This window comes from Streptomyces sp. NPDC001750, from assembly GCF_042892615.1.
GTDB lineage: Bacteria > Actinomycetota > Actinomycetes > Streptomycetales > Streptomycetaceae > Streptomyces.
Genome location: NZ_JBIAUE010000001.1, coordinates 165021 through 222269, shown reverse-complemented (window position 1 = coordinate 222269; position 57249 = coordinate 165021). Strand labels below are relative to the sequence as shown.

Here is a 57249-nt window from a genome sequence, read left to right as displayed (position 1 = left end):
GCCGAGCGCGGCGGGCGGACTCTCGCGCAGCCGCCGCATGGCGTCGGCGATGACCGACAGGTCCTGCACCCGCACCGACAACTGGTCGGTCGCGTGCAGCCCGTGCTCGACCGCCAGGTCGTCGAGGAGATCGAGGAGCGTACGCCCGCGCTCCTTGAGCAAGGAGGCGAGTTCGGCGACGAGCAGCGCCGCTGTGATGCCGTCCTTGTCGCGTACGCCCTCCGGGTCGACGCAGTAGCCGAGTGCCTCCTCGTAGCCGTACCGCAGGCCGTCCACCCGGGCGATCCACTTGAAGCCGGTCAGCGTCTCCTCGTACCCGAGACCCGCCCGCTCGGCGATCCTCCCGAGCAGCGAGGAGGACACGATCGACTCGGCGAACACGCCCGCGGCGCCCCGGTCCACCAGATGGGCGGCGAGCAGCGCGCCGACCTCGTCGCCGCGCAGCATCCGCCAGCCGCCGTCGGCCGCCGGGTCCGGGACGGCGACGGCGCAGCGGTCGGCGTCCGGGTCGTTGGCGATGACGAGATCGGGCCCGGCCCGGCGCGCGGTCGCGAAGGCGAGATCCATCGCACCGGGCTCCTCCGGGTTGGGGAAGGCGACGGTGGGGAACGCCGGGTCGGGCTCGGCCTGTTCGGCGACGAGCACCGGCTCCGGGAACCCGGCGCGGGCGAAGGCGGCGGTCAGCACGGAGGTGCCGACGCCGTGCATCGCCGTGTACACGACCCGGGCGGTGCGCGGCGATCCGGCGGCGAGCACGGCGTCCGTACGGGCCAGGTACGCGTCCAGGACCTCGTCGCCGAGGATCTCCCAGCCGTCCTCGGGGCGGGGCACGGTGTCCAGCGGACCGACCGCGGCGATCTCGGCGGCGATCCGGGCGTCCGCCGGGGGGACGATCTGCGAGCCGTCGCCGAGGTAGACCTTGTAGCCGTTGTCGCGCGGCGGGTTGTGGCTGGCGGTCACCTCGACGCCCGCGACGGCCCCCAGATGCCGTATGGCGTACGCGAGCACGGGGGTGGGCAGCGGACGCGGGAGCACGGCCGCGCGCAGGCCCGCGCCGGTCATCACGGCGGCGGTGTCGCGCGCGAAGTCGGCCGACTTGTACCGGGCGTCGTACCCGATGACGACGAGCCCGTCGCCCTGCCCCTCGGCCTTGAGGTACGCGGCGAGCCCGGCCGCGGCCCGGATGACGACGGCGCGGTTCATCCGCATCGGCCCGGCCCCCAGCTCGCCGCGCAGCCCGGCCGTGCCGAACTGGAGCGTGCCGGCGAACCGCGCGGCGATCTCGGCGGCGCTCCCGGCGTCTTCGGCCTCGATGAGCGCGGCCAGCTCGTCACGGGTCTCGGGGTCGGGATCCTCGGCGAGCCACGTCCTGGCCCTGGCCATGAGGTCCTGCTGCATGGGTCCGCCTTTCTGCGGGGTGGGTTGGGGGAGCGGCGACGCGGGCGCGGAATCCGTTCCGGGTCCGTCGCGTCGGGTCCGTCACGCGCGCCGCGATCGGTGCCCGGCTCAGATGCGTTCGAGCACCCGGGCCAGCAGCGCGCCCATCCGCGTGGCGGAGTCCCGCCCCGCCTGGAGGACCTCCTCGTGGTTGAGCGGTTCGCCGCTCAGCCCGGCCGCCAGGTTGGTGACCAGCGAGATGCCCAGCACCTCGGCCCCCGCCTCGCGTGCGGCGATCGCCTCCAGCACGGTGGACATGCCGACCAGGTCGCCGCCCATGACCCGGACCATGTTGATCTCGGCGGGCGTCTCGTAGTGCGGGCCGGGGAACTGCACGTACACACCCTCTTCGAGGGTGTCGTCGATCTCCTTGCACAGCGTGCGCAGCCGCGGCGAGTAGAGGTCGGTCAGATCGACGAAGTTGGCGCCGACGATGGGCGACGCCGCGGTCAGATTGATGTGGTCGCTGATCAGGACCGGCTGGCCGGGACGCATGCCCTCGCGCAGCCCGCCGCATCCGTTGGTCAGGACGACTGTCTTGCAGCCCGCGGCGACAGCGGTGCGCACCCCGTGCGCGACGGCGGCGACGCCGCGGCCCTCGTAGAAGTGCGTACGGCCCAGGAAGACCAGGGCCCGCTTCTCGCCGATCCGGTACGAACGGATCGTGCCGCCGTGCCCCTGCACGGCGGGCGCCGGGAAACCGGGGAGTTCGGTCACCGGGAACTCGGCCTCCGGAATGCCGAGCGCGTCGCCCGCCGGAGCCCAGCCGGAACCCATCACGAGCGCGACGTCGTGGGTCTCGGTACCGGTCAGCTCGCGCAGGCGGGCGGCGGCGGCGTCGGCGGCGGCCCGGGGGTCGCCCTGGATGTGGTCCGGAATAACTGATGCGTTCACGCGGACGAGCGTAACCGCTGATTCCCTACGCGCGTAGATGCCCACGTGCAGAGACTGCGCAGGCTTTCTCGTGCAATCACACAAAATTGCCGGTGGCGAGGGGAATTTCGGGCGCGCGCGGGCCGGAAAGGCTCCCCGGCCCGCGGCCCGCGCGACCCGTGGCCCGTGGTCCGTGGCCGTACGGGATCGGTCACGGGGTGGGCGCGGCGCATCGCCGGGGTCAGCACCGGTGCCGGGCCCGGCGCGCGGCCGGGATCGGCGCGGGGTCGGGTCCGGCGCAGTAGCGGGTCGGGCGCGGCTCAGCAGATGTCCGGCACGGGCCGGCGGAGGGCCGGCACGGGTCAGCAGGGGCGCTTGCGCAGTTCCATCACGTAGTCGTGCGGTGCGCCCGCGGACTCCGCCGCGTCCGCGATCTCGCCGAGGTAGCGGGCGGAGGGCAGGCCGCCCTCGTATCCGTTCAGCACGTACATCCAGGCCGGTTCCTCACCGTCCAGGGTGTGCACGCGCACCCGCATCCGCCGGTAGATGTCGAGGCCGACACCCTCCCAGCGGTCCATGGAGTCCTCGTCCATCGGCGCGATGTCGTACAGCGCCACGAAGACCTGGGAGCGGGGGGCCTCCACCACCGTGGCGAGCGCGCCTTCCCAGCCCATCTGCTCGCCACCGAAGGTCAGCCGCCAGCCGTTGAGCCAGCCGGTGCCGCGCAGCGGGGAATGCGGTGCGCGGCGTGTCATCAGCCGCGCGTCGAGGTTGCCGGCGTACGCGGCGTAGAGCGACATGTGATCGAGGGTACGGGAGGTAGCGGCCGGATCGTCGATTCCGGGGCGCAAGACCCCTTACGGGGGTCGTCGGGGGCGCCGCGGGCCACCCGCTCGCGGCAGTCGGCGCGCGGGGTGACCGGGCCCCGCCCGCACGGATGGAGGGCCCCGGGGCGAAGCACCTTGGCGCGTGCGGGACAATGAAGTACGTACTGCATTCCCCCGGGGCGATCCCCCGGACCCCCGGCCGGGGTGGCGGACGGCCGCGGGATGACACATACGAGGCGGACTTTTCGTGACCCGGATCGTGATCATCGGCGGCGGACCCGGCGGCTACGAGGCGGCGCTGGTGGGCGCCCAGCTCGGTGCGGAGGTGACCGTCGTCGACTGCGACGGCCTCGGCGGAGCGTCCGTGCTCACCGACTGCGTGCCCTCGAAGACCCTGATCGCCACGGCGGAGGTGATGACCACCTTCGACTCCTCGTACGAGGAACTGGGCATCATCGTCGCCGACGACACCCCCCACATCGACCAGGCGGCCCGCGTGGTCGGCGTCGACCTCGGCAAGGTCAACCGGCGTGTGAAGCGCCTGGCGCTCGCCCAGTCCCACGACATCACGGCCTCCGTCACCCGCGCCGGGGCGCGCGTGCTGCGCGGCCGGGGCCGTCTGGAGGGCCTCCAGGCCGCAGACGGCTCCCGTACGGTCGTCGTGACCGCCGCCGACGGCACGGAGGAGCGGCTCACCGCCGACGCCGTGCTGATCGCGACCGGTGGCCACCCCCGGGAGATTCCGGACGCGCAGCCCGACGGCGAGCGCATCCTGAACTGGACCCAGGTCTACGACCTCGACGAACTCCCCGAGGAGCTCATCGTGGTCGGCTCCGGTGTGACGGGCGCCGAGTTCGCGGGCGCGTACCAGGCGCTCGGCTCGCGCGTCACCCTGGTCTCGTCCCGCGACCGGGTGCTGCCGGGCGAGGACCCGGACGCCGCCGCCGTGCTGGAGGACGTCTTCCGGCGCCGCGGCATGAACGTGATGGCCCGCTCCCGCGCCCAGGCCGCCAAGCGTGTCGGCGACCGCGTGGAGGTCACCCTGGCCGACGGACGGGTCATCTCCGGCACGCACTGCCTGATGGCCGTCGGAGCGATCCCGAACAGCGCGGGCATGGGCCTGGAGGAGGCCGGGGTCAGGCTCAAGGAGTCCGGCCACATCTGGACCGACAAGGTCTCCCGCACCACCGCCCCCGGTGTCTACGCGGCCGGTGACGTCACCGGGGTCTTCGCCCTCGCCTCGGTCGCCGCCATGCAGGGCCGGATCGCGATGTACCACTTCCTCGGCGACGCGGTGGCCCCGCTGGACCTGAAGACGGTGTCCTCCAACGTCTTCACCGACCCCGAGATCGCCACCGTCGGCTACACCCAGGCCGACGTCGACTCCGGCGCGATCGACGCCCGCGTGGTCAAGCTGCCGCTGCTGCGCAACCCGCGCGCCAAGATGCAGGGCATCCGCGACGGCTTCGTCAAGATCTTCTGCCGTCCCGGTACCGGCATCGTGGTCGGCGGCTGTGTCGTCGCGCCACGGGCGAGTGAACTGATCCACCCGATCTCGATCGCGGTCGACAACAATTTGACGGTGGAACAGATCGCAAACACGTTCACCGTGTACCCGTCCCTGTCGGGTTCGATCGCTGAGGTGGCACGGCAGTTGCACACCCGTAAGCGGGCGGGCGACGCGTAGGCCCCTCCGGACCTCGGGGAATCCGGCGGTCGCCGACGACACCCGGCAACTCGGGCGGTGGAACGACCGTCGGACGATCAGTACGGAACAACAACAGGGCCGCTTATACCACTTGGCGACCCCTTGTATGTGCAACTTCTGCTATTCGGTGCAAAGTGCTGAAAACGCTCGGGCGATCACGTTACTGTCAGTTTCGTGTTCGCTGCAGAACGTCGCCAATTGATCCTCGAAATGGTGCGCGCCAACGGGGCGGTATCGCTCCGTGAGCTCGCCCGTGTCGTCCAGACCTCCGAAGTGACCGTACGGCGGGACGTGCGGGCGTTGGAGGCGGAAGGACTCCTCGACCGCCGGCACGGTGGTGCGGTACTGCCGGGTGGGTTCACGCGGGAGTCCGGCTTCCCGCAGAAATCCCATCTCGCCACGGCGGAGAAGACCGCCATCGCCGATGTGGCCGCCGGACTCGTCGAAGAGGGCGAGGCCATCGTCGTGGGGGCCGGTACGACCACGCAGGAGCTGGCCCGCAGACTCGCGCGCGTGCCCGGCCTGACCGTCGTGACCAACTCCCTGCTGGTCGCCCAGGCGTTGGCCCATGCCAACCGGGTGGAGGTGGTGATGACCGGCGGCACGCTGCGCGGTTCGAACTACGCGCTGGTGGGCAGCGGGGCCGAGCAGTCCCTCCAGGGGCTGCGGGTCTCGCGGGCGTTCCTCTCGGGGAGCGGGCTCACCGCCGAGCGCGGCCTCTCCACGTCCAACATGCTCTCGGCGAGCGTGGACCGGGCCCTGGTGCAGGCCGCGGCGGAAGTGGTGGTCCTGGCGGACCACACCAAGCTCGGTTCCGACACCATGTTCCAGACGGTGCCGACGGATCTCATCACCCGTCTCGTGACGGACGAGCCGCCCGGCCACGACGACCGCGCCGCCACCGAACTCCAGGCCCTGGCGGACCAGGGCGTACAGATCGCGGTGGCCGGCGCGGGAAGCGGAAGCCCGGGGACGGCCGAGGCGCCGCCGTCGGGACGGCAGGTGCGCCGCGACATGCCGCTGCCCGGCCAGCGCCGTACCCGCGGTGGCCACGGGAAGCCGACAGCACCGCTGCGCGGCGCCGCGGCGCTGCCGGACCAGGGACAGGCGCAGGGGCAGGCGCAGCAGGACCGGGCGAGGGTGGCGGACCTGCGACGCCGATAGGCGCGCGCCCGAGAAGCCGCGCGTCCCATGGGTCCGGCAGCGGCCGGTACGGATTGGTGGGGCTGCTACGGGCCGCGGCATGGCCGGTACGGGACGGTCGCGCCCGATGCGGGCCGATGGGCATACGGGGCCGGGACCGGCCCCGTGCGGGGCCGCGGGGCGGTACCGATACGGCTCGATGGCGCCGACAGCGCCGACGAGGTCGTTACGGCGAGGTGTGCGCGGGTTCAACCGCCTTCCACGCCAGGCCCCTTCAGCCCACGCAGGGTCAACATCAGCAGTCGGTCCGCCAGTTCGGGGTCGTCCGGCGACTGCTCCGACGCCAGCGCGATCGCATTCGTCAGCTGCATCAGGTCGTCGATGGACACCTCGGTCCGTACGGCCCCGCACGCCTGAGCCCGCGCCAGCAGGGCCGCCCCCGCCTCGCGCAGCGGCACGTTGCACTGCGCGAGGGCCGAAGTCTCGTCCCGTGACGTCGACATGAGCGCCTGCGCCAGGCCCCGGTACGCGCCCGCGTGGGTGATGATCGCGCCCAGCCACTCCACCAGACCCCGGCACGGCTGCTCCGCCGCGGCGAGTTCGCGGGACCGGCCGATCAGCTCGGCCAGGGCCTCCTGGAAGACGGCGTTCATCAGCGCGTGCCGGTTCGGGAAGTGCCGGTACAACGTGCCGATCCCGACCCCCGCACGGCGTGCGATGTCCTCCAGGGCCGCGTCGGTGCCGTGCTCCGAGAAGGCGGTACGGGCCGCGCTCAGCAGCCGGTCGTAGTTGCGGCGAGCGTCCGCGCGCATGGGCCGGGACGGCGTCCGTGCCGTGCTCGTCACCATCAAGCCTCCCTCGTCATCCGCCCCGTGATCCAGGATGCCATCGCGGACGGGCGGCCCGGGGACTCCTCGCGCGAACGACCGGGCCCCCGCGGGTGCCTTTCGGCTTCGCGGGGGCCCGGTGCGCAACGTCCGACGGGAGACGTCCGGCGGGAGACGTCCGGCGGGAGACGTCCGGAAGGGAATGTCCGGAACGGAGCGTCCGACGTGGAACGTCCGGTGCGGGGCGGCCGGTGGCAGTCCGGCCGCCCGGACGGATGTCAGTCCTTGATCTCGCAGATCACGGCGCCGGAGGAGATGGAGCTGCCTACCTCGGTGGCGAGTCCCTTGATGGTGCCGGCACGGTGAGCGTTCAGCGGCTGCTCCATCTTCATGGCCTCCAGGACGACGACGAGGTCGCCCTCCTGCACCTGCTGGCCCTCCTCCACGGCGATCTTGACGATGGTGCCCTGCATCGGGGACGCCAGGGTGTCGCCGGAGACCGCGGAGCCGGACTTCTTCGCGGCGCGGCGCTTGGGCTTGGCGCCCGCCGCGAGACCGGTGCGGGCCAGGCTCATGCCCAGCGACGACGGCAGCGAGACCTCCAGGCGCTTGCCGCCGACCTCGACGACGACGGTCTCGCGACCCGCTTCCTCCTCGGCCTCCGCGTCGGCGGGGGCGGCGAAGGGCTTGATGTCGTTGACGAACTCGGTCTCGATCCAGCGGGTGTGGACCTTGAACGGGGTGCCGTCGGCCGGGGCGAACGCCGGGTCGGCGACGACCGCGCGGTGGAACGGGATGGCGGTGGCCATGCCCTCGACGTTGAACTCGGCCAGTGCGCGGGCCGCCCGCTGAAGGGCCTGCTCGCGGGTCGCGCCGGTCACGATCAGCTTCGCCAGCAGCGAGTCCCAGGCGGGGCCGATCACACTGCCGGACTCCACGCCCGCGTCCAGACGGACCCCGGGGCCGCTCGGCGGGGCGAAGACGGCCACCGTGCCCGGGGCGGGCAGGAAGTTCCGGCCCGGGTCCTCGCCGTTGATCCGGAACTCGAAGGAGTGACCCCTTATGACCGGGTCGCCGTAGCCGAGCTCCTCGCCGTCGGCGATGCGGAACATCTCGCGCACGAGGTCGAGACCGGTGACCTCCTCGGTGACCGGGTGCTCGACCTGGAGGCGGGTGTTGACCTCCAGGAAGGAGATGGTGCCGTCCGCGCCGACCAGGAACTCGACCGTGCCCGCGCCGACGTAACCGGCCTCCTTGAGGATGGCCTTCGACGCCGCGTACAGCTCGGCGTTCTGCTTCTCGGAGAGGAACGGCGCGGGGGCCTCCTCGACCAGCTTCTGGTGGCGGCGCTGGAGCGAGCAGTCACGGGTGGAGACCACGACCACATTGCCGTGCTTGTCGGCCAGGCACTGCGTCTCCACGTGGCGCGGCTTGTCCAGGTAGCGCTCCACGAAGCACTCGCCGCGGCCGAACGCGGCCACGGCCTCGCGGACGGCGGAGTCGTACAGCTCCGGGATCTCCTCCAGCGTGCGCGCCACCTTCAGACCGCGGCCGCCGCCACCGAACGCGGCCTTGATCGCGATCGGCAGTCCGTGCTGCTCGGCGAACGCCACGACCTCGGCGGAGCCCTCGACCGGGTCGGGCGTGCCGGCCACCAGCGGGGCACCGGCGCGCTGCGCGATGTGACGGGCGGCGACCTTGTCACCGAGGTCCCGGATCGCCTGCGGCGGCGGGCCGATCCACGTCAGGCCCGCGTCGATGACGGCCTGGGCGAACTCGGCGTTCTCCGACAGGAAGCCGTAGCCCGGGTGGATCGCGTCCGCCTCCGAGTCCTTGGCGGCCTGGAGCACCTTGGCCATGTCCAGGTAGCTGGTGGCGGGGGTGTCACCGCCCAGGGCGAACGCCTCGTCGGCCGCGCGGACGTGCAGAGCGTCACGGTCCGGGTCGGCGTAGACGGCTACGCTCCCGATCCCGGCATCCCGGCATGCCCGGGCTACGCGGACAGCGATTTCGCCACGGTTGGCGATGAGCACCTTGCGCACGATGGCTCCCTCCTTGAAACAAGCTGAGTTTAGGGACTACCGACACGGCGCTACGACCCGTCCCCAATGGTGAGCTTGCCCACACGGAGTGTGATTCGAGGCTTGCTCAAGTCGCGAAATCCCTTGTGGCACCACGGTACGCCGGGATTCATGACCGCACAGTAGCCACGAGGTGTGGTCCGGGTCTCTGTTCATGCGACCAGCCGCGTCCGGCTTTTCTTTGTGGAGTCCCCACTAATGGACGAACGATTCTTTGCCCGGCGCGCGAAAGGGTGCGAGCCGTGCGGGGCGCGCACGGGTGAGAGGCGGTGTGGCGCGGGTGCGGGAGAGGGTGTGGGCCGCACGAGGTCTTGTCCCAGGCGTTACCGGTTAGTAGGGTCCGCGCTGTCGGACGTACTGCAGGTAACACGTACTACGGGTGACAGGAGGTGTGCGCCGTGATGCGCAGACCGGTGGCGTTCGTGGCCGCGCTCGCGTTGTTCGCGGAGGCCGTGGGCGTCGTGCTCGTCAACGGCATCCTCGCGACGGTCGTCGAGAACCAGGACATGTCCCTGGCCGGTCTCGAACCCGGCGCCATGTCCGGCGGCACCTGGGCGATGGGCGGCGTGTCCGGGCTCTGCCTGCTGCTGTGCGGGATGGTCCTGCTGCTGACCGGCGTGCGCGACCGGGCCCCGGGCCGGCTCGGCCGCATCGCCCTCATCGTCTGCGCCGTGGCGCACGGGGTGCTGGGGGCGCTGGCGGTGGGGCTGCTCGGCTGGATCGCGTTCGCGTTCCTGATGACGGTGCTCGGGCTGATCGTGCTGACGCTGGTGGTGTACGGCCCCGAGGACGAGCGGCCCGCCGGCGTCGAACCGTCCGCCGTCCGGGGGCCCGCGGAGGACGGATCCGCGGACGGGACCGGGCCGGGTGCCCCGGCGGCGGTCTGACGGGCGGGTTCGACGGAAGGAGGCCGACCGGAGACGGTGCGGCCCGCGTGGGGCCGGACGAGCGGCGAGGACCGGCCCCGCCGCGATCGGCCGAAGGGGACGACGCCAGGGGCCTGCCGGGAGTGGCCCGATCGGGTGGCCCGCTGGAGGGGCCGACGGGGAGGGCTCAGGCCCAAAGGTCGGTGACGGAGATCCCCAGTTCGCCCAGGAGCCGGCGCAGCAGCGGCAGCGAGAGCCCGATGACGTTGCCGTGGTCGCCCTCGATCGAGTCGACGAACGGGGCCGAACGGCCGTCCAGGGTGAACGCACCCGCCACGTGGAGCGGCTCGCCGGAGGCCACGTAGGCGGCGATCTCGGCGTCCGTCGGTTCACCGAAACGCACGGTCGTGGACGCGGTCGCCGAGGCCGTGCGTCCGGTGGCGGTGTCGACCACGCTGTGGCCGGTGCGCAGCACCCCGGCGCGGCCGCGCATGGACTTCCAGCGGGCGGTTGCCTCCTCGGCGTCGGCGGGCTTGCCGAGTGCCTGACCGTCGAGTTCGAGTACCGAGTCGCACCCGACGACCAGGGCGCCGGCCGTCTCCGGCAGGCCGGCCACGGCCGCGGCCTTCGCCTCGGCGAGCACCAGCGCCAGTTCGGCCGGGGTCGGAGCGCTCAGCGCGTCCTCGTCCACGCCGCTGACGATCACCTCGGGCGCGAATCCGGCCTGTCGCAGCAGACCGAGACGGGCGGGGGAGGCGGAGGCGAGCACGAGACGGCGCTGATCTGTCATACGCGCCATCGTAGAAGGGGCAGAAGGTGGTCCGGCCCGCCGGTCGGCCCGCCCGGGCCGAAGTCCGCCGTGCCGGGGTCCGTCGGGCCGTTCCGCCGGTCGCGGATCCCGGCCGCTCCGGCTCTCAGCGGATTCCGAGCACCAGCATCCCGACGAGCATCGCGAGAGCGAGCACCAGGCCCGCGCGCCGGATCATGTCCTGGGCGTCGCGCAGTTCCTTCGGCGGCTTGTTCTCGGGATCGGACCACAGCATGATCCGATCCTGCTGCGACCGCGCATCACGGCGCCTGAGTACCCGTACTCAGGCGCCGTGATGCCTACGGGCCAGATCGTGCCCGGCGCGTCACCCGGGCCAGTACGTCCGTGCCCAGGCGCGCGGCCCCGGCACATGGCGCGCACGGCGGGCGATGCGCCCCGGGTCGGCCCACTGTCCGGGCAGCGCCGACCTGCCGGAGGACGCGTCGGACGCCGCTGCCGTCGTCGCTGCGGCGCGCGCCCGGACCACCGTGAGCGCGGCGGCCAGCTCCTCGGGGGTCGGGTTGCCCCGTACGACCTTGATCATGGCAATGACCCTTTCCGGAGGGGGAGTTGTGTGGAGCGGCACTAGAGAGGGATGTTGCCGTGCTTCTTCGGGGGCAGGGACTCGCGCTTCGTGCGCAGCTGGCGCAGCGCCTTCACGATGTGGGCGCGGGTGTCGGACGGCATGATCACCGCGTCGACGTAGCCGCGCTCGGCCGCCACGTACGGGTTGAGCAGCGTGTCCTCGTAGTCGGTGATGAGCTTGGCGCGGATCGCCTCCGCCTCCTGGGGATCCGTGGCCGCGGCGATCGTCCGGCGGTGCAGGATGTTCACCGCGCCCTGTGCGCCCATGACGGCGATCTGGGCGGTCGGCCAGGCCAGGTTGATGTCGGCGCCCAGGTGCTTGGAACCCATCACGTCGTACGCGCCGCCGAACGCCTTGCGGGTGATCACCGTGATCAGCGGGACGGTCGCCTCCGCGTAGGCGTAGATCAGCTTGGCGCCCCGGCGGATGATACCGCCGTACTCCTGGTCGACGCCGGGCAGGAAGCCGGGTACGTCGACGAAGGTCAGCACGGGCACGTTGAACGCGTCGCAGGTGCGGACGAACCGGGCCGCCTTCTCGCTCGCGTTGATGTCGAGGCAGCCCGCGAACTGCATCGGCTGGTTGGCGACGATGCCGACCGGAGCGCCCTCGACCCGTCCGAAGCCGGTAATGATGTTCGGCGCGAACAGAGCCTGGGTCTCCAGGAATTCGCCGTCGTCCAGCACGTGCTCGATGGCGGTGTGCATGTCGTACGGCTGGTTCGCGGAGTCCGGGATGAGCGTGTCGAGTTCGAGGTCCTCGCCACTGGTGGTGAGGTCCGCCTCCTCCGGGAAGACCGGCGGCTCGGAGAGGTTGTTCGAAGGGAGGTACGACAGCAGCGACTTGACGTACTCGATGGCGTCCTTCTCGTCGCCCGCCATGTGGTGCGCCACGCCGGAGACGGTGTTGTGCGTGCGGGCGCCGCCGAGCTGCTCGAAGCCGACGTCCTCGCCGGTGACGGTCTTGATGACGTCGGGGCCGGTGATGAACATGTGCGAGGTCTGGTCGACCATGACGGTGAAGTCGGTGATCGCGGGGGAGTAGACCGCCCCGCCCGCGCACGGTCCGACGATCAGCGAGATCTGCGGGACGACGCCCGAGGCGTGCACGTTGCGGCGGAAGATCTCCGCGAACAGACCGAGCGCGACGACCCCCTCCTGGATGCGCGCGCCGCCTCCGTCGTTGATGCCGATGACCGGGCAGCCGGTCTTCAGCGCGAGGTCCATCACCTTGACGATCTTCTCACCGTAGACCTCGCCGAGCGAGCCGCCGAAGATCGTGAAGTCCTGGGAGTACACGCACACGGGGCGGCCGTCGACCGTGCCGTAGCCGGTGACGACGCCGTCCCCGTACGGACGGTTCTTCTCGATGCCGAAGTTCGTCGACCGGTGCCGGGCGAACTCGTCGAGCTCCACGAAGGAACCCTCGTCGAGCAGCAGGCCGATCCGCTCCCGCGCGGTCAACTTGCCCTTCGCGTGCTGCTTCTCGACCGCCCGTGCGGAGCCCGCGTTCGTCGCCTCGTCGATGCGGCGCTGCAGATCCGCGATCTTGCCCGCGGTGGTGTGGATGTCGATCTCTTCCGGCTCGGACATCGGGTGGCGGCTCCCTGCCTGGTCACGGGGACGACTGTGGTGCTGATCATGATCAGGTGCTGGACACCGGCTGATCAGGTTCTGTCAGGTTCTCGAACACCTACTGATCCGTAGCGTATCGGCGCGGATACGGTTCAGCAGTGCGTCGTTTACCACACCTAGTCTGGCTTGCATGACACCTTCGGATGCGCCTCACAGCCGCTGGTCGGACCTGGAACGACCGCCCCTGAACGTCCCCGCGCTGCGGCGCGGGCTGCTGCGGCCGGGCGGCCTGTGGACCTCGCTCGACGTCGTGGAGACCACCGGGTCCACCAACTCCGATCTGGCCGCTCGGGCGGCGTCCGGGCTCGCCGAGGGCACGGTGCTGGTCGCCGAGGAGCAGACGGCGGGCCGCGGCCGGCTCGACCGCACCTGGACGGCCCCGGCCCGTTCGGGGCTGTTCTTCTCCGTCTTCCTCGAGCCCGGCGACATCCCGGTCGCGCGGTGGGGCTGGCTGCCGCTGCTCACCGGCGTCGCCGTGGCCACCGGGCTGGCCCGCGCGGCGGGCGTCGACACCGCCCTGAAGTGGCCCAACGACCTGCTCGTCACGGTGGCGGGCGAGGAACGCAAGGCGGGCGGCATCCTCGCCGAGCGGGCCGGGGACGGTGTCGTCGTCGGCACCGGCCTCAACGTCACCCTGCGCGCCGCCGAACTGCCCGCCCCCACCGCCGGATCCCTCGCCCTGGCCGGGGCCGTCTCCACCGACCGGGAGACCCTGCTGCGGGCCGTACTGCGCTCGCTGGAGCACTGGTACGGCCGCTGGCGGGAGGCCGACGGCGACGCGGCGGCCAGCGGGCTCCAGGAGGCGTACGCGGCGGGCTGCGCGACGCTCGGCCGGCCGGTACGCGCCGAGCTGCCCGGCGACCGCACGCTCACCGGCGAGGCCGTGGCGATCGACGGCGACGGCCGGCTGGTCCTGTCCACGGACGAGGGCCTGCGCGAACCCCTGTCCGCGGGCGACATCGTGCACCTGCGGGGAGCCGGGGGCGAGCTGACCTGACGCGCCCCGGGAGGTCCCACCGGGCCCACCCGCGCGCCGGGCCCCGGGACGTCCCGCTCGGCTGCCCTGGCATGTCCTGGACCGGTCCGCCCGGCGACCGGGACGTTCCGCCCGGCCGCCGCCCACTCGCGCGCGCCCCCAGGACGTCCCGTCCGGTCGTGGGGAGAGCTGCCGGCCGGTCGCCGCGGGGACGTCCCGCCTGGTCACCCCGCGACGTCGGAGTACGGCTCACGGACGTGAGCCACGGCACACCTGCCGTAAAGTTGAGGCGATCCACCGACAGATCGGCAGGGAAGTGCGCAGGGAACGGGCAGGAGGCGGCTGGTGACCGTCGACGACACGACCTCCGGCGCGGGCGAGGAGCCCCCGTCGGAACCCTCGGTCCACCCGACGCCGCATCACGAAGTCGACCATACGGCGGAACCGACCGACGACCCCCTCGCGATCCGGCTGGAACAGCTCATCCTGGGCGCCGACCGCCGTTATACGCCGTTCCAGGCGGCCCGGACCGCCGGTGTCTCGATGGACCTGGCCTCCCGGTTCTGGCGGGCCATGGGCTTCGCGGACATCGGTCAGGCCAGGGCGCTCACCGAGGCCGACGTGCTGGCGCTGCGCCGCCTCGCCGGTCTCGTCGAGGCCGGGCTGCTCAGCGAGCCGATGGCGATCCAGGTCGCCCGGTCCACCGGGCAGACCACCGCCCGGTTGGCGGAATGGCAGATCGATTCGTTCCTGGAAGGGCTGACCGAGCCGCCCGAGCCCGGTATGACCCGTACCGAGGTCACGTACCCGCTGGTCGAACTGCTCCTCCCGGAACTGCAGGAGTTCCTGGTGTACGTGTGGCGGCGCCAGCTCGCCGCCGCCACCGGCCGGGTCGTGCAGGCGGCCGACGACGAGGAGATGGTCGACCGGCGCCTGGCCGTGGGCTTCGCCGACCTGGTCGGCTTCACCCGGCTGACCAGGCGGCTGGAGGAGGAGGAACTCGGCGAACTGGTCGAGGCGTTCGAGACCACCGCCGCCGACCTGGTCGCCGCCCATGGCGGCCGGCTCATCAAGACCCTCGGCGACGAGGTCCTCTACTGCGCCGACGACGCCGGGACCGCCGCCGAGATCGCGCTGCGCCTGATCGAGGCGATGAACCAGGACGAGACGATGCCCGCGCTGCGCGTCGGCATCGCCTTCGGCACCGTCACCACCCGTATGGGCGATGTCTTCGGTACGACGGTGAACCTCGCCAGCCGGCTGACCTCCATAGCGCCGAAGGACGCCGTGCTGGTGGACGGCGCGTTCGCGGAGGAGCTGACCCGCACCGGCGACGCCCCGGCCTCCGAGGCGCAGGCCGCCGAACAGGCGGCGGCGGCCGAGAAGGAGCGCCAGGAGGGCCTGGAGCCGACGGCCCTGCCCACGTACCGCTACGGACTGCAGCCCATGTGGCAGCGGCCGGTGCGCGGCCTCGGAGTCGTCGAGCCCTGGTTGCTGGCCCGCCGCGGCAGGTCCTGACGCCGTCCGCAGCCCCTGCCGAACGTCCTGGAAGCCGGCCCCGCCGGCTGCGGCTGCTCGTGGCTCCTCGTGGTGGCAGGCCCGCGGCGCGTCCTGACACCGAGCGCACTCACTGCTCGCGGCACGGCCCCGCGGGGCCCTCGGGCGGGGGCCGGTGCCCCGGCGCCTCCGTGCGGCCTCGGCCGCCGCTGTCGGAGCCGCCCCATAGGATCCCTCCGGTAACGCTCGTTAACCGGAGGGGTGAAGTCATGACCGTCGCGTCCGTCACGTCCGAGCAACGGTTCGGGGAGTTCGTCGTCGTACGGGTCCACGAGGGGCAGGAGCACGTCGCCGAGCTGGTCCTCGACCGGCCCGGGGCCATGAACGCGGTGTCCACGGACATGGCCCGCTCGATCGCCGCCGCCTGCGCCGCGCTCGCCGCAGACCCCGCAGTCCGGGTCACCGTCCTCACCTCCAGCCACGAGCGGGCCTTCTGCGTGGGCGCCGACCTGAAGGAGCGGAACTCCTTCACCGACGCCGAACTGCTGCGCCAGCGCCCCGTCGCGCGCGCCGCCTACACCGGGGTGCTCGAACTGCCGATGCCGACGATCGCGGCGGTGCACGGCTTCGCGCTCGGCGGCGGGTTCGAGCTGGCCCTGTCCTGCGACCTGATCGTCGCCGACCGCACGGCCGTGGTCGGCCTGCCCGAGGTGTCGGTCGGCGTCATCCCGGGCGGTGGCGGCACGCAGCTGCTGCCGCGGCGGATCGGCGCGGCGCGTGCGGCCGAGCTGGTCTTCACGGCCCGGCGGGTGGAGGCGGCCGAGGCGCACGAGACCGGTCTGGTCGACGAACTGGTCGAGGCGGGCCGGGACCGCGAGGCGGCGCTCGCGCTCGCCGGGCGGATCGCCGCCAACTCCCCGGTGGGGCTGCGGGCCGCGAAGCGGGCGCTGCGGCTCGGGCACGGCCTCGATCTGCGGGCCGGCCTGGAGGTCGAGGACGCCGCGTGGCGGTCTGTGGCCTTCTCGGGCGACCGGGCCGAGGGCGTGGCCGCGTTCAACGAGAAGCGGAAGCCGAACTGGCCCGGCGAGTGATGCGCGCGCGGTGAGGCGGGCGATGCCGGGCGACGTGACGGGGGCGACGCCGACGGGACGCGAGCGACGGCGATGTTGACGCGAGTGGCGCCGGGCGACGCGGACCGGGCGGCGCTCCGAGCGGACCGGTCGAGCGGTGCCGCGCGGCGCCGAGCGAAGTTACGTTGAGTGTTCAAAGAGACACGCAGTGAATATTTTCCGCGCCTCAAGCAGATCAAATCACCACAAAACTACATAAGCTGTGGTGATGGGTGGTGAAGATGCACGGCTGCGGGCCGTGGTTGCGCTTGCGCAGGCGATGGCGGCGGCGCACACCCCTCGGGGGTCGTGGCGAGCGGCCGCGCTGGGGGCGTGCGAGGCGCTGGGCGGCACGTTCGCCGCGCTCTCCGTGTGGGAGCGCGGGGGCGGTCGGCTGCGTGTGCTGGTGAACGCGGGTGAACGGGGCGAGGGGGAGGAGGAGTTCCCCGAGGACGAGACCTATCCGGTGCACCGGTTCCCGGAGATCACCGAGTTCCTGCACGAGCGGTGGGCCGCCGGTGGCGAGCCCGACGCCTGGGTGGAGAGCGCCGACGGGCCGGTGGACGGTGCGTCGGGCGGGGGAGCGCCCGGGCGCGGGCGCGGCTACTGCCACCAGCGGGTGGTCGCCCTGCGCCGCCGCGGGCGCGGGTCCTGCGTGGTCGCGCCGATCGTCCTGCACGGGCGGGCCTGGGGCGAACTGTACGTGGCGCGCCCGGTGGGGGAGCCGGTGTTCGGGCGGGCGGACGCGGACTTCGCCACCGTGCTGGCCGCCGTCGTCGCCGCCGGGATCTCCCAGGCCGAACGGCTCGAAGAGGTCCGCAGGCTCGCGTTCACCGATCCGCTGACCGGGCTGGCCAACCGGCGCGCGGTCGACGTGCGGCTCGACGAGGCGGTGGAGCGGCATCGCGTGGACGGTGTGGTGGTCAGCCTGGTCGTCTGCGACGTCAACGGCCTGAAGCGGGTCAACGACACGCACGGCCATGCGGTCGGCGATCGCCTGCTGGAACGTTTCGGTTCGGTGCTGTCCCGTTGCGGTGCCATGCTTCCCGGCGCGCTCGCGGCACGGCTCGGCGGCGATGAGTTCTGCCTGCTCGCGGTGGGCCCCGAGACGGACGAGGTGGTCCGGGTGGCCGCCGAACTCTGCGAGCGCGCGGCCGGGTTGGAGCTGGGGGACGGGGTGGCGTGCGGGATCGCCTCGACCGGCGACCCGATCGGCCCGGTGATCTCGGCGCGGCGCCTCTTCCGGCTCGCGGACGCGGCGCAGTACCGGGCGAAGGCGGCCCGATCCACGGGGCCGGTGGTGGCGGGGCGCGACGGCGAGGTGCTGCGGCTGGCCGACGCACCGCCCCGGTCCCCGCACGAGCGACGCCATCTGCGCGGCAGCAACCGCTGAGCGGGCGTGCCCGCGGCCCGGCGGCGGACGTGCGACCGGCGGCGGACGTGCGACCGGCCCGGCGTCCGCACGGGCGGTGGTCCGTCGATCTGTCGGCGGGACGTCGGCCGCGCGCGCGGAGTGCGGGCCGCGCGAACAGGGCACGGGCGGTGCGAGCGGGGTGCGGGTGGAGTGGCGGGCCGGGTGACCTGATCGGTAAGGAGTCAACCGCACGACCACTGGTGACATGGCGGGATTCAGTCCGTACGCTGCTGAATATGGATATGCACACAGTCGTGGTGGGGACGTCCGGAACCACGGCCCAGGACGTCATCGCCGTGGCCCGCGACAACGCTCGCGTCGAGCTCTCCGAGGCCGCCGTGAAGGCGCTCGCCGCCGCTCGCGAGGTCGTGGACGCGCTCGCCGCCAAGCCCGAGCCGGTCTACGGCGTCTCCACCGGATTCGGGGCGCTCGCCACCCGGCACATCGGCCACGAACTCCGCACACAGCTCCAGCGCAACATCGTCCGTTCGCACGCCGCCGGCATGGGCCCGCGGGTCGAGCGCGAGGTGGTCCGCGCCCTGATGTTCCTGCGGCTCAAGACGGTCGCCTCGGGGCGCACCGGCGTACGCCCCGAGGTCGCGCAGACCATGGCCGACGTCCTCAACGCGGGCATCACTCCGGTCGTCCACGAGTACGGTTCGCTCGGCTGCTCCGGCGACCTGGCCCCGCTCTCCCACTGTGCCCTGACCCTCATGGGCGAGGGGGACGCGGAGGGCCCCGACGGCGTCGTGCGCCCCGCGGGCGAACTGCTCGCCGCCCACGGCATCACCCCGGTGGAGCTGCACGAGAAGGAGGGCCTCGCCCTTCTCAACGGCACCGACGGCATGCTCGGCATGCTCGTCATGGCCCTCGCCGACCTGCGCAATCTCTACACCTCCGCCGACATCACCGCCGCTCTCTCCCTGGAGGCGCTGCTCGGCACGGACAAGGTGCTCGCCCCCGAGCTGCACGCCATACGCCCCCACCCGGGCCAGGGCGCCAGCGCCGACAACATGCTGCGGGTCCTCGCCGGATCCGGCCTGACCGGCCATCACCAGGACGACGCCCCACGAGTGCAGGACGCCTACTCGGTGCGCTGCGCGCCCCAGGTCAATGGCGCCGGGCGCGACACCCTCGCCCACGCCGCGACGGTCGCGGACCGCGAACTGGCCGCCGCCGTCGACAACCCCGTCGTCCTGCCCGATGGACGGGTGGAGTCGAACGGGAACTTCCACGGCGCGCCCGTCGCGTACGTACTCGACTTCCTGGCGATCGTCGCCGCCGACCTCGGTTCGATCTCCGAGCGCCGTACCGACCGGCTGCTGGACAAGAACCGGTCGCACGGGCTGCCGCCGTTCCTCGCCGACGACGCGGGCGTGGACTCGGGCCTGATGATCGCCCAGTACACCCAGGCCGCCCTGGTCAGCGAGATGAAGCGGCTCGCCGTGCCCGCGTCGGCCGACTCGATCCCGTCCTCCGCGATGCAGGAGGACCACGTCTCCATGGGCTGGTCGGCGGCGCGCAAGCTCCGTACCGCCGTCGACAACCTCGCCCGGATCATCGCCGTCGAGCTGTATGCGGCGACGCGTGCCATCGAACTGCGGGCCGCCGAGGGGCTCACCCCCGCCCCCGCCTCACGGGCCGCCGTCGAGGCCCTGCGCGCGGCGGGCGTCGAGGGGCCAGGGCCGGACCGCTTCCTGTCGCCGGACCTGGCTGCGGCGGACGCGTTCGTCCGCAGGGGAGCGCTGGTCGCGGCGGTCGAGCCGGTCACCGGGCCGCTGGCCTGAGCGGACCTCGCGGGCGATCCCGGTCGGCGGCGCGGCCGTTCGGGGTCGGAGAGGGCTCTGCGCGACTTCGGGACGGGGCCGAGCGGGCCCGGTCGGCAACAGGGCGACTGTGTGTCGGCGCGGCGGATCGAGTAGGTGACGAAGGCCGCGCCGACACCCAGGAACGCGGCGCCGCCGAACAGGTACGGGGTGGTGTCGACCCCGCTCCCGGTGGCGGCGAGCTCCAGGCCGGACGACGACGCGCTCACGGCGGTGGCCGCCCCGTCGCCGTGGGCGTCCGGGGCGTCCGAGGTGCCCGGGGCGTCGGAGGTGCGGGGGGAGCCCGACGCACCAGGGGAGTTCGACGTCACCGGGGTGAGGGAAACGGCAGAGGCGTCGGACGCGGCCGAGACGACCGTCGGGTCCGTGCCCCGGCCCGTCGGATCCGTGCTCCGGTGCGCCGAGCCGGCGCTCCGGCCTGTCGGGCCCGTCACACTCGTCGTGGTTCCGCCCGTCCCGTCGGTCCGTTCGTCCGTCGCGTTGGCGGACGGGACGAACCACAGAGCGGCCAGCAACGTGCCCGCGGCAGTGGCGGTCAGAAGCGGGCGGCGAGCGACGGCCACGGATGAACCCCCTTGTCACAGCCGTGAGTCAGGCATGCGCACCGATGCTAGTGAAACCAGCGGGTCATGGGAAAGTCGCATGTTCGTGGACCCCGCGCCCCGCGCACGAGCCGTTCGCTCCGGAGGGATCACGGCGCATCGGGCTCCGGGCGGCATGGTGTCGGAAATCACGGCCCCCGCCGCCCTCGAAAGCCGCCGCGAAGGGGTTGTGGCGGGGGAGTTGTCGGCGGCGTCCCGCACAATGGGGGAAACCTCGACGGACACGACGACGCGAGCCGTGCCGCGGACCGGGGCCGACTCCCGGACGGCTCGGCTCCCGTGAACGGGACGCGGATCGGCATGGGACGGGGACACGGATCGGGACCGGGGCACAAGTCCGGGACCGGAACCGACCGGATCGGACCGTACCGGAGCGTGCTGTGTATCGGGCCCGCAACAATGGCAGGCGCCGGGGAACCGCCGCCGCCCGGGGCGCGTCGATCAGTGTTGTTCCCCACATCTTCAGGGGATGTGGAACGAAGGGCCCATTCCGTGGGTTCTAGGTGTGTTGACGGGTCTCGCCGGTCACCGGCGGCTCCGCTCGGGGTTTTTGGGGAATCGGCAACGATGGAGATGCGTGTGATGACGGACAGCAAGCGGCGCAGGGCCCTCTCGGTCGCGTCCGCACTGCTCGGTGGCGTACTGGCGCTCACGGCCTGCGACAGCGGCAACGCGGACGGTGGCGCCGAGGGCTCGAAGAAGTCGCAGGCGGCCGAGGTCGACAAGGCGGCCGCCAAGGACGCGTCGGAGGCGCAGATATCCATCGCGCCGAAGAACGGTGCGACCAACGCGAGCATCAACAACGCCGCCAGGGTCACCGTCGCCAAGGGCACGCTGACGCAGGTCGCCATGACCACGCAGGACGGTGCGGAGGTCAAGGGCACGCTCGCCGCCGACGGCAAGAGCTGGCAGCCGGACGCTCAGCTGGAGCGCTCGACCACGTACAAGATCAGCGCGACGGCCAAGGACTCCAAGGGCCGCGAGGCGCACGAGAACACCTCCTTCACCACCGTGTCGCCCGACAACAGCTTCATCGGCAACTTCACCCCCGAGGACGGCTCCACCGTCGGCGTCGGCATGCCGGTGTCGATCAACTTCAACAAGCCGATCACGGACCGGAAGGCCGTTCAGGCCGGTATCACCGTGACGTCCAGCAGCGGCCAGGAGGTCGCCGGCCACTGGTTCAACAACCAGCGCCTCGACCTGCGCCCCGAGAACTACTGGCAGGGCGGCTCCACCGTCACGCTGAAGCTGGACCTGGACGGTGTCGAGGGCGCGGACGGCGTCTACGGCGTGCAGCAGAAGACGGTCACCTTCAAGGTCGGCCGCAACCAGGTCTCGACGGTCGACGTCGCCGCGCGCACCATGACCGTCGCCCAGGACGGCAAGACGATCAAGACCATCCCGATATCCGCCGGTTCCTCCGCCAACCCCACGTACAACGGGCAGATGGTGATCTCCGAGAAGTACAAGGAGACCCGGATGAACGGTGACACCGTCGGCTTCGGTGGCGAGTACGACATCAAGGACGTCCCGCACGCCATGCGGCTGTCCACCTCCGGCACCTTCATCCACGGCAACTACTGGGGCGCGCGGTCGATCTTCGGCAGCGCCAACACCAGCCACGGCTGTGTCGGTCTCGCCGACGTGAAGGGCGCGGGCGACGCGAACCAGCCCGCTGCCTGGTTCTACAACAACTCGCTCATCGGCGACCTCGTCATCGTCAAGAACTCCCCGGACAAGACCATCACCCCCGACAACGGTCTCAACGGCTGGAACATGAACTGGGCGGAGTGGAAGGCGGGCTCCGCGGTCTGACGGCCACGCGGCTCCCTCCGCTCCTTTCCGCGGCGCCGGACGCGCCTCCGCAGCACCGGAGACGTTTCCGTCGCACCGGACGCAGCCGGACCCCGCGTCCGTACGGAACCCCTCTTCCGCACGCACGAAGGCGGCGGCACCCGGATCCTCCCGATCCGCGGTGCCGCCGCCTTCTGCGCGGCGCGGCGAACCGGCGCCGGCCTGAGCGCGCCGACGTGTGCCGGTCCGGCGGGGCCGGGACCGAAGTCGAACCGTCGACCGCGCAACGCGGTCCGTCGGCGCCAGGGCGTGTTTCGAAAATCCCGTCCGGCCCGCGGGCGAACGACGCTACTTTCGAAACACGCCCTACGCAGTGCTGCGACCGAAAGGTTCACCGGCTCGCGGCGTCCGGCACGGCACCTCGCCGCGTTGTCGCATCACCCGAGTACGTCCCGTGCGAGGGCGATCCTCCGGCTTGCGACGCACCGCACCGGACGCCGCGAGCTTCCCGGCAAACCTTTCCGGCCACAGCACCGGCGTGCTCATCGCCGCTCCTGCTCGACTACTGAACGGAACCATCCGTGCGACCCTCTGCGCAGCCCGTCGTCGAGACGGCCGGATCGTCCGCCCGGCGTGTGCGTCCAGGAGAGACCGAGCGGGGCCACTTCCTGCGGCGGTGCCGCGTGCCGCTCCTGGCCACCGCCCTGTCCGTGCCTCTGTACGCGTTCTGGGCGGCCTTCCTCGCCACCGGCGGCGGAGACCTCGCGGCCCAGGTGTTCTGGTCCGGTTTCGTGGCACGGCACCCGGGCGCTCCGTACAGCCTCTCCTGGTACGGCGGCATCCATGTCGGCAACTACAGCGTCATCGCACCGCAGTTGATGGCCCTGGTCGGGGTGCGGACCGTCACCGCGCTCTCGGGGGTGGCCGCCTCCTGGCTGGCGGCGGCCCTGTTCGTGCGCAGCGGGATGAGGAATCCCTTGTGGCCCGCCCTGGTGGCGACGCTGACGCTCTGGTGCAACGTGGCCTCCGGGCGGTCCACGTTCGCCCTGGGGGTGGCGCTCGCCCTGGTCTCGTGCCTGGTGCTGACGGGTGGTGCGTGCCGACCGGTCGTGGCCGCCGTCTTCAGCGCCCTGGCGACGATGGCGAGTCCGGTCGCCGGACTCTTCCTGCTGGTCGTGGGCGCGGGCCGGCTGCTGAACCGGGAGTGGCGGAAGGCGGCCGTGCTGTGTGCCCCGGCCGTGGCCGTGGTCGGACTGACCACGCTGCTGTTTCCCTTCAGCGGCGAGATGCCCATGGCCACCAGCGATGTCTGGAAGCCGGTCCTCTTCGGCGTCCTGCTCGTCGTGCTGGCGCCGCGGGAGTGGCGGGTGCTGCGGTTCGGCGCCGGGGTCTACGCGGTGGGGGTCGTGCTGACCGCTCTCGTTCCTTCGCCGGTGGGCTCGAACGTCATCCGGCTGGCCGAGCTGTTCGGGGCCCCGGTCCTGCTCGCCGCGCTCCTGGCCCACGGGGTGCGGCTCTGGCGGAAGGTCGCCCTCGGCGCCGCCCTGGCGCTGTCCCTGCAATGGGTCACCCAGCACGCCGTCCACGTACTGGAGATGTCGACGCCGGTCCCGGCGTGGGCCACCGGGACGAAGGGAGTGGTGGCCGCCCTCGATCGCCTCGGCGCCGACCGCACCCGCGTCGAGGCCGTACCGGCCATCGATCACCGGGAGACCACCGTCCTCGGCCCGCACGTCAACCTGGCCCGCGGCTGGAACCGTCAGCTCGACGTGGAGCGCGGAGCACTCTTCTACGACGGATCCTTCTCCGCCGGGAGCTATCGCTCCTGGCTCGACCACTGGGCGGTGGGGTACGTCGTCCTGCCGGAAGGCACCCCGGACTGGGCGGCGAAGGAGGAGGCCGCACTCGTGCGCGGCGAACCGGACTGGCTGCGGCTGGTCTGGCGCGACCCGCACTGGCGCGTCTACCGGGTCGAGCGGGCGACACCCATGGTCTCGGGCGTCGGCGCGTCCGTCGTCGGCGGCGACGGCGCCGGGCTCGTCGTACGGGCTCGCGAGCGCGGGTCGGTGACCGTCCGCGTCGCCTACTCGCCCTGGCTGCGGGCGGACGGCGGATGTCTGGAGCGCGCGGGTGAGTGGACCCGGCTGAGGGTGCCGGGGGCCGGCGACTACCGGATCGGTTCCTCGTACCTGCCCTCCCGGCAGGGGAAGTGCTGAACGCCACCCCGCCCTGCTGAGCGCCGCCGCACCATCCCGAATGGGTGCCGCCGCACCGTCCTGATGGGTGTCGCGGCCCCGATGGCTCATGCGCGACGCCGACCCGGTTCGTACCGGACGTCGTCGTGCGCGCGTCGGACATCGCGCGCGGACGGCCCGTACGGCCACGTCATGGTGTAGCCGGCTGCACCATGACTCCGGGTGGGCGGTCCCTCGTGGCGGAGCGTCCCGGCCGGTGATGATGAAGTCCTCACCCGTCGACCCCCGACCACGGAGGAAACACCATGAAGTCGCTGCTCTGGATCGTTCTCGTCGCCGCGCTCGCCGCCAATGTCTTCGCGAGCTTCGGCGTGCCGAAGGAGAGCACGCAGATAGTGCTGGGCGTCGTCTCCGGTCTGATCGCGATCGGATCCGGTACCGGACTGTGGATGCTGCGCGACCGCAAGGAAGCCTGAGCCGGACGCCGTAGCGATATGTCGCTTTTGTTGTGAATCCGAGGGTGGGTTCCGGTCGAGCCGGGACCACTATGTGGATGCCGTGGTGTACCTCGTGGGACGCACTGGGACAATCGAGGTGCCACACCGGTTCTGTACGTCGCCTTCGTGAGCCGCCGGAGCGTGCGATGTCTGGGCGACGCCCTCAATGGGGAGGGGGACCGCTGGTGTCCCCGGGACGGGGCACTTTCGCGCGCGACTCCGACCCATGGAAGGTCTTGATCAGATGCAGACCACCCCTGAACCCGTCACCCCGCACGCCACCGAGAGCCGGGTCATCGAGCCGCTGTACGCCGAGATCCTCCGCCGCAACCAGGGCGAGAAGGAGTTCCACCAGGCGGTGCGGGAGGTCCTGGAGACCCTCGGCCCGGTCCTCGTGAAGCGGCCGGAGTTCGTGGACGCCCGGATCGTCGAGCGGGTCTGCGAACCGGAGCGCCAGCTCATCTTCCGCGTGCCGTGGTCGGACGACTCCGGGGACATCCACGTCAACCGCGGTTTCCGCGTCGAGTTCAGCAGCTCGCTCGGCCCGTACAAGGGCGGCCTGCGCTTCCACCCCTCGGTCAACCTCGGCATCGTGAAGTTCCTCGGCTTCGAGCAGATCTTCAAGAACGCGCTCACCGGCATGCCCATCGGCGGCGGCAAGGGCGGCGCGGACTTCGACCCGAAGGGCCGCTCCGACGCCGAGATCATGCGGTTCTGCCAGTCGTTCATGACCGAACTCCACCGTCACCTCGGCGAGTACACGGACGTCCCCGCCGGTGACATCGGGGTCGGCGGCCGCGAGATCGGCTATCTGTTCGGCCAGTACAAGCGGATCACCAACCGCTACGAGTCCGGCGTCCTCACCGGAAAGGGCCTCGGCTGGGGCGGCGCCCAGGCGCGTACCGAGGCGACCGGCTACGGCTGTGTGCTCTTCACCGCCGAGATGCTGCGCAGCCGCGGCGAGTCCCTCGACGGACAGCGCATCGCCGTCTCGGGCTCCGGCAATGTCGCGATCTACGCCATAGAGAAGGCCCAGCAGCTCGGCGCCACCGTCGTGACCTGCTCCGACTCCGACGGCTACGTCGTGGACGACAAGGGCATCGACCTCGCCCTGCTCAAGGAGATCAAGGAGGCCGGCCGGGGCCGGATCTCCGAGTACGCCGCGCGCCGCGGCGAACACGTCACGTACGTCCCCGGCAGTGGCGTCTGGAACGTCCCCTGCGACGTGGCCCTGCCCTGCGCCACCCAGAACGAGCTGCACGAGGCCGACGCCCTCGTCCTCGTGCGCAACGGTGTGAAGGCGGTCGCCGAGGGCGCCAACATGCCCACCACGCCGGAGGCCGTGCGCGTCCTCCAGGAGGCGGGCGTCGCCTTCGCCCCCGGCAAGGCCGCGAACGCGGGCGGCGTGGCCACCAGCGCCCTGGAGATGCAGCAGAACGCCTCGCGCGACTCGTGGACCTTCGCCCACACCGAGGAACGCCTCGCGGAGATCATGCGCCACATCCACGACTCCTGCTACGAGACCGCCGAGCGCTACGGCAGCCCCGGCAACTACGTGGTCGGTGCCAACATCGCCGGCTTCGAACTGGTCGCGGACGCGATGCTGGCACAGGGCCTCATCTGATCCCTCGTGCCCGGCGACACCACGGGCCCCACCCTCTCCCGGGTGGGGGCCCGTGGTGCTCGGTGCTCGTCACTCCCCGGCGGGAGCGACCCCGATCGGGCAGGAGACGCCCGTGCCGCCGATGCCGCAGTAGCCGGCCGGGTTCTTGTCCAGGTACTGCTGGTGGTACGCCTCGGCGGGCCAGAACGTGCGGTCCTCGGCCGGGAGGATCTCCGTGGTGATCGTGCCGTGGCCGGAGCCGGTGAGCACCTGCTGGTACGCCTCGCGGGAGGACTCGGCGGCCGCCGCCTGCTCGGGGGAGTGGGTGTGGATCGCCGAGCGGTACTGCGTACCGACGTCGTTGCCCTGACGGAAGCCCTGGGTCGGGTCGTGGGACTCCCAGAACAGCTTCAGCAGCTGGGCGTACGAGACGGTGCTCGGGTCGAAGACGACGCGGACCGCCTCCGTGTGACCGGTCAGTCCCGAGCAGACCTCCTCGTACGTGGGGTTCTCGGTGTAGCCGCCCTGGTAGCCGACGAGCGTCGTCCAGACGCCCTCCGTCTGCCAGAACTTGCGCTCGGCGCCCCAGAAGCAGCCGAGCCCGAAGTCCGCGACCTCCAGGCCCTCCGGGTACGGGCCCAGCAGCGGGTTGCCGAGGACCGTGTGGCGGGACGGGACGGCGAACGTGGGCCCGGGTCGGCCCTTCAGGGCCTCCTCGGGGGTGGGGAGCTGGGGGGTGCGGCGGTACGGAAACATGCGGGGGCTCCTCCTGGCTGCGGATACATGGCCATAACGCGAGGAGGGCGCCGGGGATTCCGGCGCCCTCCTCGTACGCGTCGCACGGGCCCGTACGCGTCGCAGGGGCGGTGGTCGTGCCCGGCACGTGTGGGCGGTCGTCGGGCCGCGACGTCCTATCGCGGCAGTGTCGCCGGGTTCCCGCCGTTCGCCTCGTAACCCGCGACCGCCAGCGCGCGGTGGACCGTGTACGCGGCGGCCGGGTCGGGGTTGTGGGTCCACGGCAGCGCGCCCACATGGCCGTCGACGCGGACGATCTGGTTCATCGCCTCCGACCAGCGCTCCATCCGGACCAGGAAGAAGACCAGCAGATGGCGCACGTGGGCGAGCATCGGATCGTCCTGCCGGGCCGCGTGCACCGCGAACAGGGCGCCCTCGACCGCCTTGGTCACCACCGCGCTCCGGTAGAAGCCCTGGACGAGGTTGACCTCCGGCAGGTGTTCGTACACCGCGAAGAGCGGCAGCGCCGCCAGCAGCGAGCCCTGCGGGGCGCGGGCGGCGGCCGAGGTGGCGAAGCGGTCGGCCTCCTCGCGGGAGCCGTGCCACTTCTCGCACCAGTAGTGCAGCGCGGCGAGGTGCGCGCCCATGTGGGCCGGGGCGCGGTCGATCACCTTCGCCCACAGCCGGTCGAACTCCTCGTGGGAGTAACCGAGTCCGCGCGCCACGGCCAGCTCGACGAGGTACGGAACGGGGTCGCCGGGCGCCAGCAGCGCCGCCTCGCCGCAGACCGTACGGGCCTCCTCCAGGATGATCCGGAAGTCGTCCGTACCCGCGGTCGACGAACGCCACGCCTGCTGCACCAGGAACTCGGCGTGCACCGCCGCTCCTCCGGCGTCCTTCGGCGCCTCGGCCCGCCACGCGCGCAGCCACGCACCACCGACACCGGGCCGCTCCGCCAGTTCCAGCGAGGCCGCACCGGCGAACGCCTGCACCCGCTGCCAGCGCACCTCGCCCTCCTTGGGCGTGCCGGCCAGCAGCTGGGAGGCCGCACGCCAGTCCTGGGAACGCTGGACCACTTCGAGCACGTCGAGGAGGTCCTGGTCCGGACCCGGCAGCCGGATGTCCAGCTCCTCCTGGCGTGCGAAGCCGTAGGCGTCCGGGTCGGCGGCGTCCGGTGAACCGGGCGCGACCTGGCGGATTCCGCCGCGGCGGCGCAGCACGAAGGGGCCAATGACCGCGGTGAGCATGCACAGCGCGATCAGGAACCAGAGAATCTCCATGCCCCCATTGTCACCGGACGGCCCGGAAGCGGGGTGGGGGACCTCGTGACGAACTACGCTCGGGCCCCATGAGCGACCAGCACAGCTTCGAAACCCTCGCGATCCACGCGGGAAACACCGCCGATCCCCTCACCGGCGCCGTCGTCCCGCCCATCTACCAGGTATCCACGTACAAGCAGGACGGTGTGGGAGGGCTGCGCGGCGGCTACGAGTACAGCCGCAGCGCCAATCCGACCCGTACCGCCCTGGAGGAGAACCTCGCGGCCCTGGAGGGCGGCCGTCGGGGTCTGGCCTTCGCCTCCGGCCTCGCCGCCGAGGACTGCCTGCTCCGCACCCTGCTGACCCCCGGCGACCACGTGGTCATCCCGAACGACGCGTACGGCGGCACGTTCCGGCTGTTCGCGAAGGTCGTCTCGCGGTGGGGCGTGGAGTTCTCGGTCGCCGACACCTCGGACGTGTCGGCGGTACGGGAAGCGATCACCCCGCGCACCAAGGCGATCTGGGTGGAGACCCCGTCCAACCCGCTGCTCGGCATCACCGACATCGCCGCGATCGCCGATGTGGCCCGCTCGGCGGGGGCGCGGCTGGTCGTCGACAACACCTTCGCCAGCCCGTACCTCCAGCAGCCCCTCGCCCTGGGGGCCGACGTGGTGGTGCACTCCACCACCAAGTACATGGGCGGCCACTCGGACGTCGTCGGCGGCGCGCTGATCGTCAACGACCCCGGTCTGGCAGAGGAGTTGGCGTACCACCAGAACGCGATGGGGGCGGTGGCCGGACCGTTCGACGCATGGCTGGTGCTGCGCGGCATCAAGACGCTCGCGGTCCGCATGGACCGGCACAGCGAGAACGCCACGAAGATCGCCGATCTGCTGACCCGTCACCCCAAGGTCACCCAGGTCCTCTACCCGGGTCTGCCCGAGCACGCGGGGCACGAGGTCGCCGCCAAGCAGATGAAGGCGTTCGGGGGCATGGTGTCGTTCCGCGTCGCGGGCGGCGAGGAGGCGGCGATCCAGGTCTGCAACCGGGCCGAGCTGTTCACCCTCGGTGAGTCGCTGGGCGGTGTCGAGTCCCTGGTGGAGCACCCGGGCCGGATGACGCACGCCTCGGCGGCGGGCTCCCCGCTGGAGGTTCCGGCCGACCTCGTCCGGCTCTCCGTCGGCATCGAGTCCGCCGACGACCTGATCGCCGACCTGACGCAGGCGCTCGGCTGACGGACCCGGTCCGGGACCGGGTGTGTTCCGGGCCGGACGGGCATCGAGTGCGTGCCCAGGGGCGGGCCGGGCGTCGTGGCGTGTGTCCCGGGGCGGGTATCGGGATCCCTGTCGGGGCACAGGGATCCCTGTCAGGACGGGACCGGGACCTGTGCCCGGGGTGTCCGCCCGGGACACCTGCCCGGGACGCCCGGTCGGCGTGTCGCCCGGGAGGCCCGCCCGGGTGGCACGACCGGAACATCCGTCCGGGAACGACCGGCGGAGGCGTCGCCCCGGCTCCGCCGCGTATCCGCGCTCACCAGCCGTCCGCCGGGGTCGTCGCGGCGGGCGGCGTCCGCCACGGCTGTGCCGTGGCCGCCCACACCGCGAACGCGACCACCGCGGCGAACGCCACCACCAGCAGCATCCTGCGGGCGAGCCGCCGTCGGCGCAGCAGCCTGCCGCCGCGCGTCACGGCCCGTCGCGCCAGGTCGGCGGGCACCCGCGGGTGCGGGCCGTCCAGCATGCGCCGGACCTCGTCCTCCTTGTCGCCGCGGCGGCTCACGGCGCCGCCCGCATCGGCCGTCGTGGCTGCCGGGTCTCCCCGGGGCTTCGACGCGGTCGCCGCGGCAGCCACCGGGACGCCGGGCGGCGGGCGCCGCGCAACGTGGCCACCGAGCGGTGGCAGACAGCCCGGAGCCGGTCCACCGGAAGCCCCAGCAGCGCCGCCGCCTGTTCCTCCGCGACCCCTTCGTACAGACGCAGCACCAGTACCAGGCGCTCCTGCGGGGTCAGCGGGTCCAGCGGCCCGCCGCGCGGGCGGTGATGGCGCCAGACCTCGTGGGCGAACCGGACGACCAGTTCCCGCCGGGCGCGGTCGTACGGGTCCTCGCCGCGCAGCCGTTCCCACCGCGCGTACGTGCGGGCCAGCGCGGCGGTGAGCAGTCGCTGGGCCCGCGGGTTGGCGCCGGGCGGGCGCAGGGGTTCGGCGGTGAGCAGCGTGGCTGTGTGCAGCAGCCGGCCCGCCGCGCCCGCCACGAAGGACTCGAAGTCCCGGGCGCGGTGCCGTTCGTGGTCCGCTCGGCGCTCTCGCACACGGCACATCCGAGCCGCTGCCGGGGCCCCGGGTCAAGAGGCGTGCGCCGACCGGGCCCACCCGGTCGCCCGGCGCGTCGGCCGGTGCGTCCGGTCCTTCGGGGAGCGGTCAGCCCGACGGGGGCGTCTGGTGCGCGGTCTGCCGGGCGGCGAGCGCCGCGTTGAACCGGGTGAGCAGCGTGCAGAAGGTCTCGCGTTCCTCGGCCGTCCAGCCGTCCGTGACCTGCGTCATGAGTTCGCGTCGGGAGTCGCGCACCTCGTCCAGCCGTGCCTGGCCGCGCGGGGACAGCTGGAGCACCACGGCCCGGCCGTCCTCCGGGTGCGAGGTGCGCTTGACCAGGCCCGTGTCGACGAGCGGCGCGACCTGCCGGGTCACGGTCGAGGAATCGATCCCCATGCCCGCGGCCAGGGCCTTGACGCCCATCGGACCCTCCCGGTCCAGCCGGTTGAGCAGCAGATAGGCGGCCCGGTCCATGGAATTGCGCACCTGGCCGACGCCGCCGAGGCGGGTCTGCTCGGCACGGCGGGCGAACACCGCGACCTGGTGCTGGAGCGCGTCCAGGACGTGCTCGGTTTCCGTGGGCTCGGGGGCCGCGCCCCCGGAAGGAGACGCAGCTGTCGTCATGTCCTGAGGGGGCATGGCCGGGAGCTCTCTTCGTACGGTGTCGGATGGGTGGGGGACAGAGTACGCGGCCCCGGGGCAACGCGTACCAGTGCTGCACAAACCCGTGAACACCGGCGCAGGACGGGACCGTGGGTGACGCGGCGGATCTCCCTCGGGCTGCGAGACTTGCCGTATGGACTTCCGCACTCCCGGCCATCATCCCCCGCTCATCCTCGACGACGTCCGCGGGGCGCAGAAGATGCTCTCCGGCGTGGCCAGGGTGACGCCCATGGAAGGCAGCCGTCACCTGTCGGGCCTCGTCGGGGCGCCGGTCCATCTCAAGTGCGAGAACCTCCAGCGCACGGGTTCGTTCAAGCTGCGCGGCGCCTACGTGCGGATCGCCGGCCTGTCCCCGGTGGAGCGGGCGGCCGGCGTCGTCGCGGCGAGCGCCGGGAACCACGCGCAGGGCGTCGCGCTCGCGTCCTCGCTGCTCGGCGTGGGCTCGACGGTCTTCATGCCGGTCGGGGCGCCGCTGCCGAAGGTGGCCGCCACCCGCCAGTACGGGGCGGAGGTCCGGCTGCACGGCCATGTCGTCGACGAGGCGCTGGCCGCCGCGCAGGAGTACGCGCGGGAGACCGGCGCGGTCTTCATCCACCCCTTCGACCACCCCGACATCATCGCCGGGCAGGGCACGGTCGGCCTGGAGATCCTCGAACAGTGCCCCGAGGTGCGCACGATCGTCGTCGGGGTCGGCGGCGGCGGGCTCGTCGCGGGTGTCGCGCTGGCGGTGAAGGCGCTGCGGCCCGACGTTCGGGTCGTGGGCGTGCAGGCGGCGGGCGCGGCCGGCTACCCGCCCTCGCTGGCCGCGGGACACCCGGTGTCGATCGGCTCGCTGAACACGATGGCCGACGGCATCAAGGTGGGGCGGCCCGGCGACGTGCCGTTCGAGATCGTCCGGGAGCTGGTCGACGAGGTCCGCACGGTCTCCGAGGACGAGCTGTCCAGCGCGCTGCTGCTCTGCCTGGAGCGGGCGAAGCTGGTGGTGGAACCGGCGGGCGCGAGTCCGGTCGCGGCGCTGCTGAGCGATCCGGGGTCGTTCCGCGGACCGGTGGTGGCGCTGCTGTCGGGCGGCAACGTGGACCCGTTGCTGATGCAGCGCGTCCTGACCCACGGCATGGTGGCGGCCGGGCGCTACCTGAGCCTGCGGCTGCGGCTGTCCGACCGGCCAGGGGCGCTGGCCACGCTGCTCGGCGTGCTCTCGGTGGTCGACGCCAACGTGCTCGACATCGGTCACGTCCGCACCGATCCCCGGCTCGGGCTGACCGAGGTCGAGGTGGAGCTCCAACTGGAGACGAAGGGCCCGGAGCACTGCGAGGAGGTCTCGGCGGCGCTGCACGAGGCCGGCTATCTGGTGATGGGCTGAGGTCCGGGCTGTGCCGGACCGGGCCGCGTCTGCCGTACGTGGTCCTGTGCGTGGCGCTTCACGCGTTCACGTACGCGGCGCTTCGCCCCGTGAACGCGCGGGTGCCGCCGGTCCCTTCCGGGTCGGCGGCACCCCGCGTCGTCGATGCCTGCGGATCAGCCGGTGTAGGGCTTCGCCGCGAGGATCTTCACGCTCGCCATCTTGCCGTTCGGCAGCTCGTACTCGGCCACGTCGCCCGTGCGCTTGCCGTTGACGCCGGTGCCGAGCGGCGACTGCGGGGAGTACGTCTCGATGTCCGAGCTCGCGTACTCGCGGGAGGCGAGCAGGAAGGTCAGGGTGTCGTCCGGGTCGTCGTCGAACGCGATGGTGACGACCATGCCGGGCTCGACCACGCCGTCGTCGGCGGGTGCCTCGCCGACCTTCGCGTGCTCCAGGAGCTGGGTGAGCTGGCGCACGCGCAGCTCCATCTTGCCCTGCTCCTCCTTGGCCGCGTGATACCCGCCATTCTCCCGGAGGTCACCCTCCTCACGGGCCGCCGCGATCTTTACGGAGATTTCCGTGCGCGCGGGACCAGACAGGTACTCCAGCTCGGCCTTGAGCTGGTTGTACGCCTCCTGCGTGAGCCAGGTGACGTTTTCGCTGGTCTGGGTCACAGGGTGCTCCTCGTCGGTACTGGGAATACAAAGCATCGCCCTACCCGTAAGCATGTGCCTCTACGGGTGGGCGAAACCACGAGCCTAACAATTCACCGGGAAAAGGGGGAGAAGGTAAATCATCAGGTCTGCGTACGTGCAGGTCAGCGGCTGTTGGAGTCGCCGGGTGTCGCTGTGCGGCGGGTCAGTTCGCCGGGCCGCCGTCGGCGGTGCAGCCGATCAGTTCGACGCTGGTCGCCCTCGCGGTCGTACGCAACGACACGATGCGGTCCACGCGGTCGGTGCGGTCGTCGAAGCGGAAGTCCTTGCGGGCCACGTCGCTGCCGTCCTCGTGCTGGGCGCGGAGGGTGCAGTAGCCCTTGGCGTCCGCTTCCTTGCGCACCTCCAGGTGCACGTCGACCCGCTCGTCGGAGACGACCTTGCGCTTGATCATCTCGGCGCTGATCTGCTGGCCGGAGACGTAGTCGTAGCCGAACCAGCCGACCACACCGAGGAAGGCGACGCCGAGCACCGCACCGATGATCCTGAGCCTGCGGTCGGCGCGCTCGTCCGCGGAGCGGCCGTAGCGGTTCTCCGGAAGCGCGTCGCGCACCGCCGTCATGATCGTTCCTCCCGTGCCGGGGACCGAGGAATTTTCCGCCCCCCGGTTCGGTCACTATAGAAGCCCCGGACCACCACCCGACCACCACCCCGCGCCCACGTCCCGCGGGGACGACACACCACGTCGACGTCGACGACACACGGCGTCGGCGTTGACGACACCGCGTAATCGCGACCGGATCGCGACCGATCACTGAGGACCCAGATTGACTGAGCAGCTGCGTTTGATGGCCGTTCACGCCCACCCCGACGACGAATCGAGCAAGGGCGCGGCAACGATGGCCAAGTATGTGTCCGAGGGGGTGGACGTGCTGGTCGTGACCTGCACGGGAGGCGAGCGCGGCTCCATCCTCAACCCGAAGCTCCAGGGGGACGCGTACATCGAGGAGAACATCCACGAGGTGCGCAGAAAGGAAATGGACGAGGCCCGGGAGATCCTGGGTGTCACGCAGGAGTGGCTCGGCTTCGTCGACTCGGGGCTGCCCGAGGGCGACCCGCTGCCGCCGCTGCCCGAGGGCTGCTTCGCGCTGGAGGACGAGGAGAAGGCCGCGGGACGGCTCGTCCGCAGCATCCGCGCGTTCCGGCCGCAGGTCATCACGACGTACGACGAGAACGGCGGGTACCCGCACCCCGACCACATCATGACCCACAAGATCTCGATGATCGCGTTCGAGGGAGCGACGGACACCGAGACCTTCCCGGAGTCGGAGTTCGGGCCGGCCTGGCAGCCGCAGAAGCTCTACTACAACCAGGGCTTCAACCGGCCGCGCACGGTGGCGCTCCACGAGGCCCTGCTGGCCCGGGGGCTGGAGTCCCCGTACGGCGAGTGGCTCAAGCGCTGGAAGGAGTTCGGGCAGGAGGAGCGGACCCTCACCACGCACATCCCGTGCGCGGACTTCTTCGAGATCCGCGACAAGGCGCTGATCGCGCATGCGACGCAGATCGACCCCGACGGCGGCTGGTTCCGCGTCCCGATGGACATCCAGAAGGAGGTCTGGCCGACCGAGGAGTACGAGCTGGCGAGGTCTCTCGTCGATACCTCCCTCCCCGAGAGCGACCTCTTCGCGGGCATCCGCGACAATGCCTGATATGTACGCGACTCAGGCACTGACCGACCTCGTCACGCTTGCCGACTCGTTCGACAAGAACAAGGTGACCCCCGGCGTCCTCGGCTTCATCGTCTTCGCGGCGCTCGCCGTCGGCGTGTGGATGCTGATGAAGTCCATGCACCGGCACATGGACAGGGTCGACTTCGAGGAGGCCCCGGATCCCGCGGTGACGGCCGACGCCACCGCGGGAGCGGGCGCCGCGAAGCGCAAGTAGGGCCGACGGAAGCGCGAGCGCGGAGGCGGAAGCGGCGCACGCGCGGAAGCGGGTGGAGCGGGCGCGGCGCGCCGTGCCCGCCGCGCCCTTGTGCCGCCGTGCCCGCCGCGCCCTTGTGCCGCCGTGCCCGCCGTGACCGTGATCTCCCGGGCGTGGCGGGCACAGCTTCATGCCCCGGGGCGGCCTCGTGCCCGCGCGCCGCGTCCGGGCTCATGACGCCGGGCGTCCTGCCCGTCGGCCGTGACGGGGTGTCATGCCCGTCGGCCGTACCCGGCGTCCGGCCGCGTTCCGCGGTCTCGCGACGCTGCACGGCCGGGAACCACCGTGTGATCCCGGGCACTCGCGTACGGCCGTGAACACCTCCATGCGCTCCTCCGGTCCGCCGTCGCGGTGCCCTCGGCGACTTCGGGCCGCACCGGCCGATGTGGCTACCGTCACACGACTTCTTCCGGGGCGATGTCGTCCGGACGCGGGGTGCCGGGCGTATGCCTGGTGAGACCGAGGAGATCCAGGAGCTGTTTGTTGACCGTCGAGGAGTTCGAAGAGTTCTACGCGCGGACGGTCGCCCGGCTGACGGGGCAGCTGTTCGTGATGCTCGGCGATCTGCACGAGGCGCAGGATGTGGTGCAGGAAGCTTTCGTCAGAGCGTGGAGCCGACGGCGTCAGCTCGACCGGGAGGGGCAGCCCGAGGCATGGATCCGCACGGTCGCCTGGCGTCTGGCGGTGAGCCGGTGGCGGGGCGTGCGCTGCACGGCGGACGCGTGGCGGCGCAGCGGCGTCCCGCCCCATGCGGAGGCGCCGGGGCCGGAGTCGGTGGCCCTGGTGGAGATGCTGCGGGCCCTGCCGCTCAAGCAGCGCCGCACGCTGGCCCTGTACTACGTGTGCGACCTGACCGTCGAGCAGATCGCGGCGGAGACCGGCCTGGCGCCCACCACCGTCAAGACGCACCTGGTCCGGGGCCGGGCCACGCTCTCGCACCGCCTGCAGGATCCGCGCACCGAGGAGGGGCCCAGTGCCTGATGCCCACGACCCGCTGCGGTCGCTGTTCCGGGAGGCCGCCGACATCGGCCGCTCCCGGGCCCGTTCCGCTCCGCCGTCGATCATCACCGAACGGGGGAGACGGGCGTACCGGCGCCGGCTCCTGACCCTCGCCGTCGGCGCCTGCCTGGCCGTCTCCGGCGCGGGCGCCGCTGCCGCCGCGCTCCTGCCCGGGGGCACGCGCACCGCCGTCCCCGCCACCACGCCCCCCGCGTCCGGCCGCTCGACGTCGTCCTCCTCCGCGCCCTCCCCGTCCGGGAGCAGCCTGCCGCCCAAAGCCCCGGCCACCGGATCCTCGACGACCGGATCCCCCGCGACCGGTCGTGGCGTCCTTTCCGACGGACCGGTCGCGCCGAGCCGGAGCACCAGTCCGCCTCCGTCCTCCCTGTCGACCCCGCCGCATCCGCCGTCCCCGTCGTCCTCCGGTCCCTGACCGCGTCAGCCGCGCGCACTTCGCGTCCGCCGTTCCTGTCCGCCCCTGTTTCTGCTTTCTCTCCTTCCTGTCCGACTGCCCGCTTCCCTCCGCTGTCCGCCTCCTGTCCTCGTCCGCCTCCGGTCCGTCCGCGGGCGGCGCCCGTCCGGCCCGCCGGCCCGTCCGAAGCACCCGAACCGTCCGGCCCGTCCGGCCCGCCCCACCCCGACCCCGGAGAACCCGAAGTGACCCTCCCTCCCCCCAGCCGGCAGCACGAGCACCGGCCAGCCCGGACCGGGACCGTCCCGAACCCGTCCGTCACCGCCACGGCACCGGACAAGGGCGGCCTCGGCCGGTTGCCGCGGCCGCTGCGGTGGCTCGCGCCCGCCGACCGCGAGGTGCTGTGGTTGTACCTGCTGTCCCGGGTGGGCATCTGGACCGTCGCGTACTGCACCCGCTGGCTGTTCGCCGACGACGGCCGGAGCCGGTATGCCGGTGAGTTCTTCTCGTCGTGGCAGCGGTGGGACTGGTGGCACTACCTGCACATAGCCCAGGAGGGCTACTTCCCGAACGGGCAGGGGCCCTGGATGTCCGAGTGGGACAACAGGGAGGCGTTCTTCCCCGGCTTCCCCTTCCTGCTGCGGGCCGTCCATGCGGTCGTCCCGAGCTGGCCCGCGGCCGGTGCCCTGATCTCCTTCGTCGCCGGGGGCGTCGCCGTGGTGGCCCTCGCCCGGATCGCCCGGCTGTACCTGCCGCAGGACGAGGCCGGGCCCCGGGCGGCCCTGTTCTTCCTGCTCTCCCCGTGCGCGGTCTTCCTGGCCGCCGGTTACACCGAGGCGCTCTTCCTCGCCCTGGCCCTGCCCGCCTGGCTGGCCGCCCAGCGCCTCAACTGGCCGCTCGCGGCCGTGCTGACGGCCCTGGCCACCACCGTCCGGGTCAGCGGCCTCTTCCTCGCCGCGGCCCTCGCCGTCCACTTCCTGGTCACCGCCCGCACCGCCGCCCACTGGCGCCGCCTCCCCTGGCTGTTCCTGCCCGCACTCGCCCCGCTCCTGTACAGCTGGTACCTGCACGCGCACACCGGCGACTGGATGGCCTGGAAGCACGCCGAGGAACGCGGCTGGTATCGCGACTTCCACGCCCCCTGGGAAGCCTGGGCGAACACCTGGCACGCCGCCTTCGGCCACTCCCAGGCCACCGGGTACGCCCTGATGAGCCAGGCCGAGCTGCTCACCATGCTGGTCGGCGTCGCCCTGTGCGGCCTGCTGCTGTGGCGCAGGCGCTGGCCGGAGGCCGCGTACATCGGGCTGAGCCTGTGGGCCCTGGGCACCTCCTACTGGTACACCTCCATCCCCCGGGCGACCCTCCTGTGGTGGCCCCTGTGGGTCGGGCTCGCCGTGTGGAGCCTGCGCAGGCCCCTCGTCAAGACCGCCTATCTCGCCGTCGCCGCCCCCCTGATGACCGTCGTCGCCGTCACCTTCCTCTCCGGGCGCTGGGCCGGCTGAGACGGCGCGCGCCGGGCCGGCCGGGACGGAGCGCGGTGGAGGGCGGGCCCGTTCGGGCCGTGGAGACCCGAGGCGTACGCCGCGCCCCGTGGCGTGGGCGCGCCGTTCCCCCGTGTGCGACAGGATGGAGTCATGGCCAACCGACTCGCGCACGCCACGTCCCCGTACCTGCTCCAGCACGCGGACAATCCCGTCGACTGGTGGCCGTGGGAGCCCGCCGCGTTCGAGGAGGCACGCCGGCGCGGCGTGCCCGTGTTCCTGAGCGTCGGGTACAGCTCCTGCCACTGGTGCCATGTCCTCGCCCACGAGAGCTTCGAGGACGAGGAGACGGCCGCCTTCATGAACGCGCACTTCGTGTCCGTGAAGGTGGACCGCGAGGAGCGCCCCGATGTCGACGCCGTCTACATGGAGGCGCTCCAGGCGGCGACGGGGCAGGGCGGCTGGCCGATGTCGGTGTTCATGACCTTCGAGGGCCGGCCGTTCTACTTCGGCACGTACTTCCCGCCCGAGCCGCGGCACGGCATGCCGTCGTTCAAGCAGGTGCTGGAGGGGGTGCGGGCTGCTTGGGCCGAGCGGCCCGACGAGGTGACCGAGGTGGCGGGGAGGATCGCGCGGGACCTGGCCGGGCGGCAGCTGGACCTCGCCCAGGCCGGACCGCCCGGCGGGGCGGAGCTCGCCCGAGCGCTGCTCGAACTCACCCGTACGTACGACCCGGAGACCGGGTGGTTCGGCGGGGACACGAAGTTCCCGGCGGGCATGGTCGTGGAGTTCCTGCTCCGCCACCACGCCCGGACCGAGTCCCGAGGAGCCCTCGACATGGCCGAGGGGCTGTGCCGGGCGATGGCCGGGTCGAGCCTGTTCGACCAGGCCGGGGGCGGCTTCCACCGGTACGTACTGCGTCAGCGCCCCGGTGGCCCCCTGGTACCGCACTTCGAGAAGATGCTCTACGACAACGCGCAGCTCTGCCGGGTGTACACGCACCTGTGGCGGGCGACGGGCTCGGAGGAGGCCCGCCGGGTCGCCCTGGAGACCGCCGACTTCATGGTGCGCGAACTGCGCACCGCCGAGGGCGGCTTCGCCTCCGCGCTCGACGCCGACAGCGTCGAGGACACCGACGGCGCCGAGAAGGCCGAGAACGCGGTCGGGTCCGGTCGCCATGTCGAGGGCGCCTACTACGTGTGGACTCCCCAGCAGCTGCGCGATGTCCTCGGGGAGCAGGACGCGGCCTTCGCCGCCGCGTACTTCGACGTGACGGAGGAGGGCACCTTCGAGGGGGGTGCCTCCGTCCTCCGGTCGGCCGGTGCGGAGTCCGACGCGGACGGGGAGCGGGTCGCCGACGTACGGGCCCGGCTGCTGGCCGCCCGTGAGGAGCGCCCCCGCCCCGGGCGGGACGACAAGGTGGTCGCCGCCTGGAACGGCCTGGCGATCGCCGCGCTCGCCGAGACGGGGGCCTGCTTCGACCGGCCCGACCTGGTCGAACGGGCCACCGAGGCGGCGGATCTGCTGGTCCGGGTCCACATGGGGGACACCGTCCGGCTGGTTCGTACCTCCAAGGACGGCCGGGCCGGCGGGCACGCCGGGGTCCTGGAGGACTACGGAGACGTGGCGGAGGGTTTCCTCGCCCTGGCAGCGGTCACCGGCGAGGGAGTCTGGCTGGAGTTCGCAGGCTTCCTGCTCGACATCGTGCTCCAGCACTTCACCGGCGAGGGCGGGCAGTTGTACGACACGGCGGACGACGCCGAGCAGCTGATCCGCCGCCCGCAGGACCCCACCGACAACGCGGCCCCGGCGGGCTGGACGGCGGCGGCCGGCGCGCTCCTCTCGTACGCCGCACACACCGGTTCGCAGGCCCATCGCGCCGCCGCGGAAGGGGCGTTGGGCGTGGTGAGGACCCTCGGCCCGCAGGTGCCCCGGTTCATCGGCTGGGGGCTCGCCGTCGCCGAGGCGCTGCTCGACGGGCCGCGCGAGGTGGCGGTCGTCGGTCCGGTCGGGGGCGAACTGCACCGTACGGCACTGCTGGGACGGGCGCCCGGCGCGGTGGTGGCGGCCGGGGAGACGGGCGGAGCGGAGTTCCCGCTGCTGGCCGACCGGCCGATGGTGGGCGGCGCGCCGACGGCGTACGTGTGCCGGCACTTCGTGTGCGACGCCCCGACGACGGATCCGGAGGAGCTGGCCCGGCACCTGGGATCAGGCCCGTCAGGCCCGTCCGGGGCGGGCCGCCGCTCGTCCTGAGAGGCGGGCGAAGGTACGCCACCGGCCGGACACCGGCCCGGGGCCCCGGACGCGCCCCCGGCCGGGGCCGGGAGGAACACCACGGCGTCGGGCCGCGGCATCGGGGGGACCGGTTACAGCGTCAGGCCGTCTCCGAGCGCATCCAGCGCCTGCCGGACGAGGGCCGGCAGATCGTCCTTCTGGCCGTGCTCGCCCCAGTACAGGGTCACCTCGCGGAGCACGCCCAGCGCCGCCGCGACGAACACCCGGACTACCAGGTCGTCGGCGCCGCGCCCGCTGCGCTCGGCCAGCACCCGGGCCAGCATCCTCGCCGTGTCCGACATGGTCTCCGTCATCCGTGCCCGGACGGCGGGGACCTCCACCACCAGCCGGGTGCGTCGGCGCACCTCCTCCTCGTCGCTCACGAGGAACGTCGGCAGCATCTCAGTCATGACGATCCGCAGCGACTCCAGCGGCGGTTCACCGGCCGGCCGCTCGCGCAGCCCGGCCTCCAGGACCGGGCCGTAGGCGTCGGTGAGGACGATGTCCTCCTTGGTCGCGAAGTAGCGGCACACCGTGCTCGGCGACACCTCGGCCGCCTCCGCGATCTGCTCGATCGTCGTCGTCTCGTACCCCTGCTCGGCGATCAGCCGGTACGCCGCCCGGCGGATCGCCGTCCGGGTCTTGAGCTTCTTCCGCTCGCGCAGCCCCGGCTGCGACGGAATCCCGGGCACGGCGGACGGTCCCCCGGACACGGCGGACGGCGCCCCGGAAACGGAAACGGAAGGGGTACGGGAGGTGACGGCCATGGTCGTCATTGTCGGCCATCCATGGGTCCGGGGCCATGGACGGCCATGAACACGGCCCCGAACGAGGAGCGGCCGCGGCTCGGGAGCCACGGCCACTGGGCGAGGACGACGGACAACGGCGGGAAACGGAAGGCCGGGGAGCGGGCCGGGCAGGTCGGCGGGGCCGCGAGGAGCGGGAAGCGGGGGAGCGGGCCGACATGGGAGTACGTGGGCGCCGCTGGGGAGGTGGGCGTGCGCGGCCGGGCGGGGCGGCTCAGGAGTGGTTGTAGGCCACCAGCGAGATGCCGACGTAGTGCACGATGAAGGCCGCCAGCGTCAGCGAGTGGAACACCTCGTGGAAGCCGAACCAGCGCGGTGACGGGTTCGGCCGCTTGATGCCGTAGATGACGCCGCCGGCGCTGTAGAGCAGCCCGCCGACGACGACCAGCACCAGCACCGCGATCCCCCCGGTGCGCAGGAAGTCCGGCAGGAAGAACACCGCGGCCCAGCCCATGGCTATGTAGCAGGGCGTGTAGAGCCAGCGCGGGGCGCCCACCCAGAACACCCGGAAGGCGATGCCCGCGGCCGCCGCCACCCACACCGCCCACAGCAGCGGCCGCCCGGTCGACTCGGGCAGCAGGAGCAGGGTCAGCGGGGTGTAGGTGCCCGCGATGATCAGGAAGATGTTGGCGTGGTCGAGGCGGCGCAGCACCGCCTCGCCGCGCGGGCCCCAGGTGCCGCGGTGGTAGAGCGCGCTCACCCCGAACAGCAGGCACGCGGTCAGGGTGTACACGGCACAGGCGATGCGCCCCCGGGCGCTGTCGGTCAGCGCGATCAGCGCGACCCCCGCGACGATCACGGCGGGGAACATCCCGGCGTGCAGCCAGCCACGCAGCCGTGGCTTCAGCGGGACGGTCGATGCGGTCGGGGCAGTCGAAACGGCGTCGGGTGCGGCCGTGTCCGGTCCGGCCGGCTCGGGCGCGGCTGTGGCGGCAGTCATTCCCGCATCGTACCTACGGGACCGTAGGTAACGGACAGAAGTGGCCATGCTCACGTGTGCGGTCCTCTGGACATATGGGCGCAAGGGTCGGATGATCAAATGAGTGCGGTCGGCACCGGATGAGCGCCAACGAATTCGAAGGGGACGAAGCGTCCGGGTCGCAGCCCCCACGGGGCCGAACAGCAAATACCCTCGACAAGGAGCGATCGTGGCGCGCGACATCGCGGCTCCCCTCACTGCCCCCACCAACCACCAGGCCCTCGTCTCCTGGGTGAACGAGATCGCTGCCCTCACCGAGCCGGACCGGGTGGTCTGGTGCGACGGTTCCGAGGCCGAGTACGAGCGCCTGTGCGGGGAGCTCGTGGCCAAGGGAACGTTCAAGAAGCTGGACGAGACCAAGCGTCCGAACTCGTACTACGCTGCCTCCGACCCCAGCGACGTCGCCCGAGTCGAGGACCGTACGTTCATCTGCTCCGAGAAGGAGGAGGACGCCGGTCCGACGAACCACTGGAAGGCTCCCGCCGAGATGCGGGCCATCTTCACCGGGGAAGAGGGAAACGGCTTCACCGGTGAGAAGGGGATCTTCCACGGCTCCATGCGCGGGCGGACGATGTACGTCGTGCCCTTCTGCATGGGTCCCGTCGGGTCCCCGCTCTCCGCGATCGGTGTCGAGATCACCGACTCCGCGTACGTCGCCGTCTCCATGCGCACCATGACGCGCATGGGCCAGGCCGTCCTCGACGAGCTGGGCACCGACGGCTTCTTCGTCAAGGCCGTCCACAGCGTGGGCGCGCCCCTGGAGGAGGGCCAGGAGGACGTCCCCTGGCCGTGCAACACCACCAAGTACATCTCGCACTTCCCCGAGGACCGCGAGATCTGGTCGTACGGCTCCGGCTACGGCGGCAACGCCCTGCTCGGCAAGAAGTGCTACGCGCTGCGCATCGCCTCCGTCATGGCGCGTGACGAGGGCTGGCTCGCCGAGCACATGCTGATCCTCAAGCTCACCCCGCCGCAGGGCGAGGCGAAGTACATCGCGGCGGCGTTCCCGTCCGCCTGCGGCAAGACCAACCTCGCCATGCTGGAGCCGACCGTCCCCGGCTGGACCGTCGAGACCATCGGCGACGACATCGCCTGGATGCGCTTCGGCGAGGACGGCCGCCTCTACGCCATCAACCCCGAGGCCGGCTTCTTCGGCGTCGCGCCCGGCACCGGCGAGCACACCAACGCCAACGCCATGAAGACCATGTGGGGCAACTCCGTCTTCACCAACGTCGCGCTCACCGACGACGGCGACGTCTGGTGGGAGGGCATGACGGAGACCGCTCCGGCCCACCTCACCGACTGGCGGGGCAACGACTGGACGCCCGCGTCCGACACCCCGGCCGCCCACCCCAACGCCCGCTTCACCGTCCCGGCCGGCCAGTGCCCGATCATCGCGCCCGAGTGGGAGGACCCCAAGGGCGTGCCGATCTCCGCGATCCTCTTCGGTGGCCGCCGCGCCTCGGCCGTTCCGCTGGTCACCGAGTCCTTCACCTGGCAGCACGGCGTCTTCCTCGGCGCCAACGTGGCCTCCGAGAAGACCGCCGCCGCCGAAGGCAAGGTCGGCGAGCTGCGCCGCGACCCGTTCGCCATGCTGCCGTTCTGCGGCTACAACATGGGCGACTACATGGCCCACTGGCTGAAGGTCGGCGCGGACAAGCCGGACCAGTCGAAGCTCCCGAGGATCTACTACGTCAACTGGTTCCGCAAGAACGACGCGGGCAAGTTCGTGTGGCCCGGCTTCGGCGAGAACAGCCGCGTCCTGAAGTGGATCGTCGAGCGCCTGGAGGGCAAGGCCGAGGGCGTCGAGACGCCGATCGGCATCCTGCCCACCAAGGACGCCCTGGACACCGAGGGCCTGGACCTCTCCGACGCCGACCTGGACTTCCTGCTCACGGTCGACAAGGACGTCTGGCGCGAGGAGGCGGGCCTCGTCCCCGAGCACCTCAACACCTTTGGCGACCACACTCCCAAGGAGCTGTGGGACGAGTACCGCGCCCTGGTCCAGCGCCTGGGCTGACCCCACGGGGCGCGTCCCGTGCGCGGGCGCGCCCGCACGCCCCGTGGCCGGGCCACTGGACATCCGCCCTGACCTGTGGGGTCGACGGCCCGCCGCGGTCCGGCCCCCGGAACCCCCTCACGGTTCCGGGGGCCGCTGTCCCGTCGATCCCTGGCGTGCGTGCCGATCCGCCACGGATGACGAGACACCCCTTGCCCGCCCGTCACCCCCGTACAACGGCGTACGGGGGTGACGGGTGTACGGTTCCGAGCCCGGGGTGGAGTACGGGCGGCGCACGTACGCAGGTGCGGGCCGGTCTTCGGCCGCACGTCATCCAGCCGCCCGCCGCCCAGTACGACTCCCGCTTCACCGGTGCCCTTTCCACCGCCCCGGGGCAGCCCGTGATCGGTGAACCCCTCGGCATCCGGGGCCGGTTGGAGCTGGACGGGCCCGCGCCCGCCGAGCCGGTCAGGGTCTCGGCGGTACGGCACGACGCGAACGGCGACCGTCGGCTCGCCGCCGTCGAGGCCGACGCCGACGGCTCGTTCACCGTTCTCGACGTACCGTCACTCGTGGGCGAGGCGACCTACACGGTCTCCTTCACCGGCGACGTCACCCACCGCCCGGCCGAGGACATCACGCTCTCCGCCAAGGCCCCGACCGCCATCACGCTCACGGCCCCCGCGGAGGCGGTCAGGAGCCAGGGCCTGACGATCACCGGCAGGCTCACCGGCCAGGGGCGCGCGCTCCCCACCGGTATCGCCGTCACCGTCCAGCGCACCGACAAGAAGGGCACCGGCAGGCTCACGTCCGCCCCCGTCGCGCCCGACGGGACCTTCGAGGAAGTCGGGTTGTGGCCGGGCCGTGGTTCGCCCATGGCCCGGTCGCGTACGCCGTGCACCGGGTCCGCAGTCCGCCGGGTACGCCGTCCGCCGGGTCCGCCGTGATCGTGTGCCGTGTGCGGGAGGCGGAGGGGCGTGGCCCGCACACGGATCAGCGGCGCCGCAGCCGCTTGCGGACCTTCCGCGCGACCGTGCGCCAGTCCACGGCGACCAGCACCATGCGCCCGTCCGGCCGCTGTGTCATCCGTGCCGCCATCGGCCGGACCCCGTGCGCGTACAGCCGCTTGGCGCGTGCCCGGTCCGGGAGGGGGCGCCGCTTCCCGCCCCCGTCGGGTGCCGGGAGCAGCAGTGGAACGTCGTGGCCGCCCCGGCCGTTGTCCGCCGTCACGCGAAGCAGGATCTCCCACCAGCCGGGGCGGTGGGCGTACCGGTGGAGGTCGAGCGGGTCCAGGACGACACGGGCGGTCAGCGGGTCGTCGGTGGGCGTGGCCCTCCCCACGGGGATCAGCACCTCGTAGCCGTCGGCGTGGCGCAGCACGACGCTGTGCCGGACCCGTCGCGAACCGGTGCCGCGGTAGTGCGAGCTGCGCACCAGCAGGGCCGCCCGTCGCCCGCCGTCGAGCCACTCCAGGGCGTCGGGGCCGGGTTCGAGCTCGGCCCAGGCGAGGCTGTCGTGGCGGGACAGGGAGAGCAGTTCATCGACCCGCCCGCCCTCGCGCAGCAGCCGGGCGCGCAGCTGGACGAGCGGTGAGAATCCGGTCATGACCTCCTGCGGAATGAACTCGCGCAGCACCTCGCCCGCGATGCGGGCGTACGACTCCTGGCGCTCGGCGGAGGTCCAACGATGGTAGTGGGGACCGAACTTCGCCATCAGGTCCACCTTGGCGAACCGCACGAGCAACGCGTTGCGCCGCTCGCCGGGCTCGGTCAGTTCCACGATCGAGCCCAGGGCCGCGCGCACCGCCGAGTAGAACGACTCGGCCGGTGGCTGCTGCTTCGTCAGATGGGCGAATCCCTCGCGGTCGACGAGGTAGTAGCAGTCGTAGTCGGCGACCACCGAGATCGCCCGCGCCCGCAGATAGGCGGGGACGATGAACGGCTGTTCCTCCGCCAGCCGCACCCCTTCGGCGAAGCGCAGACCGTGTTCGACCACGAGCGAGCGCCTGAAGAGTTTCTGCGGGGTCAAGCTGAACATCGCCCTGGTCGACCACACGTCGCCCCGTTCGACGGTCGCGGCGAACGGCTCGGTCGGGGCGCCCCGGCCCACGCCCCGGATCCGGCCCAGCACCACGTCCGAGTCGTTGCGCTCGGCGATCTCCACCATCCGCCGCAGCGCGTCCGGGCCCAGGTAGTCGTCCGGGTCGGCGAAGAACAGGAACTCGCCCCTCGCCATGTCGATACCCCGGTTGCGAGGACCGCCGGGCGCCCCGGAATTGCTCTGGTGCACGACCCTGACGTTGGGGTGCCGCTCGGCCCACCCGTCCAGTACCGCACCGCCGGCGTCGGTGGAGCCGTCGTTCACGGCCACGACCTCGACGCGCTCGAATCCCAGGCTCTGCCGCACGATCGACTCCAGGCATTCGTCCAGGAAGTCGGCGGCGTTGTAGACCGGGATGATCACGGTGACCGCTACGTCACTCATGTCGACCTCTCCGCAGTTGCTCTCACGCTCCGGACGGGCGTGACACCGTCCAGACCGTCGTCGTGCGGGGAGGGTTGCCCGCTGCGGACAGCGGATCCCAACGATGGCGCGCGCGACATCTGTCCGCCCGCAGCCATTCACCGGGGCGTTCGAAAAAAGCGGCGAAAGGGGCATTTCTCCGATAGTTGAATGGCGCCCGGTCCACGCGCCTCGGCGGGCCGTGGACCGGGGCCGTCAGAGGGCGCCGACCAGTCGTGACGGGGTGCCGGACGCGGTGGGCGAGGCCATCGCCGCCGTGTGGGCATCCATGCGCTCGGCCGCGAGGATCGCGACGACGGTGTCGGCGCGGGACGCGGCCACCACCAGCGCCCGGCCCGCGAGGGCGTGTGCGCGGCGGTGGAGGGCGGGTGCGGGCGCTTCGGTCCGGCCGGCGTGCCGGGCCGGCGGCGCACCGCGCAGCCGGGCGACCTGTTCGGCGATGCGGTCGCCCGCCGCGTCCAGCCCCAGTTCGTCGGTGACCGCGAGCAGTGCGGCCAGGTGTCCGGCGAGCTGGATGTCCAACTCCTCCTCGCGGGAGCGGTGCGGGAAGTCGCCGACGTGGTCGGCCGGTGTGTGGACCGATTTGGTGCGGATCGGTTCGTACATGGATGGCCTCCTGGTGTCGCTGTGAGACCATCCTACATTAGATTTAGTCTAAAGTTGTCTGTGATCGAGGCGCGGGTGGCGTCCGGCCGCGGCGGGGCCGGACGCCGCGGCAGGTCCGTTCGACGGGGCCGGGCCCGTTCGAAGGGGCGGGCATCGGCCCGTCAAGGCTGGCCGTATCCGTCCAGGAAGTGCGCGATCCTGGTCACCGCGTCCGCCAGGTCCTCGGCCGAGGGCAGGGTCACGACGCGGAAGTGATCGGGCTCCGGCCAGTTGAATCCGGTGCCGTGCACGACCATGATCTTCTCGGCCCGCAGCAGGTCGAGCACCATCTGCCGGTCGTCCTTGATCTTGTAGACCTTGGGGTCGAGGCGCGGGAAGAGATACAGCGCCCCCTTCGGCTTCACGCACGTCACGCCCGGGATCCGGGTCAGCAGGTCGTACGCGACGTCCCGCTGCTCCCGCATCCGACCGCCCGGCAGCACCAGCTCGTCGATCGACTGCCGTCCGCCGAGGGCGGTGGCCACGGCGTGCTGGGACGGCATGTTGGCGCAGAGCCGCATGTTGGCGAGGATCGTCAGACCCTCGATGTACGAGGCGGCGTGCCCCTTCGGGCCGCACACCGTCAGCCAGCCCGACCGGTATCCGGCCACCCGGTAGTTCTTGGAGAGCCCGTTGAAGGTGAGCACCAGCAGGTCGGGGGCGATCGTCGCGGTGGGGGTGTGGGTGGCGCCGTCGTACAGGATCCGGTCGTAGATCTCGTCCGAGCAGACGACCAGGTTGTGCCGCCGGGCGATCTCCGTGAGCCCGCGCAGCATCGCGTCGTCATAGACCGCGCCCGTCGGATTGTTCGGGTTGATGATCACGAGCGCCTTGGTGCGGTCGGTGATCCTCCGTTCGATGTCGGCGAGGTCCGGCATCCAGTCGGACTGCTCGTCGCAGCGGTAGTGCACCGCCGTGCCGCCCGCCAGCGAGACCGACGCCGTCCACAGCGGGTAGTCCGGAGCGGGTACCAGCACCTCGTCGCCGTCGTCGAGCAGCGCCTGCATCGACATCTGGATCAGCTCGGAGACGCCGTTGCCCAGATAGACGTCCTCGACATCGAGGTCGATGCCCTTGGTCTGGTAGTGCTGCACCACCGCCCGCCGCGCGGACAGCAGTCCTTTCGCGTCGCCGTAGCCGTGTGCCCCGGAGAGGTTGCGCAGTATGTCCTCGAGGATCTCGGGCGGGCACTCGAACCCGAACGCGGCGGGGTTGCCGGTGTTGAGCTTGAGGATGCGATGACCGGCCGCCTCCAGCCGCATCGCCTCCTCCAGCACGGGGCCCCGGATTTCGTAACAGACGTTGGCGAGCTTCGTGGACTGGATGACCTGCATGTCCCGGAGCTTACGGCCGGGCCTTGGGGGGCGCCGGGCTTTCGTCGCCCGTTGCCCCGCCCGGCGCATCGGGCCGCCGTCACCGTGTCTTCCATAGCCATGCGTCCCCCGTCCCCGGACCGTGGGATCGCCGGTCGGGGACGGGGGCGGGGCTTGGAATGGGCCGGAACGGGGACGTGACGCACACGGACGGGTGAGATGGGACACGTGCGTGTGCCGGACGCTCGCGTGGACGGGGCGTCCCCGGTTCGGCCCGGCACGCGCCGGACCGGGGACCCGACCGGACCGGGCACGGACTGTCGGGTCCGCGGGGAGTCGCATTCCCTAGCGTGACTGCTCGTAAGGGAAGGAGTCCGGGGTGCTGGAGCGGCTGAATCAGGCCATGGAGCACATCGAGGGCCGCCTCGGCCAGCGGATCGAGGCGGCCGAGCTGGCGCGGATCGCGATGACGTCGGAGTACCACTTCCGGCGGATGTTCTCGGCGCTGGCCGGGATCCCGCTGTCCGAGTACGTCCGGCGCAGGCGGCTCACGCTCGCGGGGGCCGAGGTGCTGGCGGGGGAGCGGACGCTGCTGGAGATCGCGGTGCGCTACGGCTACGGCTCGGGGGAGGCGTTCGCGCGGGCGTTCCGGGCGATGCACGGCGTCGGTCCGGGCGAGGCCAGGCGGACCGGTGCGGTTCTGCGCTCCCAGCCCCGGATGTCCTTCCGGCTCGTGGTCGAAGGGAGCGGGAGTATGCGATACCGGATCGTGGAGAAGGAGGCGTTCCGCGTGGTCGGCAGGAAGGCGCGGGTTCCGCTGGTGCACGAGGGGGCGAACCCGGCCATCGTCGCGTTCGTCCGGGGCATCGGCGAGGACACCGTGCGGCGCATCGGGGAACTGTCCGATCAGGAACCGCGCGGAATCGTCGGGGTGAGCGACGATCTCGCCGCGAGCAGGGCGGAGGGGACCGAACTCGACTACTACCACGGCGTGGTGACGGGCGCGGCCGTGCCCGAGGACCTGGACGCGCTGGAGGTCCCGGCGGGCACCTGGGCCGTCTTCGGGAGTTCGGGGCCCTTCCCGCAGACGCTCCAGTATCTGTGGCGGGACGTCTTCACCCAGTGGTTCCCGTCCAATCCGTACCGGAGCCGGCCGGGGCCCGAGATCCTGAGCACCCGGCTGTCGCAGGACGGCGGCCGGGCCGACGCCGAACTCTGGATCCCGGTGGAGCACGTGACCGGCTGAGGCGGTCGGCGCCGGGTCCGGGTGGGGCACATGGCGGCTCTGGGGCAGCCCGCCGAGGACCGGGCCCGAGCATTGGCCGGAAACCGCCCCTTGTTGGGGGTCCCCTCCATGCGCAAGCATGCGCATGTCAAACCGAAGGAACTTCGGTAGTCGGGGTCGTCGAGGCCCCGCGCATGTCGCTGGAGGGGACCCCCACATGAAAAAGCCTCTCGTCGGTGCGCTCTTCGCCGTTCTGCTCCTCGGGGCGGGAACCGCACCCGCCGTCGCGGCCACCGGCCAGGAAGCGGCGACGGCCGGCAAGGCGGCGGCCGGCACGGCCGCGGCCGACACGGTCAAGGCGAAGGTCACGCCCCAGGCGGTCAACTTCGCCGGGACCGTGGCGCTCAGCAACTGTTCCGGCTCCGTCGTCCGCACGCCCGACTCCCAGCCCTCCGACCCCGCGCTGGTGCTCTCCAACGGGCACTGCATGGAGACGGGCTTCCCGGGCCCCGGTCAGGTGGTGTTCAACCGGTCGTCCAGTCGTAGCTTCACCCTGCTGAACGCCTCCGGCAGCGGCGTCGCCACGCTGCGGGCCAGCAAGATCGCGTACGGGACGATGACGGACACCGACATCTCGGTGTACCAACTCACCAGCACCTACGCGCAGATCGAGAGCAACTACGGCATCAAGGCGCTGGAGCTCAACACCGCGCACCCCGTCCAGGGCACCGCGATCACGGTGGTCTCCGGCTACTGGAAGCGCACGTACTCCTGCAACGTGGACGGGTTCGTCTACCGGCTCAAGGAAGGCCAGTGGACCTGGAAGGACTCGGTCCGCTACACCTCCGCCTGCCAGACCATCGGCGGCACGTCCGGGTCCCCGGTGATCGACAACGCCACCGGCAAGGTCGTCGCGGTCAACAACACCGGCAACGAGGACGGCCAGAGCTGCACGGACAACAACCCGTGCGAGGTGGACGAGAGCGGCAATGTGACGGTGCGTGAGGGAATCAACTACGCCCAGCAGACCTACGGCATCGTGCCGTGCATCGGCCCGGGCAACAAGTTCGACCTCAACCGGGCGGGATGCGCCCTGCCCAAGCCGTGAGCCGCTGAGCGCTCCGTCGCCGTGACCGCCCGTGCCGACCGGGCGGCCGCGGCGACGTCGTGCGTCGGGGCCCGGGGGCTCGCGGGCTCAGGGCTTGCGGGCCCGGGGCTTGCGGGCTCAGGGCTTGCGGGCTCGGGGCACACCGGTTCAGGGCCTGCCCGTGCGCCTGGTCGCTGCCTCGATCCCGTCGAGCAGTACGTCGAGGCCGACGGCGAACGTCTTCCGTGCCTCGCGCTCCAGGAACGGCATCGTCTCCTCGTCGCCCTCGGCCGAGCCTCCGCCCGCCTCCCCGCTGTACTCGCCTCCGCCTTCTCTCTCGTCCTCGCCCTTGTCCGTGGCGGACGGCGGTCGCGGCGCGCCGGCGCGTTCCATCGCGCTCAGGCTCGGATAACGGTCCGCGAAGTCCGGAGCCACCTCGCCCAGCAGCGCCGAGCGGGCGAACCACCACTCCTCGTCCGGCTCGCCCGTCGCCACCGCCGCCTCCCGTGCCTCGGCGACCGTTCCGGCGCAGCCCCGCACGAAGTGGGTCAGCGTGCCCACCAGTCGCCGCACCAGCCGCGCTTCGAGCCCGGTTCCGGTCAGCAGGCGTACGAGGGTGTCCAGTGCGGCGTACTCGTGCGGGCCGAGGACCGGACGGGCCTGGGAGACCTGGAGCACCCAGGGGTGGCGCAGAAGGAATTCGAGCGTGTCCCGCGCCCATGCGGTCAGCCCGGCCCGCCAGTCGTCGCCGCCCGGCCGCTCCCCTTCGGCGCTCGGGCGCCTGCCGCCCCCCGGTGCGTGTGCCTCGGTGAAGGCCGCGTAGTCCCGGGGCAGTTCGGCGTGGACCGCGTCGTACATGAGGTCCAGCAGCTCGCCCTTGCTGGGGACGTACGTGTACAGCGCCATCGCCGTGCGGCCCAGCCGCTCGCCCACCGCGCGCATCGAGAGCGCGGCCATGCCCTCCTCGTCGGCGACGGAAATCGCGGCGGTCACGATGGCGTCCACGCTCAGCCCCGGCCGGGGGCCCGGACCGGGGGTGCGGCGCGGTTGCTCCGGTCGCTCCGCGCGCCACAACAGGGACATCGAACGCCGGGCGTCGCCCTGTCCGGCATAGACCACCACTTGCAACTCCTTACGCCATAAAGTAATTTCGCCGAGGCGATTTCAATTCCTTATGGCGTAAAGTATCAGGAGAGGTCGGTGTCGGGATGGGCCACGTGTTGCCTGTGTCGTACGTACGGGTCGTGGGCGTGGAGCGGATCACCCCACGGGTCGCGCGCGTCTCCTTCGCCTCGGACGTGGGCATGGGCGCGGGCGTGCAGAGTCTCGCGGAGATCCTGGAGGACCGCCCCGATCAGCAGATGAAACTGTGCTTCCCCCGGGAGGGGCAGGACGTGCCCCGGCTCCCGGTGCCCGACGCCGACGACGCGCACGGCATGCGGTGGTACGAGGCGTACCTCGCGATCCCCGAGCCCGAACGTCCGCTCATGCGCAGCTTCACCGTGCGCGGGTACGACCGCGCGAGCGGTGTGATGACGGTCGACTTCGTGCTGCACGGTGACGACGGCCCCGCCGCCCGCTGGGGCCGGGTCGCGCGCCCGGGGGACGTGCTCGGCATGGTCGGCCCGTCGGCGGCGTACGCCCGGCCGCTGCCGGCGGCCGACTGGTTGCTGCTGGCCGGTGACGAGACGGCGCTCCCGGCGATCGGGACGCTCCTGGAGTCCCTGCCGGCCGGGTCGCGCGCGGTCGTCTACGCCGAGGTCGCCGGCGCGGCGGAGCACCAGATGCTGCACTCGCCGGGCGAGGTGTCCGTCCACTGGGTGGACCGGGACCGGGGCGGGGCGCTGGTGGACGCGGTACGGGCGGCCGAGCTGCCCGTCGGGCCGGGGGCCGCCTGGCTGGCCGGTGAGGCCGGGGCGGTACGGGCGCTGCGCCGTCACCTCGTCGGGGAACGCGCACTGCCCCGGAACGCCGTGGAGTTCAGCGGTTACTGGCGGGCGAACCTGACCCAGGACGACGCGCCGACCGAGGAAGACCTGGCCTGGGCCAGGGACCGGGCGGCGGAGGTGGCAGCAGCGGCCAAGGCGGCGGAGACCTCGTAGCTCCCATAGGCCTCATGGCCCTCGTGGCCCTCGTGGACCTCGTGGGCTCCGTCGGGGCCGGGGGCACCGCTGCGGCCTTCATGCGAGGGCCCAGCCCTCGCCCCCGCCCGTCACCCCCGTTCGGTCCGCCCCTCACCCCCGTACGGTCCGTCCCTCACCCCCGTACGGTCCGTCCCTCACCGCGTACGGCGCGGCCCGCCAGTACCTGGGTCCGGAGGCCGTCCTCGATGACGAAGCGGCCGTCGATCAGTACGTGCGGGATGCCGGTCGGAAGCGTGCGCGGCTTCTCGAACGTCGAACCCGCCGCCACCGTCGCCGGATCGAACAGGACCAGATCGGCGCGGTGGCCCTCGCGGACGTACCCGCGGTCGGCCAGGCGCAGCCGACGTGCGGGGCGGGAGGTGAGGTGGGCGACGCACTCCTCCAGCGACAGGATGCCCAACTCCCGTACGTACCGGCCGAGATACCGCGGGAAGGTGCCATAGGCGCGGGGGTGCGGCTTGTCGCCCTGGAGGATGCCGTCGCTGCCCCCGGTGTGCACCCGGTGCCGCATGATCCGCCGGACGTTCTCCTCGTGGCCCACGTGCTGGAGGATCGTGGAGCCGAGCCGGTCCTCGACGAGCAGCCGGCGGGCGGTCGCCCAGGGTGCCTCGCCGCGCAGCCGGGCCGACTCGGCCACCGTACGGCCGACGTACTCGCCGAGGCCCGGCGCGGTGACTCCCGAGATCTCGATCGTGTCCCACTCGATCGGCACGCCGTGGCAGCCGTCCGAGCCGACCACCTCCATGTCGTGCCGTATGCGTTCCGCGATGGTGTCGTCGGCGAGGCGGGCCAGCACCGCGTCGGGGCCGCCCTCGCCCGCCCAGCTCGGCAGCATCGCGACGAGGGTGGTGCTGCCGGGGGTGTACGGGTAGCTGTCGAGGGAGATGTCGGCGCCCGCGTCCAGCGCCGCGTCGAGCAGGGCCAGCAGCTCCGGGGCCCGCCCCTCGTTCACCCCGAAGTTCATGGTGGCGTGGGCGAGATGGAGCGCGCAGCCCGCGTTCCTGGTCAGCCGCACCATCTCCTCGTACGCGGCCAGCGCACCCGCCCCGTACGAGCGGTGATGGGGGCAGTAGTAGCCGCCGTACCGGGCCACCACCCGGCAGAGTTCGGTGAGTTCGGCGTCGTCCGCGTACATGCCGGGCGTGTAGGTGAGGCCGGAGGACATGCCGACCGCGCCCTCCGCCATGCCCTGGGCGACGAGTTCCCTCATGCGGTTCAGCTCGGCCTCGGTGGGCGGGCGGTCCACCCAGCCCATCGCGTGCATCCTGACCGTGCCCTGCGGGACGAGATAGGCGGCGTTGACGGCGATGCCCCGGCCGTCGAAACCGTGGTCCAGACGGTCCAGGTACTCGCCGACCGTGCGCCAGTCGAAGTCGACGCCGGGGTCCTCGGGTCCGCCCCCGTTCCAGCCGGCGATGGTGCGGCGCACCTCGGCGAGCGTCCGGTCGTCGGCCGGGGCGTACGACAGGCCGTCCTGGCCGAGGACTTCGAGCGTGACGCCCTGTGCGGCCTTGGCGCTGTGGTCGGGGTCGCGCAGCAGGGCCAGGTCGCTGTGCGCGTGCATGTCGATGAAGCCGGGGGAGAGGGCGAGTCCGTCGGCGTCGAGCACGCGGCGGCCCGAGGGGCGCGGGCCGGGCGCGTCCTGGGGGTGGATCGCGGCGATCCGGCCGCCGTCGACCGCCACGTCGGCGCGCCGGCCGGGAGAGCCGGTGCCGTCGATGACGTACGCGTCGCGGATGACCAGGTCCATGGGATCGCCTGTCTGTGGATCGAGCGACTGATCGGGATCGGGGCCGATGCGGATCGGGAGCGATCGGGGATCAGAAGAAGGTACGGATGTAGTCGGTGACGGTGCCGTCCGCCTCGACCAGCGGGATCAGCTGCCACTTGTCGAAGCTGGTGCACGGATGCGACAGACCCATGCCGACCCAGTCGCCGACCTCCAGTTCGGCACCGGGTTCGGTGCGCAGCCAGGTGTGCTGGTCGGAGAGCCCGCCGACCGTGATGCCCGTCGCGGGCCGGACCGTACCGTCGCGCCCGGAGCGTACGACCTGGGCCTGCGGCAGATCGAGGTCGTACGCCGCGTCCCGCTTGCCCGCGTTGAGGAACGCCTGCCCGGGGGAGGGCCGGGACACGACCTGGGCCCAGAGCCGGAAGGCGGGCCGCAGGGCTCCCTCCTCGGGGACGCGGTTGAACGGGGTGAGGTGGCGGTAGTGGCCGTCGTCGTGCGAGACGTACGCCCCCGAGCGCAGCAGCTTCAGTACGGGGCGGGAGAGTTCGGGGATCTGCGCGAAGACGTCCGCCACCGCGTCGAACCACGCACTGCCGCCCGCACTGATCACGATGCCGTCGTCGGTGGCATCCGCCACGCGCCGCATGGCCGCTCCAGCCTCTCCCGCAGCCGGTTCGGATTCTCCCCTCGCCGGTTCGGCTGCTTCCCCGGCCGCTCCGGCCTCTCCCGCAGCCGCTCCGGCCTTTGCCGGTACCGTCCTTGATGCCGCGAGCCGGTCTCCCCGGTCCTTCCGGCCGAACCTGCCCTCCCGGTCGAAGGCGACGGCCAGCGCGACGAGCCGCCGCAGCCACTCGCGGACCCGCTCGCCCGTCGCGTCCGGCACCTCGCCCTCGTACCCGGCCACGCCCACCAGCCGCAGGGTCCCGGTCGCGGCCACCGCGTCGGCGACCGCAGCGCACTCCGCCTCGGTGCGTGCGCCGGTGCGCGCACCCTCGCCCGCACCCAGCTCCACGACGACGTCCACGGGGCGGGAGGCGCCCGCCGCCCGCAACGCCTCGTCCATCAGCTCCACGCCGCGCACCGAGTCGACGTAGCAGACGAAGCGGAACTCCGGGTCGCGGTCCAGCTCGCCGGCGAGCCAGCGCAGGGCCGCGGCGTCGACGAGTTCGTTGGCGAGGAAGATCCGCCGGATCCCGTACGCCCGGTAGACCCGCGCCTGGTGCGGTACGGCCGCCGTGATGCCCCAGGCGCCGTGCTCCAGCTGGCGGGCGAAGAGTTGCGGGGACATGGAGGTCTTGCCGTGCGGGGCGAAGGCCAGCCCGTGGCGCTCCGCGTACGACTCCAGCAGCGCGAGGTTGTGTTCGACGGACTCGGCGGACAGGGCGAGCACCGGGGTGGTGAAGCCGCCCGTGAAGAGATCGCGCCGTTCGGCGGCGAGGGCGCCGACGGTCAGGCCCTCGGCGTCGGGCGGGAGCGCCTTGAAGCGGTGGTCGATCAGCTCGTCGGCGAGTCCGGCCACTGGGCGGTCGGCGGCCAAGGGTGCCTCCTCGATCGAAGTGGTTGTCACGGCGGAAGCCGCTGTTGCATCATATGCAACGTCCGTTGCGTATATCGCTTGTCGGTGTCTAACATCCGAGCCGACACCGGGTCAATGGCAGCACGGCGCCGGGGGATCCGCGAGACCGGGCGCCACTCTCCGGGATCCGTCGCACCATCCTGGCCGTTCGCACCGCCCCGACCACCGCACGGGCCGCTCACCGGCCGCCCACCGCCATGTCAGCCGCCCCGAACGAACGCACCACCGATCACGCGAGGAGCCCCGAGTGCCCGGAACCCCGGCCAGGACCGCCGACACCGGCTCCGTCCCGCCCGTCGACGCGCCCGCCAGTACGGAGACGCTCGTCGGCGCGTCCGTCCGCGCGTTCGCCGGGACGCGCACGCGCACCGGTGAGACCGGCGGCTCCGTCCCGCCCGTCGACGTCGTGTGCCTCGGCGAGTCCATGGTGACGTTCCTGCCGTCGCGGCCCGGCCGTCTCGCCGACGTGCCCTCCTTCAGCCGCGGCATCGGCGGCGCCGAGTCCAACGTCGCCTGCGCGCTCGCCGCGGCCGGCCACCGGACGGCCTGGGTCAGCAGGGTCGGTTCGGACGGGTTCGGGGACCACCTCGTCGAGGCCGTCGCGGGATACGGGGTCGACACCTCCGCGGTGCGGCGCGACCCGGCGCGGCCCACCGGCATCTACTTCCGTACCGCGACGGACCGGGGTACCGACGTGCACGAGGTCGCCTACTACCGGGCCGGTTCCGCCGCCTCCGCGATGTCCCCGGACAACGTCCCGTACGAGGCGCTGTTCGCGGCCCGCGTCCTGCACCTGTCCGGCA

The 57249-nt window shown here is 72.2% G+C and carries 50 protein-coding genes (2 of these 50 running past the window's edge); 26 read left to right on the top strand and 24 right to left on the bottom strand.

Going from position 1 to position 57249, the window contains the following annotated elements:
- The 3 genes from ACFYY6_RS00955 to ACFYY6_RS00945 all read right to left on the bottom strand — a co-directional run.
- Window positions 1-1398: the 5' portion of a phospho-sugar mutase gene (locus ACFYY6_RS00955; protein ID WP_351518500.1), read on the bottom strand. Its footprint begins 252 nt before the window's first position; 1398 of the gene's 1650 nt are visible here — the first part of the coding sequence; the start codon lies at window positions 1396-1398; its stop codon lies off the left edge, out of view.
- A gap of 108 nt (window positions 1399-1506) precedes the next feature.
- Complete coding sequence (locus tag ACFYY6_RS00950) at window positions 1507-2331, bottom strand: purine-nucleoside phosphorylase (RefSeq protein WP_351518498.1); 825 nt, start codon at window positions 2329-2331, stop codon at window positions 1507-1509.
- Between the two features lie 341 nt (window positions 2332-2672).
- A complete protein-coding gene (locus ACFYY6_RS00945; RefSeq protein WP_351082125.1) occupies window positions 2673-3110 on the bottom strand; it encodes a gamma-glutamylcyclotransferase in 438 nt (145 codons plus the stop codon).
- Window positions 3111-3384: 274 nt separating this feature from the next.
- On the opposite strand from ACFYY6_RS00945, the gene ACFYY6_RS00940 reads away from it, so the two are divergent.
- The gene (locus tag ACFYY6_RS00940) at window positions 3385-4824 is read left to right on the top strand and encodes an NAD(P)H-quinone dehydrogenase (protein WP_073781657.1); all 1440 of its coding nucleotides are present in this window, start codon (window positions 3385-3387) and stop codon (window positions 4822-4824) included.
- Between the two features lie 195 nt (window positions 4825-5019).
- Window positions 5020-6009 (top strand): DeoR/GlpR family DNA-binding transcription regulator, encoded by a 990-nt coding sequence (locus tag ACFYY6_RS00935; RefSeq protein WP_351628122.1) that lies wholly within the window; start codon window positions 5020-5022, stop codon window positions 6007-6009.
- A 227-nt stretch (window positions 6010-6236) separates the two neighbouring features.
- On the opposite strand, the gene ACFYY6_RS00930 is transcribed toward ACFYY6_RS00935, so the two are convergent.
- Together ACFYY6_RS00930 and ACFYY6_RS00925 are read right to left on the bottom strand one after the other, a co-directional pair.
- Entirely contained in the window at window positions 6237-6836 is a 600-nt protein-coding gene (locus ACFYY6_RS00930) for a TetR family transcriptional regulator (RefSeq protein WP_389191125.1), read from the bottom strand.
- A gap of 257 nt (window positions 6837-7093) precedes the next feature.
- On the bottom strand, window positions 7094-8857 hold the full coding sequence (locus ACFYY6_RS00925; protein WP_389191122.1) for an acetyl/propionyl/methylcrotonyl-CoA carboxylase subunit alpha: 1764 nt from the start codon (window positions 8855-8857) through the stop codon (window positions 7094-7096).
- A 440-nt stretch (window positions 8858-9297) separates the two neighbouring features.
- Between ACFYY6_RS00925 and ACFYY6_RS00920 the strand changes: the two genes are divergently transcribed.
- A complete protein-coding gene (locus ACFYY6_RS00920) occupies window positions 9298-9783 on the top strand; it encodes a hypothetical protein (protein WP_351518536.1) in 486 nt (161 codons plus the stop codon).
- 166 nt (window positions 9784-9949) lie between these two features.
- Here the strand turns inward: ACFYY6_RS00920 and ACFYY6_RS00915 are convergent, their stop codons facing one another.
- The 4 genes from ACFYY6_RS00915 to ACFYY6_RS00900 all read right to left on the bottom strand — a co-directional run bounded on the left by ACFYY6_RS00915 (window position 9950) and on the right by ACFYY6_RS00900 (window position 12748).
- Window positions 9950-10561, bottom strand: a complete 612-nt coding sequence (locus tag ACFYY6_RS00915; protein WP_351518489.1) for a nucleoside triphosphate pyrophosphatase — start codon at window positions 10559-10561, stop codon at window positions 9950-9952.
- A gap of 115 nt (window positions 10562-10676) precedes the next feature.
- Window positions 10677-10805, bottom strand: coding sequence for a morphogenic membrane protein MmpB (gene mmpB / locus ACFYY6_RS00910; protein WP_274535408.1), 129 nt, complete (start codon window positions 10803-10805; stop codon window positions 10677-10679).
- A 90-nt stretch (window positions 10806-10895) separates the two neighbouring features.
- Window positions 10896-11114 carry an acyl-CoA carboxylase subunit epsilon gene (locus ACFYY6_RS00905; RefSeq protein WP_351525263.1) on the bottom strand — a complete coding sequence of 73 codons (219 nt, stop codon included), beginning with the start codon at window positions 11112-11114 and terminating at the stop codon, window positions 10896-10898.
- A 41-nt stretch (window positions 11115-11155) separates the two neighbouring features.
- Window positions 11156-12748: an acyl-CoA carboxylase subunit beta gene (locus ACFYY6_RS00900; protein ID WP_389191119.1), complete on the bottom strand. Its 1593-nt coding sequence runs from the start codon at window positions 12746-12748 to the stop codon at window positions 11156-11158.
- Between the two features lie 172 nt (window positions 12749-12920).
- Between ACFYY6_RS00900 and ACFYY6_RS00895 the strand changes: the two genes are divergently transcribed.
- The 9 genes from ACFYY6_RS00895 to gdhA all read left to right on the top strand — a co-directional run bounded on the left by ACFYY6_RS00895 (window position 12921) and on the right by gdhA (window position 26327).
- Window positions 12921-13787: a biotin--[acetyl-CoA-carboxylase] ligase gene (locus tag ACFYY6_RS00895; RefSeq protein WP_351628136.1), complete on the top strand. Its 867-nt coding sequence runs from the start codon at window positions 12921-12923 to the stop codon at window positions 13785-13787.
- A 324-nt stretch (window positions 13788-14111) separates the two neighbouring features.
- Entirely contained in the window at window positions 14112-15284 is a 1173-nt protein-coding gene (locus ACFYY6_RS00890; RefSeq protein WP_351525266.1) for an adenylate/guanylate cyclase domain-containing protein, read from the top strand.
- A gap of 248 nt (window positions 15285-15532) precedes the next feature.
- Complete coding sequence (locus tag ACFYY6_RS00885) at window positions 15533-16354, top strand: enoyl-CoA hydratase-related protein (protein ID WP_351628139.1); 822 nt, start codon at window positions 15533-15535, stop codon at window positions 16352-16354.
- Window positions 16355-16601: 247 nt separating this feature from the next.
- Window positions 16602-17765: a diguanylate cyclase domain-containing protein gene (locus ACFYY6_RS00880; protein ID WP_388648419.1), complete on the top strand. Its 1164-nt coding sequence runs from the start codon at window positions 16602-16604 to the stop codon at window positions 17763-17765.
- 257 nt (window positions 17766-18022) lie between these two features.
- A complete protein-coding gene (hutH, locus tag ACFYY6_RS00875) occupies window positions 18023-19573 on the top strand; it encodes a histidine ammonia-lyase (RefSeq protein ID WP_351628145.1) in 1551 nt (516 codons plus the stop codon).
- 1223 nt (window positions 19574-20796) lie between these two features.
- Window positions 20797-22032, top strand: a complete 1236-nt coding sequence (locus ACFYY6_RS00870) for an Ig-like domain-containing protein (RefSeq protein WP_389191116.1) — start codon at window positions 20797-20799, stop codon at window positions 22030-22032.
- Between the two features lie 662 nt (window positions 22033-22694).
- Window positions 22695-24227, top strand: coding sequence for a hypothetical protein (locus tag ACFYY6_RS00865; RefSeq protein WP_389191455.1), 1533 nt, complete (start codon window positions 22695-22697; stop codon window positions 24225-24227).
- Between the two features lie 284 nt (window positions 24228-24511).
- Window positions 24512-24682: a hypothetical protein gene (locus ACFYY6_RS00860; protein WP_351517405.1), complete on the top strand. Its 171-nt coding sequence runs from the start codon at window positions 24512-24514 to the stop codon at window positions 24680-24682.
- A 265-nt stretch (window positions 24683-24947) separates the two neighbouring features.
- Window positions 24948-26327, top strand: coding sequence for an NADP-specific glutamate dehydrogenase (gdhA, locus tag ACFYY6_RS00855; RefSeq protein WP_351517407.1), 1380 nt, complete (start codon window positions 24948-24950; stop codon window positions 26325-26327).
- 69 nt (window positions 26328-26396) lie between these two features.
- Here the strand turns inward: gdhA and msrA are convergent, their stop codons facing one another.
- Window positions 26397-27062, bottom strand: coding sequence for a peptide-methionine (S)-S-oxide reductase MsrA (msrA, locus tag ACFYY6_RS00850; protein WP_351517409.1), 666 nt, complete (start codon window positions 27060-27062; stop codon window positions 26397-26399).
- A gap of 155 nt (window positions 27063-27217) precedes the next feature.
- Window positions 27218-28321: a hypothetical protein gene (locus tag ACFYY6_RS00845; RefSeq protein ID WP_351517410.1), complete on the bottom strand. Its 1104-nt coding sequence runs from the start codon at window positions 28319-28321 to the stop codon at window positions 27218-27220.
- Window positions 28322-28389: 68 nt separating this feature from the next.
- On the opposite strand from ACFYY6_RS00845, the gene ACFYY6_RS00840 reads away from it, so the two are divergent.
- Entirely contained in the window at window positions 28390-29535 is a 1146-nt protein-coding gene (locus ACFYY6_RS00840; RefSeq protein ID WP_351628165.1) for a cystathionine gamma-synthase, read from the top strand.
- Window positions 29536-29830: 295 nt separating this feature from the next.
- Here ACFYY6_RS00840 and ACFYY6_RS00835 read toward each other — a convergent pair whose 3' ends face one another.
- The 3 genes from ACFYY6_RS00835 to ACFYY6_RS00825 form a co-directional block, all read right to left on the bottom strand.
- Window positions 29831-30079: a hypothetical protein gene (locus ACFYY6_RS00835; protein WP_351517414.1), complete on the bottom strand. Its 249-nt coding sequence runs from the start codon at window positions 30077-30079 to the stop codon at window positions 29831-29833.
- The gene (locus ACFYY6_RS00830; RefSeq protein ID WP_351517415.1) at window positions 30076-30609 is read right to left on the bottom strand and encodes an RNA polymerase; all 534 of its coding nucleotides are present in this window, start codon (window positions 30607-30609) and stop codon (window positions 30076-30078) included. Before ACFYY6_RS00830 ends, ACFYY6_RS00835 begins: the two co-directional genes overlap by 4 nt.
- Before the next feature lie 109 nt (window positions 30610-30718).
- Complete coding sequence (locus ACFYY6_RS00825) at window positions 30719-31249, bottom strand: MarR family transcriptional regulator (protein WP_351517417.1); 531 nt, start codon at window positions 31247-31249, stop codon at window positions 30719-30721.
- 157 nt (window positions 31250-31406) lie between these two features.
- On the opposite strand from ACFYY6_RS00825, the gene ilvA reads away from it, so the two are divergent.
- Window positions 31407-32636, top strand: a complete 1230-nt coding sequence (gene ilvA, locus ACFYY6_RS00820) for a threonine ammonia-lyase (protein ID WP_351517418.1) — start codon at window positions 31407-31409, stop codon at window positions 32634-32636.
- A gap of 155 nt (window positions 32637-32791) precedes the next feature.
- Here ilvA and greA read toward each other — a convergent pair whose 3' ends face one another.
- Together greA and ACFYY6_RS00810 are read right to left on the bottom strand one after the other, a co-directional pair.
- Window positions 32792-33289, bottom strand: a complete 498-nt coding sequence (gene greA / locus ACFYY6_RS00815; RefSeq protein ID WP_351517419.1) for a transcription elongation factor GreA — start codon at window positions 33287-33289, stop codon at window positions 32792-32794.
- A 184-nt stretch (window positions 33290-33473) separates the two neighbouring features.
- On the bottom strand, window positions 33474-33890 hold the full coding sequence (locus tag ACFYY6_RS00810) for a DUF4307 domain-containing protein (protein ID WP_389191113.1): 417 nt from the start codon (window positions 33888-33890) through the stop codon (window positions 33474-33476).
- 205 nt (window positions 33891-34095) lie between these two features.
- On the opposite strand from ACFYY6_RS00810, the gene mca reads away from it, so the two are divergent.
- The 6 genes from mca to ACFYY6_RS00780 all read left to right on the top strand — a co-directional run bounded on the left by mca (window position 34096) and on the right by ACFYY6_RS00780 (window position 40396).
- Entirely contained in the window at window positions 34096-34977 is an 882-nt protein-coding gene (gene mca, locus ACFYY6_RS00805) for a mycothiol conjugate amidase Mca (protein ID WP_389191110.1), read from the top strand.
- Window position 34978: 1 nt separating this feature from the next.
- Window positions 34979-35212, top strand: a complete 234-nt coding sequence (locus tag ACFYY6_RS00800) for a hypothetical protein (protein ID WP_351517422.1) — start codon at window positions 34979-34981, stop codon at window positions 35210-35212.
- A 522-nt stretch (window positions 35213-35734) separates the two neighbouring features.
- On the top strand, window positions 35735-36232 hold the full coding sequence (locus ACFYY6_RS00795; protein WP_389191107.1) for a SigE family RNA polymerase sigma factor: 498 nt from the start codon (window positions 35735-35737) through the stop codon (window positions 36230-36232).
- Complete coding sequence (locus tag ACFYY6_RS00790; protein WP_351517425.1) at window positions 36225-36683, top strand: hypothetical protein; 459 nt, start codon at window positions 36225-36227, stop codon at window positions 36681-36683. The genes ACFYY6_RS00795 and ACFYY6_RS00790 overlap by 8 nt, the downstream gene beginning before the upstream one ends.
- Before the next feature lie 224 nt (window positions 36684-36907).
- Complete coding sequence (locus ACFYY6_RS00785; RefSeq protein ID WP_351628173.1) at window positions 36908-38164, top strand: mannosyltransferase family protein; 1257 nt, start codon at window positions 36908-36910, stop codon at window positions 38162-38164.
- A gap of 132 nt (window positions 38165-38296) precedes the next feature.
- The gene (locus ACFYY6_RS00780; RefSeq protein WP_351517427.1) at window positions 38297-40396 is read left to right on the top strand and encodes a thioredoxin domain-containing protein; all 2100 of its coding nucleotides are present in this window, start codon (window positions 38297-38299) and stop codon (window positions 40394-40396) included.
- Between the two features lie 113 nt (window positions 40397-40509).
- Here the strand turns inward: ACFYY6_RS00780 and ACFYY6_RS00775 are convergent, their stop codons facing one another.
- The gene (locus ACFYY6_RS00775) at window positions 40510-41184 is read right to left on the bottom strand and encodes a TetR/AcrR family transcriptional regulator (RefSeq protein WP_389191103.1); all 675 of its coding nucleotides are present in this window, start codon (window positions 41182-41184) and stop codon (window positions 40510-40512) included.
- Window positions 41185-41437: 253 nt separating this feature from the next.
- The gene (locus ACFYY6_RS00770; RefSeq protein ID WP_351517429.1) at window positions 41438-42163 is read right to left on the bottom strand and encodes a hemolysin III family protein; all 726 of its coding nucleotides are present in this window, start codon (window positions 42161-42163) and stop codon (window positions 41438-41440) included.
- A gap of 208 nt (window positions 42164-42371) precedes the next feature.
- Between ACFYY6_RS00770 and ACFYY6_RS00765 the strand changes: the two genes are divergently transcribed.
- Window positions 42372-44222 (top strand): phosphoenolpyruvate carboxykinase (GTP), encoded by a 1851-nt coding sequence (locus tag ACFYY6_RS00765; RefSeq protein WP_351517431.1) that lies wholly within the window; start codon window positions 42372-42374, stop codon window positions 44220-44222.
- A 284-nt stretch (window positions 44223-44506) separates the two neighbouring features.
- On the top strand, window positions 44507-45148 hold the full coding sequence (locus tag ACFYY6_RS00760) for a hypothetical protein (RefSeq protein ID WP_389191100.1): 642 nt from the start codon (window positions 44507-44509) through the stop codon (window positions 45146-45148).
- A gap of 46 nt (window positions 45149-45194) precedes the next feature.
- On the opposite strand, the gene ACFYY6_RS00755 is transcribed toward ACFYY6_RS00760, so the two are convergent.
- The 3 genes from ACFYY6_RS00755 to ACFYY6_RS00745 form a co-directional block, all read right to left on the bottom strand.
- The gene (locus tag ACFYY6_RS00755; protein WP_389191098.1) at window positions 45195-46685 is read right to left on the bottom strand and encodes a glycosyltransferase family 2 protein; all 1491 of its coding nucleotides are present in this window, start codon (window positions 46683-46685) and stop codon (window positions 45195-45197) included.
- Between the two features lie 234 nt (window positions 46686-46919).
- A complete protein-coding gene (locus ACFYY6_RS00750) occupies window positions 46920-47330 on the bottom strand; it encodes a hypothetical protein (protein WP_351517437.1) in 411 nt (136 codons plus the stop codon).
- Between the two features lie 161 nt (window positions 47331-47491).
- Complete coding sequence (locus ACFYY6_RS00745; protein WP_388648400.1) at window positions 47492-48703, bottom strand: pyridoxal phosphate-dependent aminotransferase; 1212 nt, start codon at window positions 48701-48703, stop codon at window positions 47492-47494.
- A 358-nt stretch (window positions 48704-49061) separates the two neighbouring features.
- Between ACFYY6_RS00745 and ACFYY6_RS00740 the strand changes: the two genes are divergently transcribed.
- Together ACFYY6_RS00740 and ACFYY6_RS00735 are read left to right on the top strand one after the other, a co-directional pair.
- Window positions 49062-49928, top strand: a complete 867-nt coding sequence (locus ACFYY6_RS00740) for an AraC family transcriptional regulator (protein WP_351628189.1) — start codon at window positions 49062-49064, stop codon at window positions 49926-49928.
- 196 nt (window positions 49929-50124) lie between these two features.
- A complete protein-coding gene (locus ACFYY6_RS00735) occupies window positions 50125-51015 on the top strand; it encodes a serine protease (RefSeq protein ID WP_351517441.1) in 891 nt (296 codons plus the stop codon).
- 147 nt (window positions 51016-51162) lie between these two features.
- On the opposite strand, the gene ACFYY6_RS00730 is transcribed toward ACFYY6_RS00735, so the two are convergent.
- Window positions 51163-52116: a TetR/AcrR family transcriptional regulator gene (locus ACFYY6_RS00730; protein WP_389191095.1), complete on the bottom strand. Its 954-nt coding sequence runs from the start codon at window positions 52114-52116 to the stop codon at window positions 51163-51165.
- An 86-nt stretch (window positions 52117-52202) separates the two neighbouring features.
- Here ACFYY6_RS00730 and ACFYY6_RS00725 point away from each other — a divergent pair, with 86 nt between their 5' ends.
- Window positions 52203-53096, top strand: coding sequence for a siderophore-interacting protein (locus ACFYY6_RS00725; RefSeq protein ID WP_389191092.1), 894 nt, complete (start codon window positions 52203-52205; stop codon window positions 53094-53096).
- Between the two features lie 154 nt (window positions 53097-53250).
- On the opposite strand, the gene ACFYY6_RS00720 is transcribed toward ACFYY6_RS00725, so the two are convergent.
- Window positions 53251-54888 carry a D-aminoacylase gene (locus tag ACFYY6_RS00720; protein WP_351628199.1) on the bottom strand — a complete coding sequence of 546 codons (1638 nt, stop codon included), beginning with the start codon at window positions 54886-54888 and terminating at the stop codon, window positions 53251-53253.
- Window positions 54889-54958: 70 nt separating this feature from the next.
- Window positions 54959-56437, bottom strand: a complete 1479-nt coding sequence (locus ACFYY6_RS00715; RefSeq protein WP_389191089.1) for an alanine racemase — start codon at window positions 56435-56437, stop codon at window positions 54959-54961.
- A 433-nt stretch (window positions 56438-56870) separates the two neighbouring features.
- On the opposite strand from ACFYY6_RS00715, the gene ACFYY6_RS00710 reads away from it, so the two are divergent.
- Window positions 56871-57249 carry the 5' portion of a sugar kinase gene (locus tag ACFYY6_RS00710; protein ID WP_389191452.1) on the top strand. 680 nt of this gene lie beyond the right edge of the window, so only the first 379 of its 1059 coding nucleotides appear in the window; its start codon is at window positions 56871-56873; the stop codon falls past the right edge of the window.

Excerpts from the sequence above, each read along its gene's own strand:
- ACFYY6_RS00870 (WP_389191116.1), top strand. The coding sequence starts at position 20,797 with ATGACGGACAGCAAGCGGCGCAGGGCCCTCTCGGTCGCGTCCGCACTG.
- ACFYY6_RS00885 (WP_351628139.1), top strand. The coding sequence starts at position 15,533 with ATGACCGTCGCGTCCGTCACGTCCGAGCAACGGTTCGGGGAGTTCGTC.
- ACFYY6_RS00845 (WP_351517410.1), bottom strand. The coding sequence starts at position 28,321 with ATGGAGATTCTCTGGTTCCTGATCGCGCTGTGCATGCTCACCGCGGTC.
- ACFYY6_RS00800 (WP_351517422.1), top strand. The coding sequence starts at position 34,979 with ATGTACGCGACTCAGGCACTGACCGACCTCGTCACGCTTGCCGACTCG.
- ACFYY6_RS00775 (WP_389191103.1), bottom strand. The coding sequence starts at position 41,184 with ATGGCCGTCACCTCCCGTACCCCTTCCGTTTCCGTTTCCGGGGCGCCG.
- ACFYY6_RS00905 (WP_351525263.1), bottom strand. The coding sequence starts at position 11,114 with ATGATCAAGGTCGTACGGGGCAACCCGACCCCCGAGGAGCTGGCCGCC.
- ACFYY6_RS00880 (WP_388648419.1), top strand. The coding sequence starts at position 16,602 with ATGGGTGGTGAAGATGCACGGCTGCGGGCCGTGGTTGCGCTTGCGCAG.
- ACFYY6_RS00745 (WP_388648400.1), bottom strand. The coding sequence starts at position 48,703 with ATGCAGGTCATCCAGTCCACGAAGCTCGCCAACGTCTGTTACGAAATC.
- ACFYY6_RS00735 (WP_351517441.1), top strand. The coding sequence starts at position 50,125 with ATGAAAAAGCCTCTCGTCGGTGCGCTCTTCGCCGTTCTGCTCCTCGGG.
- ACFYY6_RS00720 (WP_351628199.1), bottom strand. The coding sequence starts at position 54,888 with ATGGACCTGGTCATCCGCGACGCGTACGTCATCGACGGCACCGGCTCT.
- ACFYY6_RS00780 (WP_351517427.1), top strand. The coding sequence starts at position 38,297 with ATGGCCAACCGACTCGCGCACGCCACGTCCCCGTACCTGCTCCAGCAC.
- hutH (WP_351628145.1), top strand. The coding sequence starts at position 18,023 with ATGGATATGCACACAGTCGTGGTGGGGACGTCCGGAACCACGGCCCAG.
- ACFYY6_RS00810 (WP_389191113.1), bottom strand. The coding sequence starts at position 33,890 with ATGACGGCGGTGCGCGACGCGCTTCCGGAGAACCGCTACGGCCGCTCC.
- ACFYY6_RS00900 (WP_389191119.1), bottom strand. The coding sequence starts at position 12,748 with ATGTCCGAGCCGGAAGAGATCGACATCCACACCACCGCGGGCAAGATC.
- ACFYY6_RS00915 (WP_351518489.1), bottom strand. The coding sequence starts at position 10,561 with ATGGCGCGTATGACAGATCAGCGCCGTCTCGTGCTCGCCTCCGCCTCC.
- ACFYY6_RS00920 (WP_351518536.1), top strand. The coding sequence starts at position 9,298 with ATGCGCAGACCGGTGGCGTTCGTGGCCGCGCTCGCGTTGTTCGCGGAG.
- ACFYY6_RS00825 (WP_351517417.1), bottom strand. The coding sequence starts at position 31,249 with ATGCCCCCTCAGGACATGACGACAGCTGCGTCTCCTTCCGGGGGCGCG.
- ACFYY6_RS00770 (WP_351517429.1), bottom strand. The coding sequence starts at position 42,163 with ATGACTGCCGCCACAGCCGCGCCCGAGCCGGCCGGACCGGACACGGCC.
- ACFYY6_RS00930 (WP_389191125.1), bottom strand. The coding sequence starts at position 6,836 with ATGGTGACGAGCACGGCACGGACGCCGTCCCGGCCCATGCGCGCGGAC.
- mmpB (WP_274535408.1), bottom strand. The coding sequence starts at position 10,805 with ATGCTGTGGTCCGATCCCGAGAACAAGCCGCCGAAGGAACTGCGCGAC.
- ACFYY6_RS00945 (WP_351082125.1), bottom strand. The coding sequence starts at position 3,110 with ATGTCGCTCTACGCCGCGTACGCCGGCAACCTCGACGCGCGGCTGATG.
- msrA (WP_351517409.1), bottom strand. The coding sequence starts at position 27,062 with ATGTTTCCGTACCGCCGCACCCCCCAGCTCCCCACCCCCGAGGAGGCC.
- gdhA (WP_351517407.1), top strand. The coding sequence starts at position 24,948 with ATGCAGACCACCCCTGAACCCGTCACCCCGCACGCCACCGAGAGCCGG.
- ACFYY6_RS00840 (WP_351628165.1), top strand. The coding sequence starts at position 28,390 with ATGAGCGACCAGCACAGCTTCGAAACCCTCGCGATCCACGCGGGAAAC.
- ilvA (WP_351517418.1), top strand. The coding sequence starts at position 31,407 with ATGGACTTCCGCACTCCCGGCCATCATCCCCCGCTCATCCTCGACGAC.
- ACFYY6_RS00860 (WP_351517405.1), top strand. The coding sequence starts at position 24,512 with ATGAAGTCGCTGCTCTGGATCGTTCTCGTCGCCGCGCTCGCCGCCAAT.
- ACFYY6_RS00750 (WP_351517437.1), bottom strand. The coding sequence starts at position 47,330 with ATGTACGAACCGATCCGCACCAAATCGGTCCACACACCGGCCGACCAC.
- ACFYY6_RS00755 (WP_389191098.1), bottom strand. The coding sequence starts at position 46,685 with ATGAGTGACGTAGCGGTCACCGTGATCATCCCGGTCTACAACGCCGCC.
- ACFYY6_RS00895 (WP_351628136.1), top strand. The coding sequence starts at position 12,921 with ATGACACCTTCGGATGCGCCTCACAGCCGCTGGTCGGACCTGGAACGA.
- ACFYY6_RS00725 (WP_389191092.1), top strand. The coding sequence starts at position 52,203 with ATGGGCCACGTGTTGCCTGTGTCGTACGTACGGGTCGTGGGCGTGGAG.